Genomic DNA, 56,433 nt, shown 5'->3' on the forward strand with positions numbered 1-56,433 from the left:
TTATCGGTAACCGCACCGGCAACCACGATGGTGGTATCGGTGATGATTGGCGGAGAAGTCGGCTCATACTGGCCCGGCGTCAACACCGGTTGTTTGTGTTGCAGATCCAGTTCACCGTTGTTGCCAAAGGCAGGGCAACGCGCACCGGTATCCGCATCCAGCGCGAACATACGACCATCATTCACCGGCAGGTAAATGCGACGTGAGCACAGCGCAGGTTGGGTATTAGACGCATCCGCCGCCGCGGGTACTTCGTGGTAAGAAACACCACGGCACGTTACGTGCTGGAAGGTTGGATTTGGCTTCAAGCCTGGATCAAATTTCCACTTCTGCTTACCGCTTTTCGCATCCAGCGCAAACAGAATCTGGTGTGGCGAGCAGAGATACAGGGTGTCGCGGATTTTGATTGGCGTCACTTCATCAGTGATTTCGCCCGGATCGTTCGGGGTTTTCAAATCGCCAGTCTGGAACTGCCAGGCAACCTGCAACTCTTTCACGTTACCGTTGTTGATCTGCTTCAGCGGCGAGAAACGCGTACCTTGTTGGTCACGCGCATATGCAGGCCAGTCAGCATCATCAATTTTGCTTAGCGGCTGCGCTTGTGGAGCATTGGCAGCTGAAGCCGGGATTTCACCGTTCAGCTCCTGCGGATCGTGGAACACCGCCCACGCCAGCACCAGCACGCTGGCAATCAGTGCGACAACCATCAGGCTCAGCGCACCTTTACCAGCATTATTCAGACCGCGATAAACAAACGGCAGAATCAGCCAGATGCCGAAGATCACCAGCACATCGGTACGCGGTGCCAGCGCCCAGAAGTCGAAACCGACTTCCCACACGCCCCACACCAACGTTGCCAACAGCAGTAATGCATACAGCAATAATGCTGAACCACTACGGCGCCACAGCAGAACAGCGGTGATCAACATGATCACACCGCCAATAACGTAGTACCAGGAACCTCCAATGGCGGCTAACCAAACGCCACCAACCAGCATAAACGCGCCCGTCAGCAGTGCAAAAAGCACTGTGAGAAAACGGATTACGCCAAAAGATGAGGAAGCTTTCCCCATAATATTGACCTCTTTCTTTGCCATAAAAAAACTAAAAGGAAACAACGCATTGGGCCATTTCCCGACATAGAGTACGAAATAGTAAAAATAATGTGACAACGCGCTTCCAGGCGCGAGTTGATCCCTTTGCGTTAAATTTTATCTTAAAAACGTTAACGGTTTTGATTTTTTTAGTGCTTTGCACTTTAGGAAGGGAAGTACTGCGACATTTTATGAGGGAAATTAGGCGCTATGTCCGGTGAAGTAGGGCCATAACGCCTAAGGGCAACACTTTGTGTAAACGTTTACCCTTCAAACAAGCGGCTGCTGGTGCGTTGTTCTTGCCAGCCACTTAAATTCAGTTTGGCATATTGCGCCGCGGGCAGTGTGAGCTGCTGCGTACGTAATATCACTTCTGCTTCTCTTTCACGACAAGATTCCAGCAGGAATGAAAAGCTGAACTTGAGATAATTATCGTTAAAGAACTCTTCGGTCAGCACAATACCGCCAAACGGAAAAGTGGCGATATTGTTCCAGCAAGTCCCGGGCGGTGCCAAATCATAAAGCCAGAAAGAGAAACGCTCCGCAGCATGTCGCAGCGCACTATCTCTTTGAACTAAATCGGCGTAATTGATCGCCAGATGCACATTATCGCCTTGCAGATTGGAATAATTTTCCTGGCTATTTAAAAACCTCAATAAGTTATTTCCTGTTAACGGGATAATTATTAATTCGGGTGCATCCGGCAACTGATTATGCAGCGAAATTATGTTGTTTCCGTTAAGTGATGCCGTACTTTCCTGGTCGCAATGCATAAAGGGTGCTGAATAACACACACCGGTTAGCGTGCCGTCGAAGCGACGGATGCGCTCTGTAACATAAGGATTATAAGATCTGTTTTCCATTTATCTCTGTGAATAAATTAATTGGATGGAACGTCTTAATTATTATAAGAACGGGCGCCTGGTGAAATCTTAACCCCTCGAATATAAACCCTTTGGTTTATAAAGTTGATCTTTTTTAACTGTCTCTGATAGAGAGATATTTGGTGAGGCGAAAGATGCAATAAAAACATAATTAACGCAGCGGCAATGATGCGAATATTTTCAATTGAGAATCATCAGCTTGCTAATATTGAGAGCTCTATGCTTAGTTCAATTTCAGATAAGCTTCTGTTTTTAAACAGCACGGCTAGCCATTGTTTGCGTTAACAGGATGTTGCACTCTGTGGCGTGAGAAAAATAAGCAGGCCATCACGTGGCTGTAGATCAGGTTGGTGCAACGACGCTAACCAATGACATTATTTAGGATGGGATAACTATGGGTTCACCGGTATCCGCAGCAGAAGATTCGTTGCTGCGGCACAGGTCGTTCGTCGCCTTTTGGCTGGCGCGCACCTGTTCATCGTTTGGTTTTCAAATGTTCTCGGTTGCAGTCAGCTGGCAGATTTATGCGCTGACGCACAGCGCCATGGCGCTGGGGATGATCGGGCTGATGCAGTTTCTGCCTTCGGTATTACTTGCGTTGCCTGCCGGGCATCTGGCCGATCAGCACGATCGACGCCGCATTGTGCTGCTAGGCCAGTTAATTGAGTGGGTCGCGCTCTTGGGGCTCGTCGCCCTAACGCTGATTAACTGGGCGGGAAAGTTTGAGATTTGGGGCTTAGTGTTCCTGATTTCGGTGGCGAAAGCGCTGGAGTGGCCAGCCATCACCTCAATGCTGCCGGCATTAGTGCCACCGCCGATTCTGGCGCGTGCAATGGCGGCCAGTTCGGTGGGCGGACAAGCGGCGGTGATCATCGGCCCAACGCTGGGTGGTTTCCTGTATGTCGCCGGTCCGGATGTGGTGTATGGCGTATCGGCGCTGTTTTATCTGATCTCCATCGTGTTGGTGAGCCGACTGCGCTACGAGCGTCCGCCGCAAGCGCGCTTGCCGATGAATCTGCCGAACCTGTTTGCTGGCGTGCGCTTTATCCGCGAGCGTAAAGATGTGCTCGGCGTGATTTCCCTCGATCTGTTTGCGGTGCTGCTCGGTGGCGCGACGGCGCTGCTACCGATCTTTGCGCAAGACATTCTGCACACCGGGCCGTGGGGATTAGGCATCCTGCGCGGTGCACCGTCAGTGGGTGCATTGCTGGTTGGCGTGTGGCTAAGTCGTCACAAACTGGAAAAGCATGTCGGTATGATCATGTTTGGTTCGGTGGCGGGATTTGGTGTGGCAACGTTGGTGTTCGCGCTCTCCACGCAATTGTGGCTGTCGGTGGTGGCGCTGGCGGCACTCGGCGGCTTCGATATGGTCAGCATGGTGATTCGAGGCGCGCTGGTGCAATTGGATACGCCGGATGACATGCGCGGCCGCGTTAATGCGGTGAACGCCATCTTCATTAATACCTCGAACCAGCTCGGCGAATTTGAGTCGGGATTGTTAGCCGCGTGGATGGGCGCAGTCCCTGCGGCGGCCATTGGCGGGATCGGAACCTTGGTGGTGGTTGGCGTGTGGATGACGATTTTCCCGCATCTGCGTAAACGGCAGAAGCTGGAAAACGAAACCGCGGCATGATGAAAACGGTGCGCATCATCGCGCAGTGTAGGGTCGCCATTCATGGTGACCTTTGTTCATAACAGCACGAAAAGGCGTCCCGATGGGACGCCACTACCGATTACGGCGCTGCTTTCCCCAGGCTGGCGTCAAATTTTTTCCAGCTATCGGTCAGATCCACCACGGTTTTCGATTTTCGCGCTTCATCGATTTTGATCGCGGTGAGGCCCGCTTCCAGTGCATCCACCACAGACACTTTCAGCGGCGTTCCCTGTTTAATGTGTTTCACAATCTCTTCTGCCATCAACGCATCCGCACCGTAATGACCATCGTAGGCGTTGCCATCGTAAGCGGTATCCACTTCGCGATCGCCGGTACGCGCGTTGTGCACGCGGAAATAGTTGCGCACAAAGTCGCCTTCCGCCATACCTTCGGTGCCCATGACGCAGAAGCGGCGGAATTCGTCCGGCACGTTGAGGTTGGCATGGAAGGCGAGGGTCGCGCCGCCTGCGTATTCAATCAGCGCGGTTTGGTAATCAACGATATCAGCATCGCCATCAAACACTGCATCCTGGCTGGACCAGCCGCTGGGTTTGACATGATAGACCTCCGATTGCGCGGTGATCGCACCTTGTGGCGCATGCTGTGGCGTGAAATTTTTGCGTCCACCAAAGCTGGCCACGCGCATTGGACGCTCACCCAGCAAGCCTTGATACAGGTCGATATCGTGGCAGCATTTTTCCAGGATATACGGGCCAGCGTACTTCTCCAGGCGGCGCCAATCGCGCTGGAAGAAAGCGCCGTGATAGGGCTTGATGTGTTCGGTGGCTTCAATCGAGGTGATTTCACCCAGGCGTTTTTCGTCACGCGCGGCCAACAAATCACGATACAGCGGCGAGTAACGCAGCACCAAACCGACTAAAATGCGTTCGTGACCGTATTGCCGCACCAACTCCGCCATCGCCATGGTTTGTTCTTCATTGATCACCACCGGCTTCTCGGTGAACACGGTGTAACCGGCGGCTAAGCCCTGGCGAATATGCTCAAGGTGCATAAAGTTCGGCGAACCGACCAACAGTAAATCAAAGCCGCCATGTTGCAGCAGCGCATCCACGCTGTCGAAGGCGATACCTGCATCAATGCCAAAGGTGTGCAGATTCGGCAGCCCGGCTGGCGCGGGATCGACGTAACCCACCACGGAAAACTCTGCGTCGGCTTTGTTGAACTCTTTCACCACGTGGGAAAGACGAAAGCCCAGACCAATAATGCCCACTTTCATGTTGTACCCCTGAAGCCCGTTGTCTGTTAGCCGCCCGACCGTGCGAGCTGCTGATAATCTGACCGTTAACTTATTACGACAGAAAAACTAATGTCAATCCGTGTGGCGGATCTCAAACTGTTAATAATTGTTAGTTATATGATTTAGTTGATTTTTAATTAACTATACGGATTGCCTATTTATTTGTTATTGCGATTTAAGTTTTTTTCCCCTATCTTTCGCACATCTATAAGCGTCAAACCGTTTGGGCTGGCTGGAGGAAGCGCGTGCAATCACTAATGCTGGGTATTGATGGCGGTGGCACGCACTGTCGTGGACGTTTGACCGACAGCGCCGGACGCGTGCTGGCAGAAGCCAAAGGCGGGCCGGCAAACGTTTGGTCGCAGTTTGATGCGGCGTTAGTGGCGATTGAACAAGTCATCGATGAACTGTTCATTCAGGCAGATTTACCGGCTGAAGCACGCGATCGCGCCGTAATGGTTGCCGGTTTAGCAGGCGGGAATGTCGCTTCAGTGCATGCCCGTCTCGCCAGTTGGCAGCCACGTTGTCAGGCGCGTTATCTGTTTACCGATGTCGAAATTGCCTGCGCGGGTGCACATGCGGGGGCGCCGGGTGCGGTATTTATTATCGGCACCGGCAGCCAGGGGGCAGCCTGGGATGGCGCGCAGTTCACGCTGCTGGGCGGCTGGGGGTTTGCCTTATCAGACGCCGGTTCCGGCGCGGTGTTAGGGCAACGCGCACTGCGCTTGGCGCTGCTGGCGCATGAAGCGATTATTCCCGCTTCGCCATTAACCCGACACATCATGGCGAGTTATCAAAACAGCCCGGAACAGATGCTGATGTGGTCGAAACAGGCCACGCCTGCCGATTGGGGCCGCGTCGTGCCGGATATTTTTGCCGCCGCGCAGCAGGGCGACCTGCACGGTTGTGCGTTGGTGCAGCAATCGGCGGCGGATATTGTGCAGATGGTGCAGCCGTTGTTGGCCCGCAGCCACGGTAAATTGGCGTTGATGGGCGGATTAGCCGACCCGATTCAGGCGTGGTTACCCGCCGATATTGCGGCATTGCTGGTGTCGCCACAGGGCGATGCGCTGAGTGGGGCGATTCGTCTGGCACAGCAGTTCAGCTTAAAACGTCCTGCCTAACTTCATATAAAGAGGCTCATGAGCGCTCCCAACGTAACTGCACGCATTCTGCGGCTGATTGTCGAGAATGCGCCGATTAGTCAATCCGATCTCAAAGTACGCAGCGGCCTGAGCATGTCGACGGTTTCGCAGGCCACCAATCGCCTGTTAACCGGCGGTATCGTGCAGGAGCTGGGGCTGCGTCGCGTCTCGATGGGGCGACCGAAAACCCTGCTGGGCCTCAATCCCGATCACGCTAGCGTGGTGGGCATTCAGCTCAATGCCGAACGCAATTTGATGGTGTTAACCGATCTCAGCGGCAACATTATTGGCGAGCAACAAATTCCTTCCGGCGCAATGACGCCCAAACAACTCGGCGATGCGCTGGCAAAGTTTTTGCGCGGCGTCGAAGGCAAAAAAGTCGGCGCGATTGGCCTGGCGTTATCGGGTTTGGTTGATGCCAGCAACGGCGTTTGTGTGCTGTCACGCGCGCTGGGCTGGGATAACGTGCCGATTGCGCGCTTGCTAGAAGAACGCTTTTCGCTACCGGTATTTATCGAAAATGATGCCAATGCGCTGGCGATGGCGGCGCTGGTGTTTGGTCAGCTTGGCCACGCGCAGTCGGCGGTGATCGCCACCTTCGGCAAAGGCATTGGTGCGGGGATTTTGCTTGATCGTCAGCTGTATCGCGGTCGTCACGGTAAAGCCGGTGAGATCGGTGTTTCGCTGCTGGGTGATGGTTCTGAACGTTTGCTGGAGGATGTGGCATCTTCGCAGGCGATTTTGCAGCGAGTCGCCGCCACCGCCAAAGACGCCGCGCCACAAACGCTGCGCGATTTGGATATGCATCCAACCGCGGATGTATTGAGCGCGTTGGCTGAAGCGGGGCAACATCTGGGGATGTCGCTGGCGAATCTGTCGGTGGCGTACGATCCGGATGTGGTGTATCTGGCGATGGAGCCGCAAATGGCGTCGCGCATTTTGCTCGATCACGTAACGCAAAGCTTCCAGGCTTACCGCCTGAAGCTCACACCGCACATGACGCCACTGCAATTCCTCACCGAATCGAATCGCATGTGGGCGCAAGGTGCTGCTGGATTTGCCGTGAATAAGTTATTGGATTTGTTGGCCGCGCAGGCCGATGAAGAGATTGCGTCGTAATCCCGAACGGTTATCAAAGCGGGCGTAAATGTGCAGCATATCCCGTAGGGTCGCCATTTATGGTGACCACGGTAAAGGGCATTGAACTGCTGTGCGTCCATCATGACGGTCGCCATGAATGGCGACCCTACAATTACCTCATTCCGTAAGGCCGCGATGAAGGGTGACCGCCTTGATATTTGAATTTCAACGCAAGCGCAAACCCTGCTCATCAAACAATAAGCAACTCTCAGCCTTTAACTGATAACTCAGCTTCTCGCCAATCGCGTGCTCCGCCACGTTGCGTTCCTCAATCACCAGCAGCTTCTCTTCGCCGATATCGAGATAGAGATAATTGGTATGCCCCAGCATCTCGCTAAACGACAGCTCGCCGCTGAAACTCAACGCGCCATCATTGCTGGCGACCGGCTGGAAATGCTCCGGCCGCACGCCAAGGGTGATTTTCTGTCCTTCCTGGCAGGTTGCTGTAATCGGCATCGTCAGCTGGCTGATGCCCAGCGCGGGCACCCGCAACTGCACCGCACCGGGCACAATCGCCGCCACTTCGGCATTGAGGAAGTTCATCTTTGGCGAGCCAATAAATCCGGCAACAAACAGGTTATCGGGATCGCGATACAGCGCCATTGGCGCGCCAACTTGCTCAATGCGGCCCTGACGCAGCACCACAATACGATCCGCCAACGTCATTGCTTCCAGCTGATCGTGCGTCACGTAAATCATGGTGTTACCCAATGACGCGTGCAGGCGTGCAATCTCAATACGCATCTGCAAACGCAGTTCGGCATCCAGATTCGATAGCGGCTCATCAAACAGGAATATGCGCGGATGACGGATAATCGCACGGCCAATTGCCACGCGTTGGCGCTGTCCACCCGAGAGCGCGCGCGGCAAGCGGTCGAGATATTCCGTGAGATGCAAACGTGCTGCGGTTTCCCTAATCGCTTGATCAATCTCCGCTTTCGGACGTTTCATCACTTCCAGCGGATAGGCCAGATTGCCGCGCACTGTCATATTGGGATAAAGCGCATAGGACTGAAACACCATCGCAATACCGCGTTCGGTAGCCGGTTGCTCAGTCATGTCCGCGCCCTCAATCAATAGCTTGCCGCCGCTGATCTCTTCCAGCCCGGCAATCATGCGCAATAGCGTCGATTTGCCGCAGCCGGATGGGCCAACAAATACCACGAACTCACCGCTGTTGATGGTGAGATCGATGCCGTGAATTACGTTCACGTTCTCATAGGACTTCTTAACATTTTGCAGATGCAGGCTGGTCATGCGATGCCTCGAATCAGAGAAGTTGGCCCATATAAATGGCGTTGCTGCGCATAATCGGCGTGAAGCCGAGGCGCTGATAGAAGCCACACACCTGTTCGTTTTGCAGGCTAACGCCGAGGTAAACGCCCGGAACGCCAGCCGCACGTAAATCATGCAGCAACTGCTCAATCAGTTTGCGTCCCCAGCCACCTTGCTGTGCGGCGGGCAACAGATTGATATGCAGATGCGCCGGCCACTGCGTCACCAACTGCTCAGCGGCGGCATCGGGCTGATGAATCGCCTCCAGCACTTTACTGTCGAGCGGTGCATGCGGCGCGTAATCGCGATATTGCTGTTGCAGGCGCGGCCACCACTCAGCCTCCAGTTGTGCTTCAAACGCGCGCGTATCCGGCGCGGCGACCGCATAGCCCACCACTTCGCCATGCTGTTCCAGCACATAAGCAAACTCAGGCGCAAAGCGCGCGTAAGGAATGACAAAGCGCAGGCCGGGCAGCGCGGGATCGGAATAGAGCGCGCTGGCATCGGTTCCGGCATTGGCCGTTTCTAAGCAGATGCGCGACAACGCGGGAAAATCCGCTGCGCTGGCACGACGAATAACACCTTCAGCCGTCATGGTGGAGCCTCTGTGGTCAGGAGATGAACAGATTTTACGGTAAAGAAAGCCGACTTAGTTTTCAAGGTGTAATAATGGAGCTGGCGCACAAACCTGATGTGAACCCCAATAACAAATGATGATTCTGGAGCGGGATCGCAACTCTGCAACGCCCGCCAGCGCGGCCTATCGCGCTTTGTTATGCTGTGCATCCTCGGCCTGTCGTCAATAACTATAGGATTTTCATATGCTCTATCAGTGAGTTAAATCGCCAGTGTCGGCTGAGTGATTTATGCTGATACCCAGTGATTTCATTTCTGGACGCGCTGCTTTGCGCGCTGTTCCGCAGAATGCTCTGCTATTACAGCCGCTTTTTCGCTGACTCTTTGCACTGTATCACAGAGCAAAAATTCCACAGTGTCGATGTTTGACTTTCTTTTGTTCATAAAGTAAGTATGAATTATGTGCGTTGTTGCTGCTGAATCAACCTGCCGGGAATCGCAGGTGTCGAGATGAAAGGATGCCAGTCATTTGTTGGAGAAACCGAGCATGATGTGTGATTCAACCAATCGTCGTTCCCGTTTGAAAAGTTCGCTGCATACCTTGTCGCGTCTGGTTTCCGCCGGGATTCTGCTCGGTGCAACTATGGGTGCCGCGCAGGCGGTCACGCTCAATGAGTGGGATATTTATAACTATCCGCAACAGACCGAAGCGGTAGATGAAGCGGTAAAAGCCTTCCAGCAAAAGAATCCGGACATCACCATTCAGCGTTCGGTGCACTCCTTCGAAGATACCCGCATTCCACTGAAACTGGCGTTGACCGCCGGTGATGGCCCGCAGATTGCGCAGGTCAATCAGGGCGGTGGCGATATGGGATCGCTGGTGAAAGACAAACTGCTGTGGCCATTAGACGATTATGCCAAAACCTACGGCTGGACCACGCGCTTCCCGGATTCGATCCTGAAACGTAACCGTTGGTCAGATAAACAAGATTTCGGCAGCGGCAAGCTGTATGGCGTCGCCAGCCTCGGTGAGATGGTCGGTTTGTATTACAACAAAGCGCTATTGGACAAAGCCGGTGTGGCGGTACCAAAAACCTTGCCTGAACTCGAAGCGGCGATGGAAAAACTTAAAGCTGCCGGAACGCCGCCAATGATGCTCGGTTTGCTCGACGGCAACATGGGTCAGCAACTGTTGAGTACCTTGTGGGAAGCGCAGATTGAAAGCAGCGACCGTAAAAAACTCGACGATCTGATTTACGACGTGGGTGGCACCTTCAAAGACGACAAACTGGTTAAAGCCGCCAGCATGATGAAAAGCTGGAACGACAAAGGCTATTTATTCCCGGGCTATCAAGGCATTGGTCATGATGATGCCGCCACCTTATTCCAGAATGGTCAAGCTGCCTTCCTGGTAAGCGGAACCTGGTATCTCGGTCAGTTCAAAGAGAATAAAGATCTGCACTTCGCGGCGATGCCAGCGGGTGAGGGCGTGCAGCATCCGCTGATGGTCGGTGGCACCGACCTGGCGTTCTCAATTACCAGCACCGCGAAAGACAAAGCGCAGCAGGATGCAGCAGCCAAATTCATCGATTACATCGTCTCGGATGAGATGGCTAACCGCTGGCTGAAAGTCGGCTTCCTGCCGGCGGGCACCAGTAAAAATGCGCAGATCCCCGCGGATAACCCGCTGCTGTCCGAAGCCTATCAAGTTTGGGTAGCGCTTAACGAGCATGATGGTCTTGGTCATTACCTTGATTGGGCCACGCCAACCATGAACGCCGAGCTGAACCAAAACGTCCAGCTGTTGCTGGCGGGACGCCAAAGCGCCGAGCAGATCGTCGCCAACTTTGATAGCAACTATCAACGCTACCTGAAAACCCTCAAGCACTGATGACGTTCGGCTCGGCGTATACCGTCGGGCCGCGAACAAGCGAGTACGGTTATGTTGAATAAATCTGCCTGGCGCAACGCGCTGTATCTTCTGCCCGCGCTGCTGGTGTATGCGGTGTTTTTGCTGTTGCCGCTACTGGCATCGTTAGGGATCAGCTTCACCGAATGGGATGGCACTTCGTGGCCAATCTTTATCGGTATTGGCAACTATTTGCGCATGTTCCAGGATCCGGTGTTCTGGGTCGCGCTGGGCAATAACGCCTTGCTGATGTTGTTCTACACGCTGTTCCCGATTGGCGTTGGTCTGCTGCTGTGCAGCTTCTTGTATGAAACGCGCAATAACAAAGAGCGCAGCGTGCTGCGTATTCTCTTCTTCTTACCGTACATCATGCCAATGGCAGTGCTTGGCGTGGTGTGGCGCTGGCTGTATAACCCGGCGTTTGGCCCGATTGATCAGGTGCTGCGTGCCATTGGTTTGCCGCAGCTGGCGCTGTCCTGGCTGGGTGATTTTACCTGGGCGTTGCCGGCGGTGGGATTGGTGGCAACCTGGTATTTCTTCGGCTTCTGCTTAGTGCTGTTTATGGCCGGTTTGCAGCGCATGGATCCCTCGTTGCTAGAGGCTGCCGATTTGGATGGATCGTCACGCCGACAGAAATTTATGCGTATCACCTTGCCCTCGTTACGTCCGGAATTGCGCATAGCGCTTCTGCTCACCGTCATTGCCAGCCTGAAAGCCTTCGATTTGGTCTATGTGATGACACAAGGCGGACCGGGCACCTCCACCATGGTGACCAACATCTTCATGTATAAGCAGGGCTTTGACTTGCACTACTTTGGCTACGCATCGGCTGTGGCGGTATTCAGCATGCTGATTGTGTTGCTGATCAACGCATTAATTCACTTTGCGATTCGGGAGCGTCACTGATGCGCGGTACGCCAACTGTTTCACGCGCGCTGATTTGGATTGTGGCGCTGATGACCATTTTGCCGTTTTTGATGGCGTTGATGACCTCCTTCAAAACTCAGATGGAGCTGTTTCAGGGCGTGTTTACCTTGCCTTCATCATTTAACGTCAAGAACTACATCACCGCGTGGCAGCAGGGACATTTCAACGTCTACTTTATGAACTCGGTGCTGGTGGTGATTCCGGTGGTGATTTGCAGCATCCTGTTGGGCATTCTGGCGGGATTTGGTTTCGCCTGGTTGAAGATTCCCGGCAAGAAAGTGGTCGCGGCGCTGCTGGGGCTTGGCATGGTGCTGCCGAGCGAAGCCTTTATTATTCCGCTCTACCACGAGTTGAGCTGGATGGGGCTGACCAATACCTATTTGGCGCTGATTCTGCCGCAAATTGCGCTGTCACTGCCGTTTACCACGCTGATGATCGCCACCGCCTTGCAACAAGTGCCGCGCGAGTTAGTGGAAGCGGCGGTAATGGATGGTTCGTCGCGACGTAAAATTCTGTGGGGGATTTTGGTGCCGGCGATTTGGCCGACGCTGTCAACGCTGGCGCTGTTGCTGTTTATCTGGACGTGGAACGAGTTTCTTATCCCGCTGATTTTGGTCAACAAAGATGAGCTGCGCACCTTGCCAATTGGCATGATGTTCTTCCAGAACAAAAACACCATTGATATCCCGGTGCTGATGGCAGGCGCGATGATCGTCATTATGCCGCTGGTGGCGGTGTTCCTGATTTTCCAACGCAAGTTTATTAGCGGCGTCACCGAAGGCGCGGTGAAATAAGGCGGCCATTCGGCCGCCCGTGTTATCCACCACACCTAATTCAGGTCACCATAAATGGCGACCCTACAAAACCGCGCCGGGCAATCGTTGGGTCGCCATTTATGGTGACCTGGTTTTCATGCTGTCGATTAAAGCGCCGCAGCGATTGCCGATCCCAACTCTTCGGTTGATGCGTTGCCGCCCAAATCCCGGGTCAGGCTATTGCCCGCCGCCAGCGTGCGCTCAATCGCATCCAGCACAGCCGCGCCTGCTGCGGCATAACCCAAATGTTCCAGCATCATCGCGCCACACCAAATCTGCCCAATCGGGTTAGCCACGCCTTTGCCTGCGATATCTGGCGCGGAGCCGTGTACCGGTTCGAACAGGCTAGGGAATTTGCCTTCCGGGTTGATATTGGCGGACGGCGCAATGCCGATGGTGCCGGTACAAGCCGGACCGAGATCCGACAGAATATCGCCAAACAGGTTGCTGGCGACCACCACATCAAACCAATCCGGATGTAGCACGAAGTTCGCGGTGAGAATATCAATATGATATTTATCGACTTTCACCTCAGGATAACTCGGTGCCATCGCTTCCACGCGGCTGTCCCAATACGGCATGGTGATGGCGATGCCGTTGGATTTGGTGGCTGACGTCAGATGTTTTTTCGGCCGTTTCTGCGCTAGGTCGTAGGCAAACTTGAGGATACGATCGACGCCAACCCGCGTCATCACCGTTTCCTGAATCACCACTTCGCGCTCGGTGCCGGGGAACATCTTGCCGCCCACCGACGAGTATTCGCCTTCGGTATTTTCACGCACCACGTAGAAATCGATATCGCCTGGCTGGCGATTGGCCAGCGGTGCTTTCACGCCCGGCATCAATCGCACCGGACGCAGGTTAACGTACTGATCAAATTCGCGCCGGAATTGCAGCAACGATCCCCACAGCGACACATGATCCGGCACCACGTCCGGCCAGCCCACCGCGCCAAAATAGATCGCATCGAACTGGCTCAGCGTGGCGAACCAATCATCTGGCAGCATTTTGCCGTGCTGCTGCCAATATTCGGCGCTGGCGAAATCAAACCACTGCCACTCCAGCGCAATATCAAATTTCTTCGCTGCCGCATCCATCACGCGGATGCCTTCTGGCATCACTTCTTTGCCAATGCCATCGCCGGGGATGACGGCTATTTTGTAGGTTTTGCCGCTCATAGGGTTTCTCGCAGGTTGCTGTTGATGTTCTGTACGCAGTATAACCATGCATCTGTGGGAAATAATTAGCCTGAGCGATAAGCCAATGTTGAATAAAAGTAGAGAATCGCGCACCTCAACCGATGACCTCGCCTTCTTTGTGCGCGTCGCGGCGCTCGACAGTTTAACGGCGGCGGCACGCGAGCTGGGCTTGTCGTTACCGGCGGTGAGTAAGCGCTTGAGCCAGCTGGAGCAGCGCCTAGGCGTGCAGTTATTGAAGCGCACCACGCGGCGCCTGGAATTGACGCCGGAGGGCAAACGTTATCTGGATGGCGCGCGTCCGCTGCTGGATCAACTGGCGGAGTTGGAAGAGTCGGTCAGCAGCCAAACGGCGGTGCTGCGCGGTGCACTCAATATCAATGCGTCGTTTGGTTTTGGTCGTCGGCACGTTGCGCCATGTGTGTCGCGCTTTGCTGCGTTGCATCCTGAATTAGCCATCAGCTTGCAGCTCAGCAGCCAGCCGCTAAATTTTCTCGATGCGCGCGTGGATATTGATATCCGCGTTGGTGAACCGCCGGATGCGCGGCTGATTGCGCGCAAGTTGCGCACCAATCCACGCGTGCTGTGTTGCTCACCGGAGTACGCCGCGCGCCACGGTTTGCCCAACAGCGTTGCCGCGCTGGCTCAGCACCACTGCATTTTACTTCGCCAATTTGACAGTGATTTCGCGTTATGGCGTTTAGGCGATGGCGAGCAACAGCTGACGCAAAAGGTGCGCGGCAATTTAATCACCAACGATGGCGAAGTGGCGATGCAGATGGCGTTGGATGGGCACGGCATTCTGCTGCGTTCGTGGTGGGATGCGCAGCACAGCATTAAGCGTGGCGAATTGGTTCATGTGCTGCCGGAGTGGAGCGCGGCTGACGGCGATATTTTTGCGGTTTGGCAACCGCAGCGACAACCGCTGGCGCGCATCAGTGCGTTTGTTGATTTTTTGCAGTCGGCGCTGCATCAGATATCGTAGTCACTGAGGTCACCATAAATGGCGACCCTACGAATTGAGCTCGTTTTTGTAGGGTCGCCATTTATGGTGACCTGGTGATTTCATCAACCCTTGCGTAAACCCGCCACATCCACCTGCCACTGATTCAGTTTGTTATACAGCGCCGTACGTGAAATCCCCAGCAGCTGCGCAGACTGGCGCAGATTGCCTTTTTGTTCACGCACTACTTGCAGCACATGCTGGCGCTCATTGGCCTGCAACGAGGTCAATTCAGTGACGACCGGCACACTACGCTGCACCATCTCTGCCGGCAAATCGTGGCGATCGATCTCCAATCCTTCACATAAATTCACCATGCGCTCGACCAGATTCTCCAGCTCGCGCACATTGCCCGGCCAGTGCCAGGCTTGTAAACACACCATCGCTTCCGGCGATAACTGCGGCGCGATGCGCTTCAACCGCGTGCACAGCGCCTGAATAAAGGTATTCACCAAACCGGGAATATCCTCCTGACGTTCGCGCAGCGGCGGGATCTCCAGCGAAATCACATTCAGGCGATAGTAAAGATCGCGGCGAAACGCGCCTTTCTCCACCGCATCCAGCAAGTTGCAATGCGTCGCAGCGATAATACGCACGTTGACCTTAAGCGGATGCGCCGCACCGATGCGTACCACTTCGCTCTCTTGCAACACGCGCAGCAAGCTGGTTTGCGCTTCAAGCGGCATCTCACCAATTTCGTCGAGGAACAAAGTGCCGCCATCGGCCAGTTCAAATTTTCCCGCTGAACCACCGCGCCGCGATCCAGTAAACGCGCCATCGACATAACCAAACAGTTCGCTTTGCACTAAATCACGCGGCAATGCGCCACAGTTCAGCGCGATAAACGGCTCTTGTTGGCGCGGACTGGCGTTGTGGATCGCCTGCGCAAACAGCTCTTTACCGGTGCCGCTTTCGCCGCTCAACAACACGGTGCTGTCGCTGCGGCTGCTGGCGCGCGCTTTTTGAATCGCTTGCTGCACGCGCGGTGCGTGGCCGCGAATCATCTCAAAGGTGTAACTGGCGCTCACGCCCATCACCCGCCGGGTAATGGCGCGAATGCGTTGATTCTCGCGTAGCGACAGCACACGGCCACCGTCGGGCGCAGGCATCAGCGAAATCAGACAAGAGAGGGGATTGACGCCATCGGGGATAAATTGCAGTTCACGGTCATTGCAGAACGGCATGGTTAGCAACGATCCACCTTGCGGTTGCAGCAGTACATCGATCGGCCCGGCGTTGGGATCGAGACCGCTGAAGATCTGCCGCGCATAGCGGTTCAGGGTTTTGATCCTGCCGTGACGATCGCAGACGATCACGCCTTCATTCAAGGTTTCAAGGATCGATTGCTGTTCGGCCAGCAAACGACGCAGCATCAACTGCTGTCCCACGGCTTCGGCCGCCGCCTGCACGGTGCCGAGCGTGTGCGCATTAAAGTTGTCAGGCGTGGCGGTGAGTGTCAGCACGCCCAGCAGCTGGCCGTTGGCGTCGCGCACCGGTGCGGCAGCACATTGATAATGACGCTTACGCAGATCGAGCTTCCAGTTCTCGCCGCTCAGTACGTACACCAGCCGCTGCTCAATCAGGCAGCGCGCGGTACAGTTGGTGCCCAACACATCTTCACGCAGGATGCTGCCGACCGGCGTCAGATCCGCGCCGCAGAAATGCAGCGTCACGCCGTTGGCATCGGTCAGATTGATGTGACCGTCCGGGTTATACGCCAGCAAGTTTTCCATGATGCTGCGCGCCGCGAGGATCAGTTCAGCATTGTTCTCAAGGATCGCTGCCAGCTCATCGGCGGGCGGGGAAATATAGGAGAAAGTGGCGGGATCGATAGCGCGCTGATGCGATCGCTGCCACGACTGCAAAATACTGGGCCGCATCCAACCCGGTTGCTCACCGCGCTCAAAGCTGTGCCAGCCTTGCCATAACAAGGTATCCCATTCACCGACCTCCGCGCTGTCCGGCAAGCTGAAGATCGGATCGCTTTCATCTTTAAACGGCAAACGCTCCATGACACGCATGTGACACTCCTGACCAGACTGGAATGTCCATTTTATTGACATGTGAAGTTGACATGTAAATTTTGTTGCCAGTTTGTGAGCTGTATCTGTGTGAGCCTTCACAAATTTGCGCCCATTCCAGTTGGCATCGCCTTTGCACTAGTCGCTGCACATCCCAGCGCTCGAATGAGCATATCCAAAACAATAAGGAATAGGTCATGACATTTCATCACAAGCCCGTTCGCGTCGGCCTGATTGGCGCAGGACGCATGGGCAGCTTCCACGCTGAAAATCTCGCTTATCGTGTGCCGGGCGCGGTACTGGCGGCGGTTGCCGATCCGCTGCCGGGCGCAGCAGAAGCGCTGACCAACAAACTTGGCGTGGCGGCGAAAGCTTATAGCGATCTGCATGCGCTGTTACAAGATCCTGAAATCGATGCGGTGGCGATTGCCGCGCCAGCGCGCACCCACGCCGAATGGGTGATTGCCGCGGCCAACGCCGGCAAACATGTGTTCTGCGAAAAGCCGATGGCGGTGACGCTAGCGGATGCCGATCGCGCCATTGCTGCCGCCAAAGCCGCGGGTGTGGTGCTGCAAGTCGGTTTTAACCGTCGCTTTGATTCCGGCTTTTCCGCCGCGATCGCCGCGGTGAAAGCCGGTGAAAATGGCACCACGCAACTGAGCCGATCGCTGACGCGCGATCCGGGCCTGCACGATCCTTCGCGCATTCCGCAATGGACCATCTTCCTTGAAACGCTGATCCACGATTTCGATACGCTGCTGCACTTCAATCCCGGTGCCAAACCAGTAGAAATTTACGCGTTGGCCGATGCGCTGGTGCGCCCGGATTTCAAAGACCAAGGTTTGCTGGATACCTCAGTGGTTACCATCCGCTTTGATAATGGTGCGATTGCCACTGCCGAAGCCAACTTCCAGGCGGTGTACGGCTACGACGTGCGCGGCGAAGTGTTTGGCAGCAAAGGCATGTTGCTGGCAGGCCACATCAACGCCAATCACTGCGTGCGTTATCACCAGGATGGCATTGCCATTGAAACCTCACGCATGGATTCAGACCTGTTGAGTGAAGCTTATGTCGCGGAGATGGCCGAGTTTGCGCGCTGCATCCGCAGTGGCGAAACGCCGCGCGCCACCGGTGAAGATGCGCGTAACGCGCTGGAAATCGCTGTGGCCTGTATCGAATCGGTACAGCAGAAAAAACCGATCAAACTGGGAGCGCGCTAATGGCCGGTTATCAACTATCAGTTTGTGCCGAAATGGTGTTTCTCGATTTGCCATTCGTTGAGCGGGTGAAGCGTATTGATGAATTGGGCTTTGGCGTCGAAATCTGGGGCTGGGCCAACAAGGATATTGATGCGCTAGCGGCGACCGGCGCGCGTTTCACCTCGATGACCGGCTATCTCAGCGGCAATCTGACCGACGACGACCAAATCCAGCAGCTGCTGCAAAGTGCCGAAGCCTCGCTGGCGATTGCCGAACGGCTTAACTGTCCCGTATTAAACCTGCATGGCACCGGATTGGATGACAAAGGTTTGCCGGTTAAGCCGGTGGAAGTGGTGACCGGCGCGATGTGGCTGAAAGCGGTGGATACGCTGCGCAAAGTGGCGCAGTTGGGCGAACGTGCTGGACGCGTGTTCACGCTGGAGAATCTCAACTTGCCGGTCGATCATCCCGGCACGCCGTTCGCGCTGGCCGCCGACACCCTGGCGCTGGTGGAAGCGGTGAACAGCCCGGCGTTGAAGATGAATCTCGACCTGTATCACGCGCAGATCGGTGAAGGCAATTTGATCGAACTGATTCGTCGTTGCGGTTCCGCAATTGGTGAAATTCAGGTGGCCGATGTGCCGGGACGTCAGCAGCCCGGCACTGGCGAAATCAACTATTTCGCTATCGCCCGTGCGCTTCAGGAGGTGGGCTATCAAGGCACGGTGGCGATGGAGGGCTGGGCCAGCGGGGAAAGCAGTGCCGCGCTCAAGCAGTTCCGCGAACACTTTGCCTTGTAAGTGTTGCACCGCCGGGTATTTGCCTGTTGCCCGGCACTAAATAAGCTGTTGAATAAAAATATAAAACCTCAAACCCTACAGGATTTAACTTATGAAACTCAGAAACGTGATGCTGTGTGCCTGCTCGCTGCTGCTCAGTTTGAGCGTCAGCGCCAAAACCTTCACCGTCGGCGTGGCGCTGGCTAACTTCGACCTCAACTTTGTATCAATTCTGCGTACGCAAATGCAGGAAGAACTCAAAGCCAATCAGCTCAACAGCCAGTTTGTTGATGCGAAAGGGGATGTGGCGCTGCAAGTACAGCAAGTGGATGATTTTATTAACCAGGGCGTCGATGCCATCATTCTCAATCCGGTGGATACCCAAGGCGTGTTGCCGATGATTACTGCGGCGAAAAACGCCAATATCCCGCTGATTTTCGTTAACCGTAAGCCAGAAGTTAAGTTGCCAGCGGATATGGCGTATGTCGGTTCTGATTCAGCGCTAGGCGGTGAAATGCAGATGGAAGCGCTGGCGAAGAAGATGAACTACAAAGGCAACGTGGCGATTCTGATGGGCGCGCTCTCCAACGAAGAAGCGCGCGAACGTACCCGCGCGGTGGAAGCGGTGATCGCCAAATACAAAGATATGAAGGTGATTGAGAAGCAAACGGCCAAATGGCAGCGTAACGAAGCGGTGGATGTGGTTTCAAGCTGGCTGCTGAATCAGCGTCCCATTGATGCTATCGCCGCCAACAATGATGAGATGGCGATTGGTGCGATCATGGCGCTGAGCCAGGCGAAGAACGAGAAGATTTTGGTCGCCGGTATCGACGGCACGCCAGATGGTCAGCAGTTTGTGAAGAACGGCAAGATGACGCTGACCATTTTCCAGGATGCCAAAGGCCAGGCAACCGGCGCGGTGAAAGTCACCAAAGCGCTACTGGATAAGCAGAAAGTGCAGGAGTTTAACTGGGTGCCGTATCAAACCATCACGCCAGAGAATTACGCGCAGTTCGCGGCGAAGTAAGCTTTTCCCCTCACCCTAACCCTCTCCCATGCGCGGGAGAGGGAACCGATCTACCCTCCTTTTCATTCCATTTTTCTTACAACATTTGGCGCCGGCCTAAAGTAAAAGGTGCTGAAAATCGTCGCGTTTCGTGTAAAATTCCCCTCTAAATTTATTTGAACATTGCATAACTTTGTGATTTTCCAACATGATTTTGAGGCTTAGATGAAGGTTTTTATCATCAATTTGGAAAACTATGCAGCCAGAAAAGAGCATGCGTTGCAGCAGTGCAACAGCATTGGATTAGAGGCTGATGTTTTCAATGCAATTGATGGCCGTTTGCTTTCGCCTCAACAAATAAGCGAAAAAACCCACCCTGAATTATCTGTTGGATTAACTGAAAGCGAAATTGGTTGTGCTTTAAGCCATCATGGCGTGTATGAAAAGATGGTCAGGGAAAACATCGAGTTAGCCTTGGTATTAGAAGATGATGTGTTGTTTGACGACCATTCGCGCAATGTTATTGATTATCTGTCCAATCACTTCCCGCAACGACCAACACTTTGCTTATTAAGTGAGGTAAGAAAATACCTGCGTGGCGGAGAAAAGATCCCAACTTCAGACCACAAGATTGTGAATGTTAGCCAGGCTGCACTGGCTCATGCTTACTTTATCAATCTGGCTGCCGCTAAAAAGCTCTACGAATTTATGTATCCCGTTTGGCTTGAGGCCGATCGTTGGACATTCCTGATTGAGTCTGACGTGGTCAATATTAAAGCCGTAGTGCCACCGGTAGGGCATTTATCTGAATTAAGCTTTGAATCGACAATTTGGCATGGTGGTGCTGAACTGGAGAGTAAAAAAGTTGTCAGGGAATTACGCAAGGTGACGGTGAAGAAAATCAGAAATAATCGTCCCTTAAAGATTAAACTGAAAAATTCACTGTGGCGCATATTCATTCGACCATTTTTTGAAGTTAAACAGGATTAAGGGTTTTGATGTCAGTGTTAAATAGAAATAATCTTCATCTGTTGCTGCCGTGCCTGGCATTTGCTTCATTGGTTTCTATTTTGCCACTCGCGTTTGTTTATGAAAAAGGTGGGCGTGTGCTGTTTTACTATTGCGCCTACTTCTCATTAACTGGCTTGGTGCTGGACGCGTTTAAAAAGAAAACCATTGATTTAAAGAATAGCAAAGCGCTTGCCATGTTAATGTTGGGTGTGATGTTCATTGGCTGGTCTTTATACGCGAAATATTATGATGGCGAAGCTGGTGAACTCTATTTTACCGCGGGAAAACGATGCGCGCTGGCTTTCATTATCATGACCTATATTTTTTATCTTTATCGCGAAAAAGTCCTTGATAACGCTTTAATAATAAAGTGTTGTGCGATTTCACTGGTGTTAGCCTTTATCACCTCAAGCTCATTTGCATTCATTCAGGCATTGACCTCACCGGAAAGAGTGGTGCTGGGCATTAACCGCGCTACGCTTACCGCCTACGCCTACTCAGCAGTAACCTTAGCGCTGATTACCTGGATTTTGCACTCGGTTGAAAGTCACTATAAAAAACTCTATTTCTTAGCCGTTGCCATAATCTCACTGGGTGTGATTATGTTAACGCAGACGCGTTCTGCAATGGTTATTCATACACTGTTATTGGCTTATTTGACTTTTAGACTTTTTACCTTAACGCGCAATATTAAGTTTATTGGTTTTGTCGCACTGTTAATGCTGGTTGCGGTTGGTCTAAGTTATAAAGTGATTGAAACGCGGTTCGATACTTCCGTTCAGGAATATCATGATTACCAGCAAGGCAATGACCGAACATCATTAGGTTCGCGTTTTACCATGTGGAAAACTGGCATCTTGTCTTTCGAGCAAGCGCCATTTGGTCAGTCACAAACAGAACGCAATCAGTTCATCACTCATTATTTAGATGCACACAATAATAAAGACTCTTGGGCGATGATTTATATTAAGGTTCATCTGCACAATGAATTTATTCAGTATGCTTCTCTATTTGGTGTGTTGGGCGTGTTGGTACTGCTGTATTTCTTCTACATCTTTATCATTGCTGAGTACAAACGTAACGGCTCATTAACCCCCATCGCCATGGCGGCTATTGCCATATTGCTTTACGGCATGACCGATGTTGTCCTCACCTCAATCGAATTTATTGCCATGTTTAGTGTATTGGTGGTGATGTTAACGTTGATGGAAAATAAAGAAACCAAGCGCCGTTAAGGCGCTTTTTTTAGAATCCCTTCAATTTCATTTTCATAAACTTTTTCTTCAGGCTAAATCTGACTTTGTTATCAACCAGGAAAGAAAAGGTTGGAACATGGTTTATCGCCTGCTTCACCACAAATTTCTCGTGCTCATCACCAATCATCGAATAAAACTTATGTGCCAAATTAATCCAATGGCAGGCAAGCAGGTTGCGGTATTTGTCACCCAACACATCATCCATCTGTTGCGTGGCTTTGATCAGCATCGATATCTTATCCGCATCCAGTTTGCTTGAGAGACTTTGCCCGCGCTTAAAATAGAGATAAGGCCCCTGGCTGGCTAACGCGATGTTATGGCTGGCTTTGAGGATTGAGGGGAATAGAAAAGCATCCTCATAACAGGTGAAGTCAGGGAAATGATGATCAGCAAACAGCGAACGCTTAATAAACTGGCCAATAAAATGCGCCTGAACTTCGCGATGGATGAGGAATTTTTCAATAATTTGATGTTGAGTCAATGCGGTGACGCTTAATCCCTGCCACTGCTGTGGTCTGGATTTATTCTCATAAACTTCATTAAGCGGAGCGAGCAGCATATCAGGTTGCTGTAGCTGCAAGAAACTCACAATATCAGCGAATGAATGCGGCAATAACTGATCATCGCCATCCAACATGGTGATGTATTGGCCGCTGCATTGGCTAACGCCAAAGTTTCTGACTTTGCCAATATTACGCAGCGCGACATCAAAGATTTTTACCTGCGGCAGGGCAGTTGAGAAAGATTGCAGCAGTTCAGCAGTATTATCCGTCGATGAATCATTCACCAAAATAATCTCAACCCTTTGTTCAACGCCAAGACAGGCCTTTTTAAGGCTGTCTAATGTGGCGGAAATATAGCGATCGCAATTATGCGCGGTGACCAAAACGCTGAGAATGTAAGGTGAATCCATCATAAGTATCTTTCCGCTGCCGCTCAAAGAGCACTAAATGCGCATAGTACACCAGCTTTCTGGCAGGAATCGAAGGAAATTGCCCAGCTTTATATTCGTGAGCAAGGTCGCAGTGTGATCGACAATTAGTCACCGCAATTAAACTTCTTCGCCAATTCGCCGATAGTTTATACACCTAGTCCGTGCGCCTGGCCCCGCGCTTTGGGCTTTATGATCAACCTTTGTTATGGAACAACCTTATGATCGCAACGCCCTTGTCAGGCCCGACGTCTTCTCCAGCGGAGATGGTTTCCCTCAAACGCATTGCGCAACGCGCTGATAGCCTGGCGGTGATTTTAAGCTGGGCGTTGTGGCCGATTGCGCTCGGCGTGGGTTGGTTCAATGACAACTTGATGGTGGCGGTGATAGCCGGATTACTGCTGGCGTTGCTGGCGACCTTCTTCGGCACCGTGTTACGCGGCACGCTAACTTCGCGTTTGGTGTTATCGACGCTGTTAATCGGTTGGGCGGGATTGTTGATTCAACTGGGCGATGGCGAAACCGAATATCACTTCTCCGTGTTTGTGTTGATGTCGGCGCTGCTAGCGTGGCGTGATGTTCGCCCAATAGTGATGGGCGCGGCCGCAGCGGCAACACATCATGTGTTGTTCAATTATCTGCAAGCCAACGATCTGTTTGGCGTCATCGTGTTTCATCATCCCGGCTGGGACATGGTGCTGTTCCATGCGCTGTTTGTGGTGGCGCAAACCGCCATGCTGCTGGTGATCGCCCGACAGATGGCCGCCGATGCGCGTTCCGCCAGCGAAGTGGCGGAGTTGGCGGCGCACATCAATCAACAAGCCGGTTATCTGACGCTGAGCGCCGATAGCCAGCAGAGCGAAACGCCGTTTGCGCGTACTTTCAGCACCACGCTCGGCACCATGCACGGCACTTTGCATCAGGTCAGCGCAGGTGTGGGTTTGCTGCTGGCCGAATCCGACAGCATTCTTGAGCGCAATGCGGCGCTTTCAACGCGTACCGACGAACAAGCGCAGGCACTGGAGGTGGCGGCCAGCGCGATGACTGAAATCAGCATCGCCGCCAGCTTAACCCGCGATAAAGCGCAGGGCGCACGCGAGTTAGCCAGCGAGACACGCAATGTGGCGACGCGCGGCGAAGAGAATATTCAGTCGGCAATACGTTCGATGGAAAAGATTAGCGAAGAGTCACGCCGGGTGAAAATCATCCTTGAACTGATCGACGGTATTGCCTTCCAGACCAACATTTTATCGTTGAATGCCTCGGTTGAGGCGGCGCGTGCCGGTAGTCAGGGGCGCGGTTTTGCCGTGGTGGCGAGCGAAGTGCGTAATCTGGCGATGCGCAGTGAAAGTGCGGCGCGTGAGATTCGTCAGCTGATGGATGCCAGTTCTGCCAGTACAGAACATGGCAGTGCGCAAGTGCAACATGCGGCACAAACCATGCGCGAAATTCACAGCAGTATCAGCGGGTTGTCGCAGTTGGTAACGGAGTTATCGGAGATGAGCGAGCAGCAGAATCTGAGCATTGAGCAGATTCAGCAGAGCATTAATAGTATCGACCATAGCGTGCATCACAACGTGCAGCATGTGGCGGAAACCCTGCAGGTGGCGCAGCAACAGCAGCAGCAAGCCAATGCGTTGCAGCAGGCGATTTCATTGTTTAAGTTGGGATAAATGCGGCAATCAAAAAGGTCACCATAAATGGCGACCTTACGCTTGAACCTGTAGGGTCGCCATTCATGGCGACCTGGTCAATCACCGTGCAGATGCGCTTACGCTACACCGTTAACCAGCAACACGCGGTAATTGGCGCCTTTCACGCGATGTGCTTTGGCTTCCTGATAGGCCGGGCTGTGATACCAGGCTTTGGCGGCGTCAATATCCGCAAACTCCAGCACCACCACACCTTCGGCATCTCGGCCTTCAAGCACTTCTAAATCGCCATAAAACGCCAGCGGCGTGATCTGATGATCGCCACGCGCTGCGCCGGCTTTCTGCGCGTAGGTCGCCAGTTGATCCTTATCCAGCGTCTCGTCCTTAATCATCACTACATAAGCCGCCATTATTTCTCGCCTCGCGCCTGACGTTTGTCTTCAGTATTGGTATCGAAATCAGAGGCATCGTGGCGCTCCAGCAGTTGATCCTGCGGCTCAGCACCAAAGGCACGATTCACCTTACGACCGCGAATCACCGCTGGACGCTCAGCAATCTCTTTCGCCCAGCGCAGCACATTTTTGTACGACTTGGCATCAAGGAATTCGCTGCCGCCATATTGATCGTTCAGCACCAGATTGCCGTACCACGGCCAGGTGGCGATGTCGGCGATGGTGTATTCATCACCGGCGAGGAAGCGGTTATCCGCCAGTTGACGATCCAGCACGTCGAGCTGACGTTTGGCTTCCAGCGTGAAGCGGTTAATTGCGTATTCGATTTTCTCTGGCGCGTAGTGGTAGAAGTGACCAAAACCGCCGCCGAGGTACGGCGCGGAACCTTGTAGCCAGAACAGCCAGTTGAGCGCTTCGGTGCGACCCGCCAGCGTAGTTGGCAGGAAGTGCCCGAATTTCTCCGCCAGATACAGCAGAATGTTGCCGGACTCAAACACGCGCTGCGGCGGCGTGACGGAATGATCGCTAAGCGCCGGGATTTTAGAGTTTGGGTTCACATCGACAAAACCGCTGGAGAACTGATCGCCATCGCCAATGCGGATCAGCCAGGCATCGTACTCGGCGTCTTTCGCGCCGACCGCCAGCAACTCTTCCAGCAGGATGGTCACTTTCTGGCCGTTTGGCGTGCCCAGCGAATAAAGTTGGAGCGGATGTTTGCCGACCGGCAGAGTTTTCTCATGCGTCGGCCCGGCGGTTGGACGGTTGGTTTTCGCGCCGTTACCTTTGGCTTCCGGGTCCCAGGTCCAGACTTTCGCGGGCTGATACTGATGTTCCGACATAGTGATTTCGCCTTGTTGTGTTTGCATTTTTTGCTGCTACTGAGTGTAGCAGCCAGGATTACAGGCGATTTAACCTCGCTGGCGGTGCCACGCAAAGTCCGATTATGTAAAGTTCTCTTGCGTAAACAGCATAAAGTCGACTTTGCCGGGCTGATAAGTGTCGGGCGTTTCGCCCTCTTCAAGGTGGCGCAGCAGCAAGGTGAGCGCCAACTGCGCATGGCGGCGGGTGTTTTGATCGAGCGTCAGCGTCAGGACGCGTTTTTCCAATAGCTGACGCGTGGTGCTGTACAGTTCGTGCGTAACGTACACCACTTTGCCGCCGAGACGATGGCGCGCCAGCGCTTCATCAATCTGTGTGTTGCCCATGCCGGTATTGTACAAGCCAACAATCTGCTGCGATCCGGCCAGCGTTTTCTCCAGCAGGCGGCTGATGCGCGCGCGTTCATCTTGTCCCGCCAGAATTTCGCGTAAACGTAATTGCGGAAAGCGCTCGGCCAGCACCGCCTGGAAGCCTTCAATGCGCTGGCGATGAGCGGAGTAATCAGCGCGACCGCTGATCAATACCACATCGCCCGGCTGCGACAGCATGCTGCCCAGCATTAATCCGGCGGTGCGTCCGGCTTTGTATTGATTGATGCCGACGTGGCATAAGCGCTCGGCATGCGGCAAATCAGCCACCAACGTGATCACCGGCACACCACGCGCTTTGCAGGCCGCCAAAGCGTCATAAATCTGGGGCGTTTCATGGGCGAAGACGATCAGCGCATCCATCTTCTTGCTGCTGGCTTCGATGTGGCGGGCCAATTTCTCCGGCGCGTTTTCCGGAATTAAGGTGCGATGCAGGCGTAAGCGGCGATAGCCCAGTTCATCGGCCAGCGTGGCGAAATCCTGCGCCAGCTGCTGAAAGAAGAACGAACCGTTGCCACTGAGCAGCACTTCAATCTGCCACGTGCGGCGATGTTCTTCCGGCAGAATGCGCTTCAAACCGGCGTCACGCGCGGCTTGCAGGATCTTTTTGGTCATCGCGGGCGATACGCCACCACGATCGTTGAGTACCCGATCCACCGTGGCGACACCTACGCCAACTTGCTTTGCCAACTCGGCGAGCGTCACTGCTTTCATCTGAGTGAATTCCATCAAAAACCGCGTTCAGACAGCCTGCCAGAAAGCGCTATTTTGACAAGCTCGGCTATCCCGAACTGTGAACAGAAGAGGCGTAAATATGCAGACTTTGCAACGTTTTGCATTGATTGGCAGTGGATTTATCGGCCAGGTCCACGCGGCGAATTTGGCGGCGCATCCGGGCGTGAAATTGGCGTTGGTGTGCGACATTGATCATTCGCGTGCCGAGGCGGTGGCGCAGCGTTTTGGCGCAGTGGCGGGCAGCGTGCAGCAGGCGCTGAATAGCGATGCGATAGATGCGGTGCTGGTTGCTAGCGCCACGCCAACCCACGCTGATTTACTGGAGCAAGCGGTGCGCGCGGGCAAAGCAGTGTATTGCGAAAAGCCGATCGATCTGTCGCTGCAACGCGCGCGTGACGTGGTAGAGAAGATCTCGCCGCTCAAGGTGCCGGTAACGGTAGGCTTTAATCGCCGATTCGATCTCAGCCATCAGCAACTGAAAGCGCAATTCAAGCAAGGCGTGATTGGCAAAGCGGAATTGATTCAGATGGCGTGCCGCGCGTCTGAATTGCCGCCGATTAGTTATTTACAAGCTTCTGGCGGCCAGATGCGCGATCAGGCAATCCACTTTTTCGATTTACTGCGCTGGCTGACCGAAGATGAAGTGGTGACGGTTGGCGCGCTGGGCGCGGCGCTGGCGATGCCGGAAATCCGTGAGTTTGATGTGGATACCTCGGTGCTGATTATGCGTATGCAGCAGGGCGCGCTGGCGCAGTTGGATAACACCCGGCGTACCGCGTATGGCTACGACGAGCGCATCAGCGTGATGGGCAGCGCTGGCATGCTGGCGTCGGAAAGCCAGTCAACGCGCGGCGCAACCTTGTATCAAGGCAATGGCATCACTCAGCCGGGTTTGTATGCGGATTGGTTTAGCCGCGTTCAGGCGACCTATTACAGCCATTTGGATGCGTTTGTGCGGCATATTAACGGCGAGCAAGTGGATGGATTGCCGGGATTAATCGATGGTTTGCGTGCCCAGGCGATTGCCGAGGCGGCGCAGCTTTCATTGGTTCGCGGCGAGTTTGTGGCGGTGGAGGATATTTGATGATTTGAGGGTGTTTGTGCGCTTTGCCCCTCACCCTAACCCTCTCCCACAAGTAGGAGAGGGGACAGTCCGTGCGTGCTGCTCAATTAACCCAACAACTCGCGCTCAATCAACTCGCGCGTTTCAACAGCCTGATATTTCATCTTTTCTGGATAGCCAAACAGCGCTGCTGAGATAATCGATTCGCCGCCCACTTTATAACTGCGATGAGCAAAATCCATTTCACGCAGCGCTTCGAATAGCGCATCGAAATTCACTTCGCCTTCGCCGACCGCCACGTGCTGGTGGATGGTGGCATCCACGCCCGGCGGGTTGACGATATAGCGACAATGCTTGGTGTGATTCATAGTATCGGCGATCAACATGTGCGACAAATCGTCGCCGGCATAGTGCAGCATGCTTTTCACATCACCGACGCCTTTGTCGTAATAGAAGGTGTGCGGCGCGCTGTAAATGTACTTCACATTATCGCTGCGGAACGACTTCACAATATCCGCGGTTTCGTTGCTCTGTTCGCAGAAATCCCACGGATGTGCCTGAATTTCGACGCGAATGCCTTCACGTTCGAAGATTGGCAGCAGTTCTTCCATCGAACGGTAGAACATCTCTTCACAGATTTCGGGTTCGTTGGGATTACCCGAAAGCTCGGTATTGATCACCTGCACGCCCATCTCGACAGCAATCTCAATCATGCGTTTCCAGTTCTTCACTGCCGCCTGACGACGCAACTCATCCGGGCCAGACCAGCGATAGACGGTAATAAACGATGAGATCTCCACGCCGGTCGCGTTCAGCGCATTTTTGTATTCGCGCATGATTTCGCGGCTGGCTTTGGGATGCTTATAGAACGGATTGATCTGCGGATGTGGCGACTGCTCAATGTATTTGTAGCCCCATTCCGCCACCTGATGCACCATGCGCGTGATGCCTAAGTCCCTGATTACATCCACATCAAAAGCGATTTTCATTGTTTTCTCCTGAACGTTAAGCGGTGCGCTCTTCATTGAACACCACACCAATCTGCTTTCTGACTTCGTCCATGGCGCTGAGTGTGGCCAAAGAGGTCGCCAGCGGGCGCACGGGCGAGTCGAGCAAGCCCTGATGAATGCACCAAGCGGTGTGGTCGATTTCATGACTGAGCTGAATATAGCGATCATTGGTTTCTTCCCAGCCCAGCGTGTGGCGGCCATCGCTGGAGGTAACACGGAAGTTGCCCGGCGCGTAGAACTGGCCGTCAAGGTACAGCGTGGCATCGCGACCGGCGATCACTGCCGTGCCGGGCGTGTTGCTGAACAGCGTGGTGTTCAGCACCGCATGCATGCCGTTGGCGTGGGTAAACAGCATCGATGTTTGGCCGTTGACGCCGCCCGGCGCGGGTTGGCCTTTAGCGATGATGCTTTCTGGCGCACCGGCGACCAGCACGCTAAAACTCACCAAATAACTGCCGAGATCCAGCATTGGGCCGCCCGCCAGATCGTGATTGAAGATGCGATGATTGGAGGTGAAATGTTCACCATGATCGGCGATCAGCGTGTGTACGTCGCCTAGCGCGCCATCGGCTAATAACTGGCGAATCACATCGTACTTCGGCGCAAAATCACACCACATCGCTTCAATGCACAAACGCTGTTGCTTTTGCGCTTCCTGTTGCAGTTGCAAAGCTTGCTGCGCATTGAGCGCCAGCGGTTTTTCAATCAACACATGCTTGCCAGCCCGCAAAGTAAGTAAGCCATCGGGGAAGTGGTGATTGTGCGGCGTGGCGATGTACACCACATCAATATCATTGCGGCTCAACAACGCATCAATGCCTTGTACCGCATGGGGAATCTCCCACTTGCGGGCAAAAGCCTGCGCTTTATCGAGGCTGCGCGAAGAGACCGCTACCAGTTGCTGTTGCGTATGGAGGCGCAGCGCGTTGGCAAAGTGGTCGGCAATCCAGCCGGGACCGACAATGCCCCAGCGCAACGCCGGAATTTGGTGAGATGGATGACGGCGCGGGGCAGGTAAGGTGGTAGGGAACATATCCTCTCCATTTTTATTAATGAGGCAGATCGCTTTTCACTATAAGAAGCGGATGCGGCCGCCTCTAACCTTTTGCTGATGCAAAACCATCACTCTGCACCGCGCGCATTGGACAAATAAATATCAAACATATGTTCTGATTAGAATTGAAATGAAATTAGCCATTTCATTTTTGCGAGAGTGATCAAAATACCGAGAGATTAACTATCAAAATTTGAGAATTGATGACGACATGCACGCGCAATTGTTGCCGAGTTCAGGCATTATTTTTGATAACTTTTTATCATGGGTTGTTGAGGATATTGGATGAGTAAGATCACCATGAACGCGATTGCTGCCGCTGCGGGCGTCGGCGTGGCGACCGTTGATCGGGTATTGAACCGCCGAGCGCCGGTGCGTGCTGCTACCGAGCAGAAGGTGCTGGAAGCGGCGAATCGGCTGGGATATCGCCTGGATAACGCGCCGTTATTAAACAATGGCTTAGTGGCATCTAACGCCATGCTGCGCATGGGTTTTATCCTGCTATCCAAATCCTACTCGTTCTATCATTCGCTCACCGATGCGTTGCGCCAGCACACGCAGCCGTTTCATCCCGCAGGCAGCGAACCGCGCTTTGCCTGGCATGATATTGATGATGTTGATGCGGTGGTGGCGTCGCTGTACGCGCTGGCGGAGCATGTGGATGCGATTGGTTTAGTCGCGCTGGATCATCCATTGATTCGCCACGCGATTACGCAGATTTCGCGTCAGGGCGTACAGGTCTACGCGCTGTTTTCTGACTTTTCACCGTGCGGCCACGCCGGTTATGTCGGCGTCGATAATCAAAAATCCGGACGTACGGCGGCGTGGATGGCCTCGCATCTGCTGCATCAGCCGGGTTCGGTGGGCGTGCTGGTGGGGGATCACCGTTTTATTTGTCAGGAGAGTTGTGAGATCAGTTTCCGTTCTTATCTGCGTGAACAGGACAGCACGCGGCGCGTACTCGAGCCGCTGAAAACCAACGAAACCATTGATGGCGGTTACCGCGCCACGCGACAGTTGTTGGCGGAAAATCCCGACCTGGCACTGATCTTTGCGCCGTGCGGTGGCATTGAAGGCGTGATTCACGCGCTGCGTCAGCAACCGCAACGCAAGGTGGCGTTGATTTGCCACGGGCCGGTGAAAGAGGGCGAACTGGCGCTGATCGATGGCACTATTACGGTGATGATGCGTAATCGTATTGATGAGATGGCGGCGCGGCTAGCGCAGTTGGTGCAGCAGCAACATGCCGAGCCGGGCGATCATTTCACTCAGGTGATTTTGCCGTTCGATATCGTGACGCGGGAGAATTTGTAGGCCGTCAATAAGGTCACCCTAAATGGCGACCCTACGAGATTGGGCGCGGTTTTGCAGGGTCGCCATTTAGGGTGACCAAGCCGCATCATTGCTGAGATTGATAGGTTATCTATCATTTTTGTGATGATAAATATTATGATCGCTATCAAAAAATGAATGTTTCATGGTTGTTGGTGATGAAATATTTATTTGATACTTGCGCCATCCATCACCGCAAGGAACGATCATGACAATTCACATCGCAAACGCGCCCTGTAGCTGGGGCGTGGATGATCCGAAAAATCCCTTCCTGCCGCCGTGGCAGAAAGTCCTGAGCGAAGCATCGCAGGCGGGATACCAAAGTATTGAGCTGGGGCCGTGGAGTTATTTGCCAGTGGATGCCGCTGAACTGCGCCAGCAGCTCAAAGCCCATCACCTTTCGCTGGTGGCTGGCACCCTCTTTGATGATTTGGTCAGCGAAGCCAATTTCCCGGCGATGGTGGAGCTGACACACAACATCTGCCGCAATTTGTCATTAGTGCCCACCGCAACCAAAACCCACGCGGATAATTATCCGGCCCCTTATCTGGTGATTATCGACTTTGGTAATCCTGTACGCGCCAAATATGCCGGGCAATCGGATAAAGCGCCGCGCCTGTCAGACGCCGATTGGCAGCGCATGATGCAGCACATCACCACCTTGAGCCAGATTGCGTGGCAAGAATATGGCGTGCGCGCGGTGATCCATCCGCATGCCGGCGGCTGCATTGAGTTCGCCGATGAACTGGAACAACTGGTGCAGGACATTCCGCATGAGGTCGCCGGTTTGTGCCTTGATACCGGGCATCTCTACTACTCCGGCATGGACCCGATTCCCTACCTCAATCGCTACTGGGATCGCATCGATTACCTGCATTTCAAAGACGTAAATCACGCGGTATGGCGCGATGTGATTGCTCGCGGCGTAGATTTTTTTGCCGCTTGCGCGCAAGGCGTGATGTGCCCGATGGGTCAGGGCGCGATTGATTATCCGGCGGTACGCGCCTTGCTGGCGGAACGTCATTATCAGGGCTGGATCACCATCGAACAGGAGCGGGATCCGCGCGATGCCGACACCAGCCTGCGCGACGTCACCGCCAGCCTGTACTATTTGCAATCCGTCGGATTCTGAGGAGCACAACATGATTAACGGCATCAAAGTATTAGATCGTTCGCTGCGTTGGGGCATGGTCGGCGGCGGCGGTACCAGCCAGATTGGTTACATTCACCGTTCCGCCGCCACGCGCGACAACAACTTCAGCTTGCTGGCGGGCGCATTTGATATCAACGCCGAACGCGGTCGCGCGTTTGGCACGTCGCTGGGCATCGACGTTGAACGTTGCTACGCCGATTACGAGACCATGTTCGCCGCCGAAGCGGCGCGTGTGGACGGTATTGAAGCGGTATCCATCGCTACGCCCAACAACACCCATTTCTCCATCTGCCGCGCGGCGCTTAATGCCGGTTTGCACGTGGTGTGTGAAAAGCCGCTGTGTTTCACCGCCGCCGAAGCCGACGAGCTGGAGAAGTTGTGCGCGGAGAAACAGAAAATCATCGGCGTGACCTACGGTTACGCGGGACATCAGATGATTCATCAGGCGCGCGAAATGATCGCCGAAGGTTTGCTCGGTGAGATCCGCATCATCAACATGCAATTTGCTCATGGCTTCCACAATCAAGCGGTGGAACTGCAAAACGAAAGCACCAAATGGCGCGTCGATCCGCGCTTTGTCGGGCCAAGTTATGTGCTGGGCGATTTAGCCACTCATCCGCTGTTTATTGCCGAAACCATGGTGCCGCAGTTGCAGGTCAAGCGCTTGCTGTGCAGCCGCCAGAGCTTTGTCAAAACCCGCGCACCGATGGAAGATAACGCCTTTGTGATGATGGAATACGATAACGGCGCGGTCGGCACCATGTGGGCGTCAGCGGTGAACAGCGGTTCGATGCACAGCCAGAAAGTACGGGTGATTGGTGAGAAGGCCAGTCTGGAGTGGTGGGACGAGCAGCCGAACCAACTGCGCTATGAAGTGCAGGGCGAGCCAGCGAAGATCCTCGAGCGCGGTATGGGTTATTTGCATGCCAACGCATTAGCTGATGATCGTATCGGCGGCGGTCATCCAGAAGGGCTGTTTGAAGCCTGGTCGAATCTTTATCGCCGTTTTGCGCTGGCGATGGATGCCACCGATCGCGGTGATGACGCGTTCCTGAAAGATTTCTGGTATCCCGGCGCGCATGCCGGTTTGATGGGCGTGCGTTGGGTCGAGCAGTGCGTGAAATCGGCAGATGCTGGCGCGTTGTGGGTGGATTGCTGAGAGAAGTGCCGATAGTAACAAGGTCACCATAAATGGCGACCTTACAGGCGTCGTAGGGTCGCCATTTATGGTGACCACTATGATTAATGCGATCGCAAATCGCTCAAAAACCGCTGCGCGCGCGGGTGCTGCGGCTGGGTGAAGAAGCGCTCTGGCGTGGCTTTTTCCAGGATCTGGCCTTGATCCATAAACCAGATGGTATCGGCCACTTCACGGGCAAAGTTCATCTCGTGCGTCACGCACATCATGGTCATGCCTTCCTGCGCCAGACCGCGCATCACCGATAACACCTCGCCAACCATTTCTGGATCAAGCGCGGAGGTCGGTTCGTCGAACAGCATCACCGGCGGCTTCATTGCCAGCGCGCGCGCAATCGCCACGCGCTGCTGCTGTCCGCCGGAAAGTTGGGCCGGATAGGCGTCAGCTTTGTGCGATAAGCCGACCCGTTCCAGCAATTCGCCCGCCTGTTTGCGCGCTTCGGAACGCTTCACGCCCAACACTTTCATCGGCGACATCATGATGTTCTCCGCCACTGACACATGCGGGAACAGGTTGAAGCTCTGGAACACAAAGCCAATACGCGTGCGCAACTGATTGAGGCGCGTGCTGCTGCCGTGAATATCGGTGCCATCAAACACAATCTGGCCATCATCAATCGGTTCCAGGCGGTTAACGGTGCGAATCAGCGTGGATTTGCCGGAGCCGGAAGGGCCGCACACTACCACCACTTCGCCGCTGTTAATCTCGGCGCTCAGGTTGGTCAGCGCCTGATACGCGCCGTACCATTTGTTGACCTGATTAAACATGATCATCGGTCGCATCGTGATTCCTTATTGCGAAGAGGTTTTAGTCAGCATCACTGCGGGCGCCATCTGCGCGCCAGCCAGCGACGGTTGACGACGTTTCTGCGCAATGTGCGCTTCGAGTTTATTGGCGAGCCAGGTCAGGCTGAAGCAGATGATGTAGTAGCTCAGCGCCACGATGGCGAACACCTGGAACGGTTTGGTCAGCAGCTGATTGCTCACCTGATTAGCGGCAAAGGTCAGCTCTGGCACGTTAATCACGTAACCCAGCGTGCTGTCTTTGATGATCGACACCAATTGGCTCACCAGACTGGGCAGCGTGTTGTACAGCGCCTGCGGCAGAATCACCAAACGCAGGGTTTTGAGGTGGCTCATGCCCAACGCGCGTGAGGCTTCATATTGGCCGTGCGGCAGCGCCTGAATGCCGCCGCGAACGATTTCGGCGATATAGGCACTTTCATAAATCACCAGCGTACACAGCATGGTGGCGAAACCACTGATGTTGTGGCCAATCAGCAGCGGCACGCAGAAGTAAGTCCAGAACACCACCATCATCAACGGAACGCCGCGCAGCAGATAAACCCAGCCGGTGGCGGGCCAGCTCAGCCAGCGCCACGGCGACAGACGCGCCAGCCCCAGTAATACGCCAATCGGGAACGCCAGCAGCACGGCGAGCACGGAGATCAGCAAGGTACAGAGCACGCCGCCAATCGGGCCGTTGGGATATTGGCCCATCAACAGCAACATGCCGTTGTCATGCAAAATGGTGAAAATCTCAAACATCGCCATTACCTCGCATACACGCGCTGGAAGCGACGGGCCAGCAGCGCGCCAAGCCCCATCAGCAGTAGTGAGAAGAACAGATAGCCAACGGTCGCCACGATGTAGGATTCGAAGGTGCGGAAGGTTTGGTTCTCGATATCACGCGTGACGTAAGTGAGATCCGCCACGCCAATCACCATCGCCAGGCTGGTATTTTTAAACAGCAGCACGGTGTGGTTGATCATCGCCGGCATGGCGTTGCGCACGCCCTGCGGCAAAATCACGGAACGCATCGAACGCACATAGCTCATGCCCAAGGCGCGCGCTGCTTCGTTTTGCCCTTCGGGAATGGCGCGCAAGCCGCTGCGGATGTCTTCGGAGAAATAGGCCGCCTGGCACAAGCCCAGCGCGGTCAGCGAGAACAGAAATTCGGCGTTGTAGTTGTTGATCCACATTTGCAGCGCTTCCGGCAGCAAGGTCGGAATGGCGAAATACCACATCATCAACTGAATCAGCGTCGGCACGTTGCGATGATACGAGACGTACGCTTTGACCAGCGCCACCGCGATGCGATTTTCTGTCAGGCGAATGACTACCAGCAGCAGCGCCAGCACCATTGCCAGCAGCCAGGCACCCAACGCCAGTTCAAGGGTGATCACCGTTCCGTCAACGATCATCTGGCCGTAATGGCCGGTTATCACACTGCTGAAATCGAGAGCCATACGCTTACCTCGTTATGCGCTGCGATCGCCGGGACGCATGGTGGAAAGACCGCCCGGCACTTGCAGCGTCGGCGTAATTTCGATGTTGCCGATGTTGACCGCCACCGGCGCGGAGAGCGCGAACGCCACGCAGTCGGCGATATCTGTGGCCTGCGGCAGTTCAAAACCATCAATAAAGCGGCGGCGTGCATCATCGTGATCGCCGGAAATGTTGCCGAAAATGTCGGTGGCGACGCGGCCTGGACAGATTTCGGTGATGCGCACGCGCGCGCCGTAGCAATCGACGCGCAGCTGACGTGAAAGCGCATGCACACCGGCTTTGGTGGCGTGATACACCGAGTTGCCGTTGAAGTTGTAGATGGCGGCAATTGAAGTGATGTTGAAGACATGGCCGCGATCACGTTTCACCATGCCGGGCACCAGCAAGCGGCACAGATGCAGCACCGCGCGCAGATTGACGTCAACCTGGCTTTCAATCACGTTCTCGTCGGCTTCGAGGATCGAACCGGGATGCGATAAACCGGCGTTGTTGACCAGAATGTCGATTTCGAGATCTTTGCACAGCGCAGTGAGTGCATTGACGTCGCTGACATCCACCGCATGCGGAATGCAGCCGGTGCGGTCGGCCAGCGCCGCCAGTTGTTCTTTGCGGCGTGCCACCGCGTGCACGGTGATGCCCTCTTTGCATAAGCGCTCAACAATCGCTTCGCCCATTCCCGCCGATGCGCCAGTAACCAGCGCGGTTTTGTAATCTGAAAATGGCATGAGCCTCTCCTCGTAATGTCGTCTTTTGACTGTATGCAGGAATGCCGCAAGGGCATAAGACATAAAAATTTTGAGGCAATAAGCGCCCCTTATAACGTTTACCGTACGGTACTTGCTGCAAGGTCACCCTGAAGGGCGACCCTACAAAAGACTCCGTAGGGTCGCCATTTATGGTGACCGCAACACCATGATTTCCTCATCGTATTGCACCGCGGACAAATGCGCGGGGGCGAGCGTTTGCACCGTACCGCTGGCTGGACTCAACACCGGTACATACAGCGGACCAACCTGCACCAGCGCCACCACCTCATTGGCCTGCACTTGCTGACCGAAGGCGACAAAATCTTGCTGGCTTTGTGGATGGCGACGCAGCAGCGTGCCGGGCATGGGCGCGCTGATAATGTGCGTGGGAGGCGAGGTGACGGGTGCGGGTATTTCCACCGCAGGCAGCACTGGCGGCCGGTCGGCGAAGGTCAGTCGTACCGACCACGCTTTGCCATCCAGCGCCAGGCGACTCAGCCCGGAGGTTTGCATTTTATGCGCCAGCGCGCGCAGCGTTGGCAGCGATACCGCGGATTTATCCATAACTTTCCCGTCGAAGCGAATCACACCCGCCAGGCGGGCAAAATCGTAATCTAGCGCGTTCGTCTGACGGGGCTGTAAGAGGGTTTCGCTTTACGGCAATAAGCGGGACTTATCCCACTAGCGTCAGCGGATGGTTCTCGACGTTGCGGCGCGACATCAGCGACAGCAAGATCGATTTCACCGCTTCGGCCGGTTGCGACAGCGGCAGATGATCCGACATGCAGAACGACAGCGACACCTGCACATCGGGCTCGACGATCTTCGCCATCCACGCATCACCGCTTTTCAGCATCGCGCGCGCGGCGGACTCCGGCATGATGGTGCTGCCGAGACCGGCGCTCAGCGCGGCGTTCAAGGTAGTTTGCGATTCGATTTCGCACTTCACGCGGTACCGCAAATTGTTGTGCACGAAGGCATCATCGAGCACTTTGCGCATGATGTTATACACGCGCGGCAGGAACAGATCGTGTTTCGCCACCTGCGCCAGCGGAATCTCTTTCACCGGTTGCGCCAGGCTAAACGGGCAGACGAAGTAGAGATCCTCTTTCATCAGCGGCATAAAGCGCAGGCCGTGAATGGTGCGATGATCGTAAATCACCGCCATATCCATGCGGCCATTCATGATCAGCTCGCTCAGCGTGGTGCCAAAATTCTCATTGAAGTAGAGCACGATGCCGGGATGCTGCTGCTGCACTTCCATCATCAGCGGTAACGCGAGGTTTTGTGCGGCGGTGCCGGGCGCTAAGCCGACTGAGACGCTGCCGCTCAGCGATGCGCCGACCAACTCGATGGCGCTTTGTGCCTGCTCGCATTGACGCAGAATGGCTTGTGCATGGGAATACAAAGTTTTGCCGGCTTCGGTTGGCGTCACGCCACGCTTGGTACGGATGAGCAGTTGTTGATTCACTTCCCCTTCCAGCGTAGCCAGCTGTTGGCTCAGCGCGGGCTGGGCAATGTGCAAAATATCAGCGGCTTGAGTCAGGCTGCCAACATCAACAATTTTAACAAAGTACTTGAGGCGACGAAGATTCATCAACACTTCCTCCAACAGAACGCATAGCAATCATTAAGCAAGGTTGATGCCAGAATAAGAATTAATGATGGTCAATAGTCAAAAGCATAAGCGGGCCGAGCCCTTGCGGGTTTAATAGCCTTTATCACGCCTGATGATTGGCTGGCTTCAGCGCCGCGACCTGCACTTATCTGGTGCAGCCAGGCGGGCGGCGCGGTTTAACCATTGTTTTGTGTTATATCGCCACAACAAAGCGCTATTAACCGCCGCTTCGGGCAAAAATTTATTCTCTGTTAAACATCGCGTCTTCAGCTTGCTGAGGACAGTTTTTGCTGACACAGAGCCAGGATTAACCCATGCCCGAGATTGCCGATCGATTAAAGAATGTCACCGTTTCTGCCTCCGTTGCCATGACCCAAAAGGCGCGCGACCTCGCCGCACAGGGGATTGATGTGGTGACGCTTTCCACCGGAGAGCCGGATTTCCCGACGCCGGAACACGCGATTGAAGCCGCTTACGCCGCCGCGCGCGCCGGAGATACGCGCTATCCGCCGACCGATGGCACGCCTGCGCTGCGCAAGGCGATCCAACTCAAGTTCAAACGTGACAATCAGCTGGATTATGACGTCAGCCAGATCCTGACCGCGGGCGGCGCGAAACAGATCATCTTTAACGCCATCATGGCGACTATCAATCCAGGCGACGAAGTGGTGATCCCCACGCCTTCGTGGATCAGCTATGCCGATATCGTCAAATTCGCCGGTGGCGTGCCGGTGGCATTACCGTGCGCGCAGGAGAACGGTTTCAAGCCGCTGCCCGCGGATCTGGATGCGGCGATCACCGATAAAACCAAATGGTTGTTGCTGAACTATCCGAGCAATCCCACCGGTTCGGTAGCAAGTAAGGCTGAGCTGCTGGCGCTGGGCGAGGTGCTGTTGCGCCATCCGCAGGTGTGGATCATGACCGACGATATCTACGAACATCTGATTTATGACGATGTGCGTTTCTACACGCTGGCGCAGGTTGAGCCGCGTCTGTATGACCGCGTGTTGACGGTGAATGGCGTGTCGAAAGCCTACTCGATGACCGGCTGGCGTTTGGGCTTCTGCGGCGGCCCGGCAGCGTTGATCAAAGCGATGAGCAACGTGAATACCCAGAACAGCGGCGGCGTCTGCACCTTAACGCAAGCGGCGGCGGTGGCGGTGCTGGAAGGCCCGCAGGATCTGTTGCAGGAACGCGCGCGCATCTACCGCGAACGTCGCGATTACGTGCTGGAACGTCTGACGTCGATTGATGGTTTGCGCTGTCATAAGCCGCAGGGCGCGTTTTATCTGTTTGTGAATATCGCCGGTTATATCGGCAAAACCAGCGCTGGTGGTCGGTTGATCAATAATGACGCGGATTTTGTGTTGGCGTTGATTGAAGAACAGCATGTGGTGACGGTGCAGGGCGCGGCATACGGCATGAGCCCGTTTGTGCGCTTGTCGTATGCCACCAGCATGGAACGCTTGCAGGCGGGATGCGATCGCATTGCGGCGTTTTGTGGTGGCTGCGTTTAATATCGAGGTCGCCATGAATGGCGACCTTACATCGCACCGTAGGGTCGCCATTCATGGCGACCTGGTTTTTATGCAGGATTACAGGGATTGTAAGACTTCGGTTGCAGGCGCAACCTGATGACCGCAGGCTTCGATTTCACTGCGCACGATGCTGGCAAGCGCCAATGACCCTGGCGTGTCGCTGTGAACCAGAATCGAACGCGCGCGTACCGCAATCTCTTCCCCTTCAATCGTGGTTACCGTGCCGTGTTGCAAGAACTGACGCACGCGGGCACGCAACGCCGCTTCATCTTTGATCACCGAATCCGCCATACCGCGCGGCACTAAACGGCCTTGCGCATCATAAGCACGGTCGGCAAGAAACAGCGTCAGCGTTTTCAATCCAGCTGCCTGCGCGGCTTGCTCAATCAGCGTATCAGGCTGGGCGAAGATAATCAGATCGCTGTTGATGCGCGCCACCAATGCCATCACTTGCTGCGCCAGGGCGGCATCGCGATTGACGATATTGCCCATCGCGGCGTGGAAGCTGAAGTGCGCCACCTTGGTGCCTTCCGCGCGGGCAATCGCCGTTAACGCGCCAAGTTGGTAAGCCACTTGCTGGCAGATTTCGTCAGCGCTGAACGGTAATTCGCGGCGGCCAAATCCTTGACGATCTGGCAAACCGGGATGGGCGCCAATACCGACGCCATGTTGCTTAGCCAGTCGTACCATGTTGGTCATGATCGCCGGATCGCCGGCGTGAAACCCGCAGGCAATATTGGCGGATGACACCACTTTCATCAGCGCGGCATCATCGCACAACTGATAAACGCCGAAGCCTTCGCCCATGTCGGAATTCACATCAATCTTCATGGCTGAGTTCCTTGTAACAATTAAACGGTCAGTGCTTTGCGCAACGGCGGGCAACTGAGACGCAGCCGATCCAACCAGCACGCCACTTGATGTTCGATGGCGATGGCTTCGTGGGCATCGCTCTGGATCAGCTGGATCGATTGGCCCGGCAACAGCTGGCCGAGTCGCCACAGATCCTGCTCGATGATGCCAGCGATCTTCGGATAACCGCCGGCGGTATTGGCATCGCTAAGCTGGATGATCGGTTCACCGCCCGGCGGGACTTGCACAATGCCGGGGATCAATCCGTACGATCGCATCTCAACGGTTTCAGAAGGAAAAATCGGATCGCCCGCCAGCCGATAGCCGGTGCGATTACTTTGGTTGGAGATCTGCCACGATTGCTGCCAGAAGCGCGCGGCATCGGCGGCAAACAGCGCATATTCGCCGGACGGAATGGCGCGCAGTTGAATTTCTCCCGCGCGGTTGCGCGGAAAGTAGTCGCGCAAGGCGCTATCGGGCGGTTCAATGCCAATGCCGCTGAGCGGCAGCGCCGGACCGTGATGTGCGCCGAGTGCCAGCCGATCGCCGCGTTGTAACGGACGACCTTCCATGCCGCCAAAGCCGCCGCGCAGGGCAGTGCTGCGCGAACCCAGTACCAGCGGCACGTCAATCCCGCCAGCAATGCAGACATAGCCACGCGCGCCGCTGCGCGGATAACGCAATTCCAGAACTTGTCCCGCACGCACGCCGCAGCCCCACCACGGCGGCAACGGCGCGCCATCCAACGTAGCGCGGCAATCTGCGCCGGTGACGGCGATGCTGCTGTCTTGCAGAAAACGCAGACGAAACGGAAACAGCTGCACTTCAATCGCTGCCGCGTTTTCCTCATTGCCAAGCAGCACGTTGCCCGCCCGCAGCGCCAGTGGATCCATCGCGCCGCTGACCGATACGCCGATATGGCGGAAATTAAAGCGGCCTAAATCCTGTACCGTATTCAGCGCGCCGCTCTGTTCAATCTCAATCACAGTTCAATCCTCTGCGGCAGAAAACGAATACGGTCGCCCGGCGCCATCAGCGCGGGGGAATCGGCCAACGGATCAAACACATCCAGTTCAGCGAAGCCAATCGCGTTCCAGCCATTTGGCCCGGTTAACGCCGAGACGCCCGCTTGTGCGCCGCCGATGGTGACGGTGCCTTTCAACATGCTGAGCGACGGCACTTTTTTGCGTGGCGTGGCCAGCAGTGGATCCAAACCGTGCAGGTAACCAAAGCCCGGCGCGCTGCCGAGCGCAAATACGGTGTATTCGCTTTGATGATGGCGACGCACCACTTCACGTGGGCTCAAACCAGTATGACGACATACCGCATCAAGATCGGTGGCATGTTCGCCGCCGTAATGCACCGGAATTTCGATCAGCTTGCCTTGCGGGCCGCTCGAATGGGCTTGATCCCATGCCTCATGCAGTAACTGACGCACCGCACGTTCATCGCTGGGGATCTGGCGGAACAGCACCAGCAGATTGGTGACGCCGGGGATCAGCGCTTCAATTTGATCATCGGTTTGCAGCAGATGCGCCAGCGACCAAATACGGCGTTGCGCTGGCAGATCGAATCCGCCTGGCGCCTCCACCAACCAGGCGCGCGCGCCAATGGTGGAGAGCCGAATGTTTGAGGAACAAGCCAGCGCAGGTGCGCTGGCGGGCTGGATATCAGAGTGCGACATCACGGGCATGAAGTTATTCCAGTGGTTCAAATTTCAGGCTAGAGAGCGGCTGCACGCGCTCTTCACGCACCATTTTGTATTCGGTGTTCGGCCCAATCCACGTATCCCAGATTTTGTCGATGGTGCCGTCATCGTCCATGGCTTTCAGGCCACTATTCACGCTGGCCAGCAGCGCCGGTTCATCCCGTTTCATGCCGATACCAATCGGTTCCAGTGCCATTGGCTCTTTGATCATCGCCAGATCGATGCCGTCTTTTTTCGCCTGTGAAATGGTTTTGATGCCGGTCATGGTGTTGGTGACGAAACCAACCGCTTTGTTTTGTTCCAGCGCGAGGAAGGCCGAGGCCGTATCCTGGAACGTCACCGCTTTGCCGCCTTTGATGTGGATCGACTGCTCAGAGGTGGTGCCTTTGGTGGCGCTAATGCGTTTGCCTTTAAAGTAGCTAAGTGGCTGATCGGCCAGCGGCGCTTTCACCAGCAGCATCTCTTTAGCAACGTAATAGGGATCGCTGAACTGAATCTGGTTGCCGCGCGTTTTGGTGTAAGCGAGGTTGGCAATCAACACATCCGCGCGACCGGTGGCGATCACCGCAATGCGCGCTTCCACTGAGGTCGGCACTAAGGTCAGTTTGACGTTCATCTGCTTCGCCAATGCGTTACACAGATCGATATCCATGCCGGCTAACTGACGCGTTTTCGGGTCAGGAGAAGAGAAGGGCGGCACGTCGGAATAGACCGCGCACTTCAGCTCACCGCTGGATTTGATGTTCGCCATCATGTCGGCATGTGCAACCGAAACAGCCAGCAGCGGCAGCAGTGCCAGCCCGATGGTGGTACGTCTTTTCATGGTCATATGAACTTCCTCAATGATGAATACCACGGCGTCACCGGGACGGAGCGCCTGAAATACGGCTTTTCTGGACTATAGCGAGTTTGTTTTGCGGGGAAAAAGAGGGAAACACTTGCATGCAATAGCGAAATTATATGGCTGGGGTTTATAAGTTCTTTCTATTCGGGCAGAACAAAAAAGTGTTATCCAGCGCGCAGGCTTCTCGCCACGCTAAGCGCGTGTCCTCTCAGAGAATGAAGCGATGAATGCCCGTCTTGGCGTGTTACTGAAAATATTGGCCGCGTTGTGTGCCACCTTGATGCTGGCTTGCGTAAAGGGACTGAACGGCGCGGTTCCCACCGGCGAGGTGATTTTTTTCCGCAGTTTCGTGGCGCTGTTCCCGCTACTGATATGGCTAAAAATGCAGGGTAACGTATTGGAAAACCTCAAAACGCGTAATCTGTTTGGACATTTGATTCGCGGTTTCTCCGGCACCGGCGGCATGTATTTTAACTATCTGGCGCTGGTGTATATCTCGTTGGCTGATGCCACCGCACTCAGTTACGCCGCGCCGCTGTTTACCGTGATCATGGCGGCGATGCTGTTGAAAGAGCGCGTGCGCGTATCGCGTTGGGTGGCGGTGGTGGTGGGGCTTTCTGGCATTTTGATCATGCTCTCTTCCAGTTTGGCGGCGAGCGGCGGCGTTTTCTCCGGCAACGTTAGCAATGCGACAACCAGTTTAGGCGTGGCATTTGCGCTGATTGCGGCGCTCTGTACTGCCACCTCCAACGTGCAAATCCGCTTCCTTAACGGTATCGAAAAGCCCGGCGCGATTGTGTTCTATTTCTCGCTGATGACCACTTTTATTGGCCTGGCGACGGCGCTGTTGGGTTGGATCAAACCCAGCGGATTGCAGTTGTTATTGCTGGTGGGATGCGGTTTATTTGGTGGGCTGGCACAGATTCTGGTGACGCTCAGCCTGCGCTACGCCGATGCTTCGCTGCTGGCACCGTTTGATTACACCACGCTGGTGTGGTCGATGCTGATAGGCTACTTGTTCCTCAATAGCTTGCCGGGAAATACCACCTTGTTGGGTGCCTCGATTGTGGCGCTAGCGGGGATCTTCACGGTGTGGCGCGAGAATCGACAGCGGAAAGTGGCGATGGTGCTGCGGTCTTGATGTATGGGTAAAGTGCTCAATATTGCACATTTGGCGATGCTACAAACGTGAGGTATCTAATCAGGGACTTTATGGAGGCAATTCAAAGCAAACAGCCTTCAGATTGCAGGCTGTTTGCTTTTTTTTCTGTTTGGCCCCGCATTTCAGAAAGACTAATTCAGAGCCGGTCAAAATTCATGATGTGAATCATCCCTACAAATATAACTTCTGGTTTATATAGATGCGTTTATAAGCATTCTGGGTTGCATAAGTCCGGTGAACAAACTTGCCTAACGAGCATCACAGCATTTAAAGGAGTTAACTCATGTCAAAACTTGAAGAACTCATTGCGCAGCGTTCTCCTCAGTCCCAGCAGCGCATTAAAAATAAGGCCGATCAAAAAATTATTGAGATCCGTTTGCGTCAACTGCGGGAAGAGTTAGAACTTTCTCAGACGCAACTGGCTGAAAAAATGGGGATTTCTCAACCGGCCATCGCAGCAATTGAAGCCCGAGGTGATGAGGTTAAACTGTCGAGTTTGAAAAAATACGTGGAAGCCTTGGGTGGCAAGCTTAGCTTGAATGTTGAGCTGCCCACCGGAGATGGACGGATAATTGAAATTTAAAAAGGGGAAAGATGGCAGAAGAGAACTGGCAACTTTTTCTGAACGCAGAAAAGCAAAAACCCAGCCATAAGCTGGGTTTTCAGAATGTTGGTGCCCGGACGCGGAATCGAACCACGGACACGGGGATTTTCAATCCCCTGCTCTACCGACTGAGCTATCCGGGCAACGGGGCGCATTAAACCCTAATGGCTCACAGGCGTCAACGGCTTTCGTCAAAAAAGCGTAGCAATCGTGATTGATTGCTTGCTTTTCAGACAAGAAGGATAAAAACCTTACGCCAATGCGCCATTTTTGCGGCACAGCGCGATGCCGAGCACATCTTCCGCCAGCCGCCGCGCGGTGGCGACATCCTGCACGTTGCGTTTCACCAGCAATTTGCTCAGACAGCCTTCGAGTATCAACTCCATTTGATCCGCCACCATGGTGGGATTATCCAGCGCTAAATCGACCAGAATTTCATGGGTAAACTGCCAGGAACTGCGCTTTTGCTGCTCGGCCAGCTGATGCACCGGGTGATCGGGCTGCGGATAGAAACTACAGGCGGAGATGAACAAACAGCCGGGGAAACGACCTTTATTGACGTGTTCGCTGAGCACTTCATAGCGCGCCAGCAATTTTTGTTCGGCGCTGAGATGTTCGTTGAGCTGAATCTGGCGGCGCCAGCTATCTATTTGCTGACCGTGATAACGTAGTGCGTCGTACAGCAGGGCATCACGATCGGGCCAGAATCGCATCAGGTGTTCGCTATCAAGGCCGGTTTCACCCGCAAGCTGGGTTAATGATGTGGTGGCGGCCAGACCGCTTTGTTCGAGCACATTCAACGCATGCTCGAGTATTTGTTCACGTTGCAAGTGACTCTCCTCTGGAATGCGGGCCCGCTCGCGCACGAACGGGAAGTGTCCTGAGACCAGTGTCGTTTAACGCGGCAAATTCTGCAAATGCGTGCGGAAATCGGCGGCGTTGAGAAAACCGGTAACACGTGAATTGGGGATCTCTGTGCCTTGTGCATCGAAGAACAAAATGGTCGGTAAACCCAACACTTGCAGATGCTGTAACAACGCATTGTCTTGTGCGTTATTGGCCGTAACGTTGGCTTGCAGCAGTTGCACCTGGCTCAGCGCGCTGCGCACGCCATCATCGCTAAAGGTGTACTTCTCGAACTCTTTGCAAGCCACACACCAATCGGCGTACAGATCGACCATGGTGATGCGGCCTTGCGCCTGTTGCAGCGCACTATCCAGTTGGGCGCTGCTAGCAACGCTTTGGAAAGGCAGATGCGCCACAGCTTGCGCGTTATTGCTGCTGCCAAACGCCAAATCCTGCAATGGACGCGCGACGATTAACGCCGCACCCAGCATGATGATCGGCAGCACGCGCCATTTACCGTTAGCACGCAGGCTGAGGCTGAAGGCCCAGGCGAAGAACGCCACGCCGAGCAGGCTCCACAAGCGTAAACCCCAGACATCACCAATCACGCGTTCCAGCAGAAACACCGGCAGCGCCAGAATCACAAAGCCAAAACCTTCTTTGACGGTTTGCATCCACGGGCCGCTTTTTGGCAGCAGCTTGTTACCAAACATCGTCACCGCAATCAGCGGCAAGCCCATGCCGAAGGCATACAGCCACAATGTGCCCGCACCGGCCCACAAATTTCCGCTTTGCGCGATGTACAGCAAAATGGCGCTCAATGGCGCGGTGGTGCAGGGCGAGCAGATTAATCCTGCCAGCGCGCCCATCATAAACACGCCCGGCAGCGATCCTCCTTGCTGGCGATTGCTCCATAGCGTGAGGCGCGTTTGCAGACCGGAAGGCAGTTGCAGCGTGAATAAGCCAAACATCGACAGTGCCAGCAGCATAAACAACACCGACAGGCCAATCAGCACGTAAGGATGTTGCAGCGCTGCCTGGAAGCGCAATCCGGCGGCGGCAACCACCATGCCGAGCACGGTGTAGGTAAGCGCCATGCCTTGCACATACACCATCGCCAGCGCGAACAGGCGACCTACCGAATAGCGGCGTTGACCACCCAAAATGATGCTGGAGATCAGCGGATACATCGGCAATACGCAAGGCGTGAAGGCCACGCCAATGCCAATCAGTAGCGCCCAAAGCGGGGAAAATGGCAGCGGCGTAGCTTGATTTGTCGGCTGAGCACTGACAACGGGAGCATCAGCATTGGCGGCAACCGCATTTAACGGCACGGAACGCGTTTCCGGCGGATAACAGAATCCCGCCGCCGCGCAGCCTTGATAGGTGACGGTTATCGATGCGCCGTTATCGGCCTGATGCAGCGTGATCGGCAGCGTTAAATCTTGCGGATAGATTTCGCTTTTGCCGTAGAACTCATCTTCATGCGGCTGGCCGGGCGGTAAAGTCAGCGGCGCGATCTGCGCTTTCTGTGGCGTGACGTGAATTTGCTGGCGATAAAGATAGTAGCCATCCTTCACCTTCCAGCTCAGCGTAAGCTGATTACCTTGCTGGCTGAAATCAAAGCCAAAGGCCTGATCGACCGGCACAAAGCGGCTGTTGTTGTTAGGTGAAAACAGGGAGGCTTGCGCCGAAAGGCAGAAAACCAGCGTCAGGCACAAACCTGCGAGGCGGAAAAGTCGTGCGGCCATAACCAATGAATCAGCTCCGGTGGCGAATAAGCCGCGATGATAGCACGGCCGCCTCGCCACGAGGTTTTCAGGATGTAACGGCGCTATAAAATCAAGCTACCAAACAGGAAGCCGAACGCCACGGAGAAGGCAATTGCCAACACGCCGGGGATGATAAACGAGTGATTGAAGACGTACTTACCAATGCGGGTTGAACCGGTGTCATCCATTTCAACCGCCGCTAGCAAGGTTGGATAGGTTGGCAGTACAAACAGCGCGGAAACCGCGGCAAACGAGGCAATCGCCGCCAGCGGTGAAACGCCCAGCATCAACGCGGCGGGCATCAAGGCTTTGGTGGTGGCCGCTTGCGAATAAAGCAGCGTGGCGGCGAAGAACAGCACCAGCGCCAACATCCACGGATAACCTTGTAGCATGTCGCCGGCCAGGGTTTGGATATCGGTCAGATGCGCTTTAACAAACGTATCGCCCAGCCACGCCACGCCCATTACGCAGATACAGGCGCTCATGCCGGATTTAAAGGTGCTGGCACTGAGGATTTCGCCGGTATCCACTTTGCAGGTCAGGCAAATCAGCGTGGCAACCGTCAGCATAAACACCACAATGGCTTCGTTACGCGGCAGCACCGGATTGCTGATCAAGCCCACGCTGTCGCTGATCGCAGTGGCGTACAGCACCACCGCGGCAATGCCGATAAGGAACAGCAGCACCGCACGTTTAGCGCCGGGTTTGATGTCATAAACCTGCTCGCCGCGCAGCTTCACTTCACCTTTGGCTAAGCGTGCCTGATAAACTTCATCGTCTTTCAATTCTTTACCCAGGAAGCTGGTAAAGATGGCGGCGCAAAAAATCGCGGCCATGGTGGAAGGGATCGCCACGCCAAGCAGCGCCAGATAACTGACGCCGCGCGGTTCAAGAATCGAGGCGAAAAACACCACCGCAGCCGACAGCGGCGAAGCGGTGATGGCAATTTGCGAGGCAACCACCGCAATCGATAATGGACGAGAAGGGCGCACGCCTTGCTCTTTTGCCACTTCAGCAATCACCGGCAAGGTTGAGAACGCGGTGTGGCCGGTGCCCGCTAGCAAGGTCATTAAGTAGGTGACCAGCGGCGCGAGGAAGGTAACGTAGCGCGGATGACGGCGCAGCAGACGTTCTGCCAATCCCACCAGATAATCCAGCCCGCCCGCGATCTGCATTGCGGCAATCGCGGCGATCACCGCCATGATGATTTCGATCACATCGAAAGGAATCGCGCCCGGCTTTAAGCCGCAAAACAGCGTCAGCGCCAGCACACCTAATCCGCCAGCGAAACCAATGCCGATGCCGCCTAAACGCGCACCGAGCCAGATCGCTAGCAGGACAATAATCAATTCCATTACTACCATTCGTTCCGCTCCCTGAGTCGTTGATCAATTTCGACTCTTAAAGTTGTAGCCGCCAAAATGAAAAAAGCACGCCGCATTGTATCGGGGCGTGCTTTTGGCAACTTGATCCGGAGCGGATTACTGTTCGTTTTCGTCCGTATAACGTTTGGCTTTATAGGCCGGATGCATCAAGTTCTGGATGGAGAAGATATCGTCCAGTTCGGTTTCGGTCAGCAAACCGCGCTCCAACACCACTTCGCGTACGCTCTTCCCGGTTTCAGCACAAATTTTACCGACGATGTCGCCGTTGTGATGGCCGATGTACGGGTTGAGGTAGGTGACGATGCCGATTGAGTTGAACACGTAAGCTTCACACACCGCTTTGTTGGCGGTGATGCCGTTGACGCATTTCTCCAGCAGATTGAAGCAGGCGTTGGTCAGGATACTGATGGATTCAAACAGCGCCTGGCCAATCACCGGTTCCATTACGTTGAGCTGCAACTGACCGGCTTCTGACGCCATGGTGACGGTGATGTCGTTGCCGATTACCTTGAAGCACACCTGATTGACCACTTCCGGCACTACCGGGTTAACTTTGGCTGGCATGATCGATGAACCCGCCTGCAATTCCGGCAGGTTGATTTCATTCAGGCCAGCGCGCGGACCCGATGAGAGCAGGCGCAGGTCGTTACAGATTTTCGACAGTTTCACCGCCAAACGTTTCAGCGCCGAGTGCACCATTACGTAAGCGCCGCAGTCGGAGGTCGCTTCGATTAAGTCTTCCGCAGGTACCACCGGCAGATTGCTGACTTCTGCCAGACGCTGCACGGCTAATTGCTGATAACCATCCGGCGTGTTGAGGCGTGTGCCGATGGCGGTGGCGCCAAGGTTCACTTCCAGCAACAGTTCGGCAGTGCGCAATATGCTGCGGGTTTCTTCGTTCAACAGTACGTTAAACGCGTGAAACTCCTGGCCCAGCGTCATCGGCACTGCATCCTGCAACTGGGTACGACCCATTTTCAGGATATTTTCGAATTCAACCGCCTTGCGCTGGAAGCCTTCGCTCAGCTGGCTGATGCCATCGAGAAGTTTCAGAATCGAGGCGTAAACCGCAATACGGAAACCGGTAGGATAAGCGTCGTTGGTCGACTGACACTTGTTCACGTGATCGTTGGGATTGAGGTACTGATATTCACCTTTCTGGTGGCCCATCAGCTCAAGTCCGATGTTCGCCAGTACTTCGTTGGTGTTCATGTTGACCGAGGTGCCCGCGCCGCCTTGATAAACGTCAACCGGGAACTGATCCATGCATTTACCGTTATTCAGTACTTCATCACAGGCCTGAATAATGGTGTTTGCAATGTTGCGAGGAATGGTTTGCAGCTCTTTGTTGGCAAGCGCGGCTGCTTTCTTCACCATCACCATACCGCGAACGAATTCGGGTATGTCACTGATTTTGTTGTTACTAATGTAGAAGTTCTCAATCGCACGCAGAGTATGAACACCGTAGTAAGCGTCTGCCGGAACTTCGCGCATGCCTAACAGGTCTTCTTCGATACGAATGTTATTCGCCATGATTACCTTCTTATTATTGCTGCCTTGTTACTGCCGGGCGTTCGCATGGACGGGCGGCAAATAACGTGCAGGTGAAGCGATTATATTGTCGTGGAATGTCAGCGCCGACATTTTATCCATCTTCGGGCTGGCGGGCACGATCATATTCTGTTGTTACAGAATTGTTTGTGCACAGATCACTTTACGGGCATTTACTGGCCCAGCGGTAATAACGATATGTGATGTAGTTCTCAGTTTTAAGTCTGACAGATTAATTAGGCAGGATCGGTTGAAATTTCCAGTCCAGATGCCCATCTCTATCTATACGGTCATGCAGACCATCCCTTTCTGCTGTCTGGTAAATTTGCCGGGCAGCTCCAACACACAGGAGAATTCGGTGCGCTGGTTACCGTTAGTGATATTTTTCGTATTGGCCTGGGTTGAGATCTCAATTTTCATCCAGGTTGCGCATGCGCTGGGCGTGCTGCTCACCATGTTGCTGGTGATTTTCACCTCATGTATCGGTGTGTCGCTGGTGAAAAATCAGGGCATGAAGAATTTCCGGCTGATGCAGGAGAAGCTGGCGCGCAATGAAAGCCCAGCGGCGGAGATGACCAAAAGCGTTTCGCTGATCATTTCTGGCTTCCTGCTGCTGTTGCCGGGTTTCTTCACCGATTTCCTCGGTTTGCTGCTGTTGCTGCCGCCAGTGCAAAAGCATCTGACGCTGAAACTGATGCCGCATCTGCGCGTGTGGCGCGGTCCTGGTGCGGGACCGGATAGCGGCTTCACCATGGATGGCGAGTTCGAGCGTAAGGACCAGGATAAAATAGGCCACGACAAGGACCAATAATCTAAACAAGGCGGCATTAGCCGCCTTTTTGCTGCATTTTTCGCCATCTGTTGCAAAAACGAAAATATTTATATTTTTTGCCCTTGAAAGCCCACTTATCGCCCCTATCTCTTCCAGCACGAGGCCGGAAGCCATGCAGTCCGGTTCAACCCCAAAAAATGAATGATTGGACTTCTCAAAGGAGAGCTATCAAATGAAAATTCGTCCATTGCACGATCGCGTCATCGTCAAGCGTAAAGAAGTCGAAGCTAAATCAGCTGGCGGCATCGTGCTGACCGGTTCAGCTGCGGGTAAATCTACCCGTGGTGAAGTCCTGGCTGTTGGCAAGGGCCGCATCCTGGAGAACGGCGACGTTAAACCACTGGACGTGAAAGTGGGTGATCTGGTGATTTTCAGCGAAGGCTACGGTGCTAAAACCGAGAAAATCGATAACGAAGAAGTTCTGATCATCTCCGAAAGCGACATCCTTGCGGTTGTTGAAGCGTAATTTACGCGTAATTCACTGAACGAAACGAATTTAAGGGATATTTGAAATGGCAGCTAAAGACGTAAAATTCGGTAATGACGCACGCGTAAAAATGCTGCGTGGCGTAAACGTACTGGCAGATGCAGTAAAAGTTACCCTGGGCCCGAAAGGCCGTAACGTGGTTCTGGATAAATCTTTTGGTGCACCGACCATCACCAAAGATGGTGTTTCTGTTGCGCGTGAAATCGAGCTGGAAGACAAGTTCGAAAACATGGGCGCACAGATGGTAAAAGAAGTGGCCTCTAAAGCGAACGACGCAGCAGGCGACGGCACCACCACCGCAACCGTTCTGGCTCAAGCTATCATCACCGAAGGCCTGAAAGCTGTGGCTGCGGGCATGAACCCGATGGATCTGAAGCGCGGTATCGATAAAGCCGTTATCGCGGCAGTTGAAGAGCTGAAAACCCTGTCTGTTCCTTGCCAGGATTCACGCGCTATCGCTCAGGTTGGTACCATCTCTGCTAACTCCGACGAAACTGTTGGTACGTTGATCGCTGACGCGATGGACAAAGTAGGCAAAGAAGGCGTTATCACCGTTGAAGAAGGCACCGGCCTGCAAGACGAGCTGGACGTGGTTGAAGGTATGCAGTTTGATCGCGGCTACCTGTCTCCGTACTTCATCAACAAGCCAGAAACAGGCGCAGTTGAGCTGGAAACCCCGTTCATCCTGCTGGCTGACAAGAAAATCTCTAACATCCGCGAAATGCTGCCAGTACTGGAAGCCGTTGCGAAAGCGGGCAAGCCACTGCTGATCATTGCAGAAGACGTGGAAGGTGAAGCACTGGCTACGTTGGTGGTGAACACCATGCGCGGTATCGTGAAAGTTGCGGCGGTTAAAGCGCCTGGCTTCGGCGACCGTCGTAAAGCGATGCTGCAGGATATCGCTATCCTGACCGGCGGTACCGTGATCTCTGAAGAGATCGGTATGGAGCTGGAGAAAGCGACTCTGGAAGATCTGGGTCAAGCTAAGCGTGTTGTCATCAACAAAGACACCACTACCATCATCGATGGCGTGGGCGATCAAGGTGCTATCTCTGGCCGCGTAACCCAGATTCGTCAGCAGATCGAAGAAGCGACCTCTGATTACGACAAAGAAAAACTGCAGGAGCGCGTAGCGAAACTGGCAGGCGGCGTTGCCGTTCTGAAAGTGGGCGCAGCCACTGAAGTTGAAATGAAAGAGAAGAAAGCGCGCGTTGAAGATGCCCTGCACGCAACCCGTGCTGCGGTAGAAGAAGGCGTAGTTGCTGGTGGTGGTGTGGCGCTGGTTCGCGTTGCTGCGAAAATCGCTGCATCTGGCCTGAAAGGCGACAACGAAGATCAGAACGTGGGTATCAAAGTTGCGCTGCGCGCGATGGAAGCTCCACTGCGTCAGATCGTTTCTAACGCCGGCGAAGAGCCTTCTGTTGTTGCTAACAACGTGAAAGCGGGCGACGGTAACTACGGTTACAACGCGCAGACTGAAGAGTACGGCAACATGATCGACTTCGGTATCCTGGACCCAACTAAAGTGACCCGTTCTGCACTGCAGTACGCTTCATCTGTTGCGGGTCTGATGATCACCACCGAAGCGATGGTGACTGACCTGCCAAAAAGCGATGCACCTGATTTAGGTGGCGCTGGCGGCATGGGTGGCATGGGCGGAATGGGCGGCATGATGTAATTTGCCCCTGACTGCTTAAGTCATCTGGAAAACCCCCGATCGGAAACGGTCGGGGGTTTTTCTTTTGCTGGGGAACAAGGTATAAGTAAGGGCGCAATACTTCGGCTTTACGGGTTTAGGGCAATGAATGTTCAGAAAAAAAGTGCGCTTTTCTGCTACGCTGCCGCCCGACACTGATGATAATAAATGGGGATTACAATGCGGATTAACCTCTTGCTCGGACTGGCAGTCGGAACTTTACTGCTGGCGGGCTGTAGCAGCTCCAATCAACTGAGTGCTGGCGGCGAACGAGTGACCTTCACCGACCAACAACCTGCAAGTCAATGTCAGTTGCTGGGCACGCTTACCGGCTCACAGAGCAACTGGCTGAGTGGCTCTGGCGGCGAAGGCAGCTCACTGCGCGGCGCGGCAAACGATCTGCGTAACCGTGCAGCGGAAATGGGCGGCAACGTGATTTACGGAGCAACTAGCCCAACGCAAAATCTGCTGTCTGCGTTCGCACCGCTGGATAGCAAAATGACCGGCCAGGTTTATAAGTGCCCATGATTTTGCTGGCATGATTGCCTGAATGCTTCGTGATGAAATGGCCGAATCTTTTCGGCCATTTTGCTATCTGCGCAAGGTTCAGCGGCTTTGACCTTGAACGTCAAAAACAAACTCAGTGACAATAATGCCAATAAGATTAATGCCACTTTTTTCATAACAGCTCCTGTTTTACCTCAGCACACTATGTGCATGAATAGGTCAGGTGCTGTTATAGAAGAACGGATAACTGGAAACATTCAGCCTGGTCTGGCTTAATCCTGACGCAACTGCAAATCCAGCGGAGTCTTGCTGGGCTCGCCGCCAATTTCACGCGCCAGTTTCGGTACCATGTAGCCCGATACCATCGCCAGCAGCTGACGCACCAGCCTGCGTGCTTCCTCATCCGAGACAAAGAAATGCGCCGCGCCTTGTACCTTGTCGAGCACGTGCAGGTAATACGGCAGAATGCCGGCATCGAACAGCGCGTTGCTGAGATTAGCCAGCGTTTGCGCATCATCATTCACACCGCGCAGCAAAACGCTTTGATTGAGCAGCGTGACGCCCGCGCGTTTCAGCATCTGCATGCCATCGCGCAACGCATCATCGATTTCCTGCGCATGGTTGATATGGCTGACCATCAACACTTGCAGGCGAGTTTCCGCCAGCATTTGGCACAGCTTTTCGGTAATACGCGCCGGAATCACCACCGGCAAGCGGCTGTGAATGCGCAGGCGTTTCAGATGCGGGATTTTTTCCAGCTCGTCAATCAGCCATGCTAACTCGTGGTCTTTCGCCATGAGCGGGTCGCCGCCGGAGAAGATAATCTCATCCAACTCGGGATGTTGCGCGATGTAATCAAGCGCCGCTTGCCAGTTACGCTTGTTTCCTTGGTTATCCTGATAAGGGAAATGGCGACGGAAGCAGTAGCGGCAATTGACCGCGCATCCGCCTTTTACCAATAACAGCGCACGGTTTCTATACTTATGCAGAAGACCGGGCACCACGCTGCTTTGTTCATCCAGCGGATCGGTGCTATAACCTGGCGCATCATTAAATTCCTGACGGCTGGTCAGTACTTGCAGCAGCAACGGGTCCGCCGCATCGCCTTTTTTCATGCGCGCGATGAAGGCGCGAGGCACACGCAGGGCGAAAAGTTTGCGTGCATCCGCGCCAGCAGCGAGATCTGCATGCTGATCCAGAGATAAAAGTTGCAGTAATTCAGCAGGTTCGGTGACAACATCAGCTAGTTGCTGCAACCAATCTTCTCTGGCGGGGGGATTTAGGGTTACAATGTGTGCCATTTTTTTGGCTATTTACCAGTTCAATATTTACAGAGGGCCTTTATGGCGACTTATCTTAGCAACGATTTCCGTCCCGGTCTTAAAATCATGTTCGAAGGCGAGCCATATGCCATCGAAGCCAGTGAGTTCGTTAAACCGGGTAAAGGCCAGGCATTTGCGCGTGTGAAAATGCGTCGTCTGCTGACGGGTTCTCGCGTTGAGAAGACTTTCAAATCCACTGACTCTGCCGAAGGCGCAGACGTTCGTGATATGACGCTGCAATATTCTTACAACGACGGCGACTTCTTCTACTTCATGCACCCAGAGTCTTTCGAGCAGTATCAGATCGAAGCGAAAGTACTGGATGACGTGACCAAATGGTTGCAGGACAACGCGGATTGTATCGTTACCTTGTGGAACGATAAAGCCATTGCTGTTCAGCCACCGAACTTCATCGAAGCTGAAGTGACTGAAACCGATCCAGGCCTGAAGGGTGATACCGCAGGTACTGGCGGCAAGCCAGCGACACTGTCTACTGGCGCGGTAATCAAAGTTCCACTGTTCGTGCAGATTGGCGAAGTGGTTAAAGTTGATACCCGTTCTGGCGAATACGTTTCACGCGTAAAATAATCGTCAAATCAGGCGCATCATCGATGCGCCTTTTTTCTCTTTATGAGTTCAGAAAAATGAAAAAGATGGCAAAGTTTGCTGTTTTTGCGTTGCTGGTCTCCTCCGCTTTGAG

Annotated in this window: 55 protein-coding genes and 1 tRNA gene (2 of these 56 cut by a window edge); 26 read left to right on the forward strand and 30 right to left on the reverse strand. The window is 54.3% G+C overall.

All coding sequences use genetic code 11. The features are described 5' to 3' along the window. Both ACPUC7_RS10300 and ACPUC7_RS10305 read right to left on the reverse strand, forming a co-directional pair. Positions 1–1,073: the 5' end (the start) of a glucose/quinate/shikimate family membrane-bound PQQ-dependent dehydrogenase gene (locus tag ACPUC7_RS10300; RefSeq protein ID WP_343552294.1), read on the reverse strand. It extends 1,318 nt beyond the left edge of the window; the window shows 1,073 of its 2,391 coding nt (coding positions 1–1,073); its start codon is at positions 1,071–1,073; the stop codon falls past the left edge of the window. A gap of 284 nt (positions 1,074–1,357) precedes the next feature. Then, positions 1,358–1,957 carry a hypothetical protein gene (locus ACPUC7_RS10305; protein WP_494922864.1) on the reverse strand — a complete coding sequence of 200 codons (600 nt, stop codon included), beginning with the start codon at positions 1,955–1,957 and terminating at the stop codon, positions 1,358–1,360. Positions 1,958–2,372: 415 nt separating this feature from the next. Here ACPUC7_RS10305 and ACPUC7_RS10310 point away from each other — a divergent pair, with 415 nt between their 5' ends. After that, positions 2,373–3,611: an MFS transporter gene (locus ACPUC7_RS10310; protein ID WP_494922865.1), complete on the forward strand. Its 1,239-nt coding sequence runs from the start codon at positions 2,373–2,375 to the stop codon at positions 3,609–3,611. 100 nt (positions 3,612–3,711) lie between these two features. Here ACPUC7_RS10310 and ACPUC7_RS10315 read toward each other — a convergent pair whose 3' ends face one another. Beyond that, positions 3,712–4,869 (reverse strand): Gfo/Idh/MocA family protein, encoded by a 1,158-nt coding sequence (locus tag ACPUC7_RS10315; protein WP_494922866.1) that lies wholly within the window; start codon positions 4,867–4,869, stop codon positions 3,712–3,714. A gap of 278 nt (positions 4,870–5,147) precedes the next feature. On the opposite strand from ACPUC7_RS10315, the gene ACPUC7_RS10320 reads away from it, so the two are divergent. Together ACPUC7_RS10320 and ACPUC7_RS10325 are read left to right on the forward strand one after the other, a co-directional pair. Next, positions 5,148–6,014, forward strand: coding sequence for a glucosamine kinase nucleotide-binding domain-containing protein (locus tag ACPUC7_RS10320; RefSeq protein ID WP_494922990.1), 867 nt, complete (start codon positions 5,148–5,150; stop codon positions 6,012–6,014). 18 nt (positions 6,015–6,032) lie between these two features. Beyond that, positions 6,033–7,154, forward strand: coding sequence for an ROK family transcriptional regulator (locus ACPUC7_RS10325; RefSeq protein WP_494922867.1), 1,122 nt, complete (start codon positions 6,033–6,035; stop codon positions 7,152–7,154). A 186-nt stretch (positions 7,155–7,340) separates the two neighbouring features. On the opposite strand, the gene ACPUC7_RS10330 is transcribed toward ACPUC7_RS10325, so the two are convergent. Together ACPUC7_RS10330 and ACPUC7_RS10335 are read right to left on the reverse strand one after the other, a co-directional pair. Next, positions 7,341–8,432: an ABC transporter ATP-binding protein gene (locus ACPUC7_RS10330; RefSeq protein ID WP_494922868.1), complete on the reverse strand. Its 1,092-nt coding sequence runs from the start codon at positions 8,430–8,432 to the stop codon at positions 7,341–7,343. A 13-nt stretch (positions 8,433–8,445) separates the two neighbouring features. Then, the gene (locus tag ACPUC7_RS10335; RefSeq protein ID WP_494922869.1) at positions 8,446–9,045 is read right to left on the reverse strand and encodes a GNAT family N-acetyltransferase; all 600 of its coding nucleotides are present in this window, start codon (positions 9,043–9,045) and stop codon (positions 8,446–8,448) included. A gap of 528 nt (positions 9,046–9,573) precedes the next feature. On the opposite strand from ACPUC7_RS10335, the gene ACPUC7_RS10340 reads away from it, so the two are divergent. From ACPUC7_RS10340 to ACPUC7_RS10350, 3 genes are read left to right on the forward strand one after another with little or no spacing between them, the layout of a single operon-like run. Continuing rightward, a complete protein-coding gene (locus tag ACPUC7_RS10340) occupies positions 9,574–10,917 on the forward strand; it encodes an ABC transporter substrate-binding protein (RefSeq protein WP_494922870.1) in 1,344 nt (447 codons plus the stop codon). A 51-nt stretch (positions 10,918–10,968) separates the two neighbouring features. After that, positions 10,969–11,841, forward strand: coding sequence for a carbohydrate ABC transporter permease (locus ACPUC7_RS10345; RefSeq protein ID WP_343552282.1), 873 nt, complete (start codon positions 10,969–10,971; stop codon positions 11,839–11,841). Further along, the gene (locus ACPUC7_RS10350; protein ID WP_343552281.1) at positions 11,841–12,656 is read left to right on the forward strand and encodes a carbohydrate ABC transporter permease; all 816 of its coding nucleotides are present in this window, start codon (positions 11,841–11,843) and stop codon (positions 12,654–12,656) included. The genes ACPUC7_RS10345 and ACPUC7_RS10350 overlap by 1 nt, the downstream gene beginning before the upstream one ends. A 128-nt stretch (positions 12,657–12,784) precedes the next feature. Here ACPUC7_RS10350 and ACPUC7_RS10355 read toward each other — a convergent pair whose 3' ends face one another. Further along, positions 12,785–13,855 carry a tartrate dehydrogenase gene (locus ACPUC7_RS10355; RefSeq protein WP_494922871.1) on the reverse strand — a complete coding sequence of 357 codons (1,071 nt, stop codon included), beginning with the start codon at positions 13,853–13,855 and terminating at the stop codon, positions 12,785–12,787. Positions 13,856–13,940: 85 nt separating this feature from the next. Here ACPUC7_RS10355 and ACPUC7_RS10360 point away from each other — a divergent pair, with 85 nt between their 5' ends. After that, positions 13,941–14,858, forward strand: a complete 918-nt coding sequence (locus tag ACPUC7_RS10360) for a LysR family transcriptional regulator (RefSeq protein ID WP_494922872.1) — start codon at positions 13,941–13,943, stop codon at positions 14,856–14,858. Positions 14,859–14,941: 83 nt separating this feature from the next. Here ACPUC7_RS10360 and ACPUC7_RS10365 read toward each other — a convergent pair whose 3' ends face one another. Then, positions 14,942–16,897 (reverse strand): sigma-54-dependent Fis family transcriptional regulator, encoded by a 1,956-nt coding sequence (locus ACPUC7_RS10365; protein WP_494922873.1) that lies wholly within the window; start codon positions 16,895–16,897, stop codon positions 14,942–14,944. Between the two features lie 197 nt (positions 16,898–17,094). Here ACPUC7_RS10365 and ACPUC7_RS10370 point away from each other — a divergent pair, with 197 nt between their 5' ends. From ACPUC7_RS10370 to ACPUC7_RS10390, 5 genes are all read left to right on the forward strand, one after another. Beyond that, on the forward strand, positions 17,095–18,117 hold the full coding sequence (locus tag ACPUC7_RS10370; protein WP_494922874.1) for a Gfo/Idh/MocA family oxidoreductase: 1,023 nt from the start codon (positions 17,095–17,097) through the stop codon (positions 18,115–18,117). Further along, positions 18,117–18,896: a TIM barrel protein gene (locus ACPUC7_RS10375; protein ID WP_494922875.1), complete on the forward strand. Its 780-nt coding sequence runs from the start codon at positions 18,117–18,119 to the stop codon at positions 18,894–18,896. The genes ACPUC7_RS10370 and ACPUC7_RS10375 overlap by 1 nt, the downstream gene beginning before the upstream one ends. A gap of 91 nt (positions 18,897–18,987) precedes the next feature. Further along, on the forward strand, positions 18,988–19,902 hold the full coding sequence (locus tag ACPUC7_RS10380; RefSeq protein ID WP_494922876.1) for a substrate-binding domain-containing protein: 915 nt from the start codon (positions 18,988–18,990) through the stop codon (positions 19,900–19,902). A 204-nt stretch (positions 19,903–20,106) separates the two neighbouring features. After that, the gene (locus ACPUC7_RS10385; protein ID WP_494922877.1) at positions 20,107–20,871 is read left to right on the forward strand and encodes a glycosyltransferase family 25 protein; all 765 of its coding nucleotides are present in this window, start codon (positions 20,107–20,109) and stop codon (positions 20,869–20,871) included. Positions 20,872–20,879: 8 nt separating this feature from the next. After that, positions 20,880–22,127 carry an O-antigen ligase family protein gene (locus tag ACPUC7_RS10390; protein ID WP_494922878.1) on the forward strand — a complete coding sequence of 416 codons (1,248 nt, stop codon included), beginning with the start codon at positions 20,880–20,882 and terminating at the stop codon, positions 22,125–22,127. A gap of 10 nt (positions 22,128–22,137) precedes the next feature. Here the strand turns inward: ACPUC7_RS10390 and ACPUC7_RS10395 are convergent, their stop codons facing one another. After that, positions 22,138–23,064: a glycosyltransferase family 2 protein gene (locus ACPUC7_RS10395; RefSeq protein WP_494922879.1), complete on the reverse strand. Its 927-nt coding sequence runs from the start codon at positions 23,062–23,064 to the stop codon at positions 22,138–22,140. Between the two features lie 236 nt (positions 23,065–23,300). Between ACPUC7_RS10395 and ACPUC7_RS10400 the strand changes: the two genes are divergently transcribed. Continuing rightward, positions 23,301–24,752: a methyl-accepting chemotaxis protein gene (locus ACPUC7_RS10400; RefSeq protein ID WP_494922880.1), complete on the forward strand. Its 1,452-nt coding sequence runs from the start codon at positions 23,301–23,303 to the stop codon at positions 24,750–24,752. A 98-nt stretch (positions 24,753–24,850) separates the two neighbouring features. On the opposite strand, the gene ACPUC7_RS10405 is transcribed toward ACPUC7_RS10400, so the two are convergent. The 3 genes from ACPUC7_RS10405 to ACPUC7_RS10415 form a co-directional block, all read right to left on the reverse strand. After that, positions 24,851–25,141, reverse strand: a complete 291-nt coding sequence (locus tag ACPUC7_RS10405; protein WP_494922881.1) for a DUF1330 domain-containing protein — start codon at positions 25,139–25,141, stop codon at positions 24,851–24,853. Next, positions 25,141–26,022 carry a glutathione-dependent disulfide-bond oxidoreductase gene (gene yghU / locus ACPUC7_RS10410; protein WP_494922991.1) on the reverse strand — a complete coding sequence of 294 codons (882 nt, stop codon included), beginning with the start codon at positions 26,020–26,022 and terminating at the stop codon, positions 25,141–25,143. Before yghU ends, ACPUC7_RS10405 begins: the two co-directional genes overlap by 1 nt. A 102-nt stretch (positions 26,023–26,124) precedes the next feature. Further along, the gene (locus ACPUC7_RS10415) at positions 26,125–27,144 is read right to left on the reverse strand and encodes a LacI family DNA-binding transcriptional regulator (protein WP_494922882.1); all 1,020 of its coding nucleotides are present in this window, start codon (positions 27,142–27,144) and stop codon (positions 26,125–26,127) included. Positions 27,145–27,244: 100 nt separating this feature from the next. Between ACPUC7_RS10415 and ACPUC7_RS10420 the strand changes: the two genes are divergently transcribed. Continuing rightward, positions 27,245–28,249, forward strand: coding sequence for a Gfo/Idh/MocA family oxidoreductase (locus ACPUC7_RS10420; protein ID WP_494922883.1), 1,005 nt, complete (start codon positions 27,245–27,247; stop codon positions 28,247–28,249). Between the two features lie 86 nt (positions 28,250–28,335). On the opposite strand, the gene ACPUC7_RS10425 is transcribed toward ACPUC7_RS10420, so the two are convergent. Beyond that, positions 28,336–29,217, reverse strand: coding sequence for a sugar phosphate isomerase/epimerase family protein (locus ACPUC7_RS10425; RefSeq protein WP_494922884.1), 882 nt, complete (start codon positions 29,215–29,217; stop codon positions 28,336–28,338). A gap of 16 nt (positions 29,218–29,233) precedes the next feature. Next, on the reverse strand, positions 29,234–30,271 hold the full coding sequence (locus ACPUC7_RS10430) for a Gfo/Idh/MocA family protein (protein ID WP_494922885.1): 1,038 nt from the start codon (positions 30,269–30,271) through the stop codon (positions 29,234–29,236). A 306-nt stretch (positions 30,272–30,577) separates the two neighbouring features. On the opposite strand from ACPUC7_RS10430, the gene ACPUC7_RS10435 reads away from it, so the two are divergent. From ACPUC7_RS10435 to ACPUC7_RS10445, 3 genes are all read left to right on the forward strand, one after another. Continuing rightward, positions 30,578–31,606 (forward strand): LacI family DNA-binding transcriptional regulator, encoded by a 1,029-nt coding sequence (locus tag ACPUC7_RS10435; protein ID WP_494922886.1) that lies wholly within the window; start codon positions 30,578–30,580, stop codon positions 31,604–31,606. A gap of 226 nt (positions 31,607–31,832) precedes the next feature. Next, complete coding sequence (locus ACPUC7_RS10440; RefSeq protein WP_494922887.1) at positions 31,833–32,756, forward strand: TIM barrel protein; 924 nt, start codon at positions 31,833–31,835, stop codon at positions 32,754–32,756. Positions 32,757–32,766: 10 nt separating this feature from the next. Beyond that, on the forward strand, positions 32,767–33,936 hold the full coding sequence (locus ACPUC7_RS10445; RefSeq protein ID WP_494922888.1) for a Gfo/Idh/MocA family protein: 1,170 nt from the start codon (positions 32,767–32,769) through the stop codon (positions 33,934–33,936). 83 nt (positions 33,937–34,019) lie between these two features. Here the strand turns inward: ACPUC7_RS10445 and ACPUC7_RS10450 are convergent, their stop codons facing one another. From ACPUC7_RS10450 to nac, 6 genes are all read right to left on the reverse strand, one after another. Then, entirely contained in the window at positions 34,020–34,757 is a 738-nt protein-coding gene (locus ACPUC7_RS10450; protein WP_343552257.1) for an amino acid ABC transporter ATP-binding protein, read from the reverse strand. Positions 34,758–34,766: 9 nt separating this feature from the next. Further along, positions 34,767–35,522 (reverse strand): amino acid ABC transporter permease, encoded by a 756-nt coding sequence (locus ACPUC7_RS10455; protein ID WP_494922889.1) that lies wholly within the window; start codon positions 35,520–35,522, stop codon positions 34,767–34,769. Positions 35,523–35,527: 5 nt separating this feature from the next. Further along, complete coding sequence (locus ACPUC7_RS10460; RefSeq protein WP_494922890.1) at positions 35,528–36,223, reverse strand: amino acid ABC transporter permease; 696 nt, start codon at positions 36,221–36,223, stop codon at positions 35,528–35,530. 12 nt (positions 36,224–36,235) lie between these two features. Beyond that, complete coding sequence (locus ACPUC7_RS10465) at positions 36,236–36,988, reverse strand: SDR family oxidoreductase (RefSeq protein WP_494922891.1); 753 nt, start codon at positions 36,986–36,988, stop codon at positions 36,236–36,238. Between the two features lie 168 nt (positions 36,989–37,156). Next, positions 37,157–37,573, reverse strand: coding sequence for an acetyl-CoA carboxylase biotin carboxyl carrier protein (locus ACPUC7_RS10470; RefSeq protein ID WP_494922892.1), 417 nt, complete (start codon positions 37,571–37,573; stop codon positions 37,157–37,159). A 109-nt stretch (positions 37,574–37,682) separates the two neighbouring features. Further along, positions 37,683–38,606 carry a nitrogen assimilation transcriptional regulator NAC gene (gene nac, locus ACPUC7_RS10475; protein ID WP_494922893.1) on the reverse strand — a complete coding sequence of 308 codons (924 nt, stop codon included), beginning with the start codon at positions 38,604–38,606 and terminating at the stop codon, positions 37,683–37,685. A 335-nt stretch (positions 38,607–38,941) separates the two neighbouring features. Between nac and ACPUC7_RS10480 the strand changes: the two genes are divergently transcribed. Then, complete coding sequence (locus ACPUC7_RS10480; RefSeq protein ID WP_343552250.1) at positions 38,942–40,144, forward strand: pyridoxal phosphate-dependent aminotransferase; 1,203 nt, start codon at positions 38,942–38,944, stop codon at positions 40,142–40,144. A gap of 78 nt (positions 40,145–40,222) precedes the next feature. Here ACPUC7_RS10480 and ACPUC7_RS10485 read toward each other — a convergent pair whose 3' ends face one another. From ACPUC7_RS10485 to ACPUC7_RS10500, 4 genes are read right to left on the reverse strand one after another with little or no spacing between them, the layout of a single operon-like run. Beyond that, positions 40,223–40,996, reverse strand: coding sequence for a 5-oxoprolinase subunit PxpA (locus tag ACPUC7_RS10485; RefSeq protein WP_494922894.1), 774 nt, complete (start codon positions 40,994–40,996; stop codon positions 40,223–40,225). 20 nt (positions 40,997–41,016) lie between these two features. Further along, on the reverse strand, positions 41,017–42,003 hold the full coding sequence (locus ACPUC7_RS10490) for a 5-oxoprolinase subunit C family protein (protein WP_494922895.1): 987 nt from the start codon (positions 42,001–42,003) through the stop codon (positions 41,017–41,019). Beyond that, on the reverse strand, positions 42,000–42,710 hold the full coding sequence (gene pxpB, locus ACPUC7_RS10495) for a 5-oxoprolinase subunit PxpB (protein ID WP_494922896.1): 711 nt from the start codon (positions 42,708–42,710) through the stop codon (positions 42,000–42,002). Before pxpB ends, ACPUC7_RS10490 begins: the two co-directional genes overlap by 4 nt. Before the next feature lie 4 nt (positions 42,711–42,714). Continuing rightward, complete coding sequence (locus ACPUC7_RS10500) at positions 42,715–43,554, reverse strand: transporter substrate-binding domain-containing protein (protein ID WP_343552246.1); 840 nt, start codon at positions 43,552–43,554, stop codon at positions 42,715–42,717. Between the two features lie 238 nt (positions 43,555–43,792). Between ACPUC7_RS10500 and ACPUC7_RS10505 the strand changes: the two genes are divergently transcribed. After that, a complete protein-coding gene (locus ACPUC7_RS10505; protein WP_494922897.1) occupies positions 43,793–44,710 on the forward strand; it encodes a DMT family transporter in 918 nt (305 codons plus the stop codon). A 304-nt stretch (positions 44,711–45,014) separates the two neighbouring features. Next, positions 45,015–45,314 (forward strand): helix-turn-helix domain-containing protein, encoded by a 300-nt coding sequence (locus ACPUC7_RS10510; RefSeq protein ID WP_494922898.1) that lies wholly within the window; start codon positions 45,015–45,017, stop codon positions 45,312–45,314. A gap of 88 nt (positions 45,315–45,402) precedes the next feature. Here the strand turns inward: ACPUC7_RS10510 and ACPUC7_RS10515 are convergent. The 5 genes from ACPUC7_RS10515 to aspA all read right to left on the reverse strand — a co-directional run bounded on the left by ACPUC7_RS10515 (position 45,403) and on the right by aspA (position 50,871). Then, a tRNA-Phe gene (locus tag ACPUC7_RS10515) sits at positions 45,403–45,478 on the reverse strand. A 108-nt stretch (positions 45,479–45,586) separates the two neighbouring features. Beyond that, positions 45,587–46,165, reverse strand: coding sequence for a division control transcriptional repressor DicD (gene dicD / locus ACPUC7_RS10520; RefSeq protein ID WP_494922899.1), 579 nt, complete (start codon positions 46,163–46,165; stop codon positions 45,587–45,589). A 66-nt stretch (positions 46,166–46,231) separates the two neighbouring features. Then, positions 46,232–47,932, reverse strand: coding sequence for a protein-disulfide reductase DsbD (locus ACPUC7_RS10525; RefSeq protein WP_494922900.1), 1,701 nt, complete (start codon positions 47,930–47,932; stop codon positions 46,232–46,234). Positions 47,933–48,015: 83 nt separating this feature from the next. Continuing rightward, entirely contained in the window at positions 48,016–49,317 is a 1,302-nt protein-coding gene (locus ACPUC7_RS10530) for an anaerobic C4-dicarboxylate transporter (protein WP_343552239.1), read from the reverse strand. A 117-nt stretch (positions 49,318–49,434) separates the two neighbouring features. Beyond that, complete coding sequence (gene aspA / locus ACPUC7_RS10535; protein WP_343552238.1) at positions 49,435–50,871, reverse strand: aspartate ammonia-lyase; 1,437 nt, start codon at positions 50,869–50,871, stop codon at positions 49,435–49,437. Between the two features lie 376 nt (positions 50,872–51,247). Between aspA and ACPUC7_RS10540 the strand changes: the two genes are divergently transcribed. The 4 genes from ACPUC7_RS10540 (at position 51,248) to ACPUC7_RS10555 (ending at position 54,432) form a co-directional block, all read left to right on the forward strand. Continuing rightward, positions 51,248–51,700, forward strand: coding sequence for an FxsA family protein (locus tag ACPUC7_RS10540; protein ID WP_494922901.1), 453 nt, complete (start codon positions 51,248–51,250; stop codon positions 51,698–51,700). A 193-nt stretch (positions 51,701–51,893) separates the two neighbouring features. Then, positions 51,894–52,187: a co-chaperone GroES gene (locus ACPUC7_RS10545; protein WP_100704387.1), complete on the forward strand. Its 294-nt coding sequence runs from the start codon at positions 51,894–51,896 to the stop codon at positions 52,185–52,187. Between the two features lie 46 nt (positions 52,188–52,233). Beyond that, positions 52,234–53,886 (forward strand): chaperonin GroEL, encoded by a 1,653-nt coding sequence (gene groL / locus ACPUC7_RS10550; RefSeq protein ID WP_064737773.1) that lies wholly within the window; start codon positions 52,234–52,236, stop codon positions 53,884–53,886. Between the two features lie 198 nt (positions 53,887–54,084). Continuing rightward, positions 54,085–54,432, forward strand: coding sequence for a DUF4156 domain-containing protein (locus tag ACPUC7_RS10555; RefSeq protein ID WP_061718298.1), 348 nt, complete (start codon positions 54,085–54,087; stop codon positions 54,430–54,432). On the opposite strand, the gene ACPUC7_RS10560 is transcribed toward ACPUC7_RS10555, so the two are convergent. Together ACPUC7_RS10560 and epmB are read right to left on the reverse strand one after the other, a co-directional pair. Beyond that, complete coding sequence (locus tag ACPUC7_RS10560) at positions 54,417–54,587, reverse strand: hypothetical protein (RefSeq protein WP_494922902.1); 171 nt, start codon at positions 54,585–54,587, stop codon at positions 54,417–54,419. The two genes, ACPUC7_RS10555 and ACPUC7_RS10560, sit on opposite strands and share 16 nt — an antisense overlap. Before the next feature lie 96 nt (positions 54,588–54,683). After that, a complete protein-coding gene (epmB, locus tag ACPUC7_RS10565) occupies positions 54,684–55,712 on the reverse strand; it encodes an EF-P beta-lysylation protein EpmB (RefSeq protein WP_494922903.1) in 1,029 nt (342 codons plus the stop codon). A gap of 42 nt (positions 55,713–55,754) precedes the next feature. Here epmB and efp point away from each other — a divergent pair, with 42 nt between their 5' ends. Next, on the forward strand, positions 55,755–56,321 hold the full coding sequence (gene efp, locus ACPUC7_RS10570) for an elongation factor P (RefSeq protein WP_343554793.1): 567 nt from the start codon (positions 55,755–55,757) through the stop codon (positions 56,319–56,321). A 56-nt stretch (positions 56,322–56,377) separates the two neighbouring features. Further along, positions 56,378–56,433 carry the start of an entericidin A/B family lipoprotein gene (locus ACPUC7_RS10575; protein WP_343554795.1) on the forward strand. Its footprint extends 79 nt past the window's final position, so 56 of the gene's 135 nt are visible here — the first part of the coding sequence; it begins with the start codon at positions 56,378–56,380; its stop codon lies off the right edge, out of view.

The sequence above is a fragment of the Pantoea sp. CFCC18179 genome (assembly GCF_059412405.1).

Coding starts and splice junctions, on each gene's coding strand:
- ACPUC7_RS10305 (WP_494922864.1), bottom strand. CDS start 1,957: ATGGAAAACAGATCTTATAATCCTTATGTTACAGAGCGCATCCGTCGC.
- ACPUC7_RS10310 (WP_494922865.1), top strand. CDS start 2,373: ATGGGTTCACCGGTATCCGCAGCAGAAGATTCGTTGCTGCGGCACAGG.
- ACPUC7_RS10315 (WP_494922866.1), bottom strand. CDS start 4,869: ATGAAAGTGGGCATTATTGGTCTGGGCTTTCGTCTTTCCCACGTGGTG.
- ACPUC7_RS10320 (WP_494922990.1), top strand. CDS start 5,148: ATGCTGGGTATTGATGGCGGTGGCACGCACTGTCGTGGACGTTTGACC.
- ACPUC7_RS10325 (WP_494922867.1), top strand. CDS start 6,033: ATGAGCGCTCCCAACGTAACTGCACGCATTCTGCGGCTGATTGTCGAG.
- ACPUC7_RS10330 (WP_494922868.1), bottom strand. CDS start 8,432: ATGACCAGCCTGCATCTGCAAAATGTTAAGAAGTCCTATGAGAACGTG.
- ACPUC7_RS10335 (WP_494922869.1), bottom strand. CDS start 9,045: ATGACGGCTGAAGGTGTTATTCGTCGTGCCAGCGCAGCGGATTTTCCC.
- ACPUC7_RS10340 (WP_494922870.1), top strand. CDS start 9,574: ATGATGTGTGATTCAACCAATCGTCGTTCCCGTTTGAAAAGTTCGCTG.
- ACPUC7_RS10345 (WP_343552282.1), top strand. CDS start 10,969: ATGTTGAATAAATCTGCCTGGCGCAACGCGCTGTATCTTCTGCCCGCG.
- ACPUC7_RS10350 (WP_343552281.1), top strand. CDS start 11,841: ATGCGCGGTACGCCAACTGTTTCACGCGCGCTGATTTGGATTGTGGCG.
- ACPUC7_RS10355 (WP_494922871.1), bottom strand. CDS start 13,855: ATGAGCGGCAAAACCTACAAAATAGCCGTCATCCCCGGCGATGGCATT.
- ACPUC7_RS10360 (WP_494922872.1), top strand. CDS start 13,941: ATGTTGAATAAAAGTAGAGAATCGCGCACCTCAACCGATGACCTCGCC.
- ACPUC7_RS10365 (WP_494922873.1), bottom strand. CDS start 16,897: ATGCGTGTCATGGAGCGTTTGCCGTTTAAAGATGAAAGCGATCCGATC.
- ACPUC7_RS10370 (WP_494922874.1), top strand. CDS start 17,095: ATGACATTTCATCACAAGCCCGTTCGCGTCGGCCTGATTGGCGCAGGA.
- ACPUC7_RS10375 (WP_494922875.1), top strand. CDS start 18,117: ATGGCCGGTTATCAACTATCAGTTTGTGCCGAAATGGTGTTTCTCGAT.
- ACPUC7_RS10380 (WP_494922876.1), top strand. CDS start 18,988: ATGAAACTCAGAAACGTGATGCTGTGTGCCTGCTCGCTGCTGCTCAGT.
- ACPUC7_RS10385 (WP_494922877.1), top strand. CDS start 20,107: ATGAAGGTTTTTATCATCAATTTGGAAAACTATGCAGCCAGAAAAGAG.
- ACPUC7_RS10390 (WP_494922878.1), top strand. CDS start 20,880: ATGTCAGTGTTAAATAGAAATAATCTTCATCTGTTGCTGCCGTGCCTG.
- ACPUC7_RS10395 (WP_494922879.1), bottom strand. CDS start 23,064: ATGATGGATTCACCTTACATTCTCAGCGTTTTGGTCACCGCGCATAAT.
- ACPUC7_RS10400 (WP_494922880.1), top strand. CDS start 23,301: ATGATCGCAACGCCCTTGTCAGGCCCGACGTCTTCTCCAGCGGAGATG.
- ACPUC7_RS10405 (WP_494922881.1), bottom strand. CDS start 25,141: ATGGCGGCTTATGTAGTGATGATTAAGGACGAGACGCTGGATAAGGAT.
- yghU (WP_494922991.1), bottom strand. CDS start 26,022: ATGTCGGAACATCAGTATCAGCCCGCGAAAGTCTGGACCTGGGACCCG.
- ACPUC7_RS10415 (WP_494922882.1), bottom strand. CDS start 27,144: ATGAAAGCAGTGACGCTCGCCGAGTTGGCAAAGCAAGTTGGCGTAGGT.
- ACPUC7_RS10420 (WP_494922883.1), top strand. CDS start 27,245: ATGCAGACTTTGCAACGTTTTGCATTGATTGGCAGTGGATTTATCGGC.
- ACPUC7_RS10425 (WP_494922884.1), bottom strand. CDS start 29,217: ATGAAAATCGCTTTTGATGTGGATGTAATCAGGGACTTAGGCATCACG.
- ACPUC7_RS10430 (WP_494922885.1), bottom strand. CDS start 30,271: ATGTTCCCTACCACCTTACCTGCCCCGCGCCGTCATCCATCTCACCAA.
- ACPUC7_RS10435 (WP_494922886.1), top strand. CDS start 30,578: ATGAGTAAGATCACCATGAACGCGATTGCTGCCGCTGCGGGCGTCGGC.
- ACPUC7_RS10440 (WP_494922887.1), top strand. CDS start 31,833: ATGACAATTCACATCGCAAACGCGCCCTGTAGCTGGGGCGTGGATGAT.
- ACPUC7_RS10445 (WP_494922888.1), top strand. CDS start 32,767: ATGATTAACGGCATCAAAGTATTAGATCGTTCGCTGCGTTGGGGCATG.
- ACPUC7_RS10450 (WP_343552257.1), bottom strand. CDS start 34,757: ATGCGACCGATGATCATGTTTAATCAGGTCAACAAATGGTACGGCGCG.
- ACPUC7_RS10455 (WP_494922889.1), bottom strand. CDS start 35,522: ATGTTTGAGATTTTCACCATTTTGCATGACAACGGCATGTTGCTGTTG.
- ACPUC7_RS10460 (WP_494922890.1), bottom strand. CDS start 36,223: ATGGCTCTCGATTTCAGCAGTGTGATAACCGGCCATTACGGCCAGATG.
- ACPUC7_RS10465 (WP_494922891.1), bottom strand. CDS start 36,988: ATGCCATTTTCAGATTACAAAACCGCGCTGGTTACTGGCGCATCGGCG.
- ACPUC7_RS10470 (WP_494922892.1), bottom strand. CDS start 37,573: ATGGATAAATCCGCGGTATCGCTGCCAACGCTGCGCGCGCTGGCGCAT.
- nac (WP_494922893.1), bottom strand. CDS start 38,606: ATGAATCTTCGTCGCCTCAAGTACTTTGTTAAAATTGTTGATGTTGGC.
- ACPUC7_RS10480 (WP_343552250.1), top strand. CDS start 38,942: ATGCCCGAGATTGCCGATCGATTAAAGAATGTCACCGTTTCTGCCTCC.
- ACPUC7_RS10485 (WP_494922894.1), bottom strand. CDS start 40,996: ATGAAGATTGATGTGAATTCCGACATGGGCGAAGGCTTCGGCGTTTAT.
- pxpB (WP_494922896.1), bottom strand. CDS start 42,710: ATGCCCGTGATGTCGCACTCTGATATCCAGCCCGCCAGCGCACCTGCG.
- ACPUC7_RS10500 (WP_343552246.1), bottom strand. CDS start 43,554: ATGACCATGAAAAGACGTACCACCATCGGGCTGGCACTGCTGCCGCTG.
- ACPUC7_RS10505 (WP_494922897.1), top strand. CDS start 43,793: ATGAATGCCCGTCTTGGCGTGTTACTGAAAATATTGGCCGCGTTGTGT.
- ACPUC7_RS10510 (WP_494922898.1), top strand. CDS start 45,015: ATGTCAAAACTTGAAGAACTCATTGCGCAGCGTTCTCCTCAGTCCCAG.
- ACPUC7_RS10525 (WP_494922900.1), bottom strand. CDS start 47,932: ATGGCCGCACGACTTTTCCGCCTCGCAGGTTTGTGCCTGACGCTGGTT.
- ACPUC7_RS10530 (WP_343552239.1), bottom strand. CDS start 49,317: ATGGTAGTAATGGAATTGATTATTGTCCTGCTAGCGATCTGGCTCGGT.
- aspA (WP_343552238.1), bottom strand. CDS start 50,871: ATGGCGAATAACATTCGTATCGAAGAAGACCTGTTAGGCATGCGCGAA.
- ACPUC7_RS10545 (WP_100704387.1), top strand. CDS start 51,894: ATGAAAATTCGTCCATTGCACGATCGCGTCATCGTCAAGCGTAAAGAA.
- groL (WP_064737773.1), top strand. CDS start 52,234: ATGGCAGCTAAAGACGTAAAATTCGGTAATGACGCACGCGTAAAAATG.
- ACPUC7_RS10555 (WP_061718298.1), top strand. CDS start 54,085: ATGCGGATTAACCTCTTGCTCGGACTGGCAGTCGGAACTTTACTGCTG.
- ACPUC7_RS10560 (WP_494922902.1), bottom strand. CDS start 54,587: ATGAAAAAAGTGGCATTAATCTTATTGGCATTATTGTCACTGAGTTTG.
- epmB (WP_494922903.1), bottom strand. CDS start 55,712: ATGGCACACATTGTAACCCTAAATCCCCCCGCCAGAGAAGATTGGTTG.
- efp (WP_343554793.1), top strand. CDS start 55,755: ATGGCGACTTATCTTAGCAACGATTTCCGTCCCGGTCTTAAAATCATG.